The organism is Novosphingobium sp. (assembly GCF_025351285.1).
Taxonomy (GTDB): domain Bacteria; phylum Pseudomonadota; class Alphaproteobacteria; order Sphingomonadales; family Sphingomonadaceae; genus Novosphingobium.
Map to the genome: position 1 here is coordinate 1 of NZ_JANXWG010000099.1, position 54,484 is coordinate 54,484.

General features: G+C 63.1%; 64 protein-coding genes. 10 read left to right on the top strand and 54 right to left on the bottom strand.

All coding sequences use genetic code 11. The features are described 5' to 3' along the window. The coding region (locus Q0R16_RS12055; protein WP_295636185.1) for a hypothetical protein at positions 1-1,084 on the top strand (1,084 nt) is incomplete at its 5' end. A 174-nt stretch (positions 1,085-1,258) separates the two neighbouring features. Here the strand turns inward: Q0R16_RS12055 and Q0R16_RS12060 are convergent. The 43 genes from Q0R16_RS12060 to Q0R16_RS12270 form a co-directional block, all read right to left on the bottom strand. Beyond that, positions 1,259-2,044 carry an NUDIX domain-containing protein gene (locus Q0R16_RS12060; protein ID WP_295636187.1) on the bottom strand — a complete coding sequence of 262 codons (786 nt, stop codon included), beginning with the start codon at positions 2,042-2,044 and terminating at the stop codon, positions 1,259-1,261. Between the two features lie 339 nt (positions 2,045-2,383). Further along, a complete protein-coding gene (gene grxD, locus Q0R16_RS12065; protein WP_295636189.1) occupies positions 2,384-2,716 on the bottom strand; it encodes a Grx4 family monothiol glutaredoxin in 333 nt (110 codons plus the stop codon). A 50-nt stretch (positions 2,717-2,766) separates the two neighbouring features. Next, entirely contained in the window at positions 2,767-3,006 is a 240-nt protein-coding gene (locus Q0R16_RS12070; protein WP_295636191.1) for a BolA/IbaG family iron-sulfur metabolism protein, read from the bottom strand. A 2-nt stretch (positions 3,007-3,008) separates the two neighbouring features. Beyond that, positions 3,009-3,332, bottom strand: a complete 324-nt coding sequence (locus Q0R16_RS12075; RefSeq protein ID WP_295636193.1) for a DUF1476 domain-containing protein — start codon at positions 3,330-3,332, stop codon at positions 3,009-3,011. A gap of 16 nt (positions 3,333-3,348) precedes the next feature. Further along, on the bottom strand, positions 3,349-5,532 hold the full coding sequence (locus Q0R16_RS12080; protein ID WP_295636195.1) for a prolyl oligopeptidase family serine peptidase: 2,184 nt from the start codon (positions 5,530-5,532) through the stop codon (positions 3,349-3,351). Positions 5,533-5,799: 267 nt separating this feature from the next. Further along, positions 5,800-6,219 (bottom strand): 50S ribosomal protein L17, encoded by a 420-nt coding sequence (gene rplQ / locus Q0R16_RS12085; protein WP_295636197.1) that lies wholly within the window; start codon positions 6,217-6,219, stop codon positions 5,800-5,802. Between the two features lie 121 nt (positions 6,220-6,340). Continuing rightward, positions 6,341-7,405 carry a DNA-directed RNA polymerase subunit alpha gene (locus Q0R16_RS12090; protein WP_295636199.1) on the bottom strand — a complete coding sequence of 355 codons (1,065 nt, stop codon included), beginning with the start codon at positions 7,403-7,405 and terminating at the stop codon, positions 6,341-6,343. A gap of 113 nt (positions 7,406-7,518) precedes the next feature. Beyond that, positions 7,519-7,908: a 30S ribosomal protein S11 gene (rpsK, locus tag Q0R16_RS12095; RefSeq protein ID WP_295636201.1), complete on the bottom strand. Its 390-nt coding sequence runs from the start codon at positions 7,906-7,908 to the stop codon at positions 7,519-7,521. Positions 7,909-7,980: 72 nt separating this feature from the next. Further along, entirely contained in the window at positions 7,981-8,349 is a 369-nt protein-coding gene (gene rpsM / locus Q0R16_RS12100; protein ID WP_295636204.1) for a 30S ribosomal protein S13, read from the bottom strand. 455 nt (positions 8,350-8,804) lie between these two features. Continuing rightward, the gene (gene gdhA, locus Q0R16_RS12105; RefSeq protein WP_295636206.1) at positions 8,805-10,160 is read right to left on the bottom strand and encodes an NADP-specific glutamate dehydrogenase; all 1,356 of its coding nucleotides are present in this window, start codon (positions 10,158-10,160) and stop codon (positions 8,805-8,807) included. Between the two features lie 183 nt (positions 10,161-10,343). Continuing rightward, positions 10,344-10,991 carry an SRPBCC family protein gene (locus tag Q0R16_RS12110; RefSeq protein ID WP_295636208.1) on the bottom strand — a complete coding sequence of 216 codons (648 nt, stop codon included), beginning with the start codon at positions 10,989-10,991 and terminating at the stop codon, positions 10,344-10,346. A 138-nt stretch (positions 10,992-11,129) separates the two neighbouring features. Continuing rightward, positions 11,130-11,777 (bottom strand): adenylate kinase, encoded by a 648-nt coding sequence (locus Q0R16_RS12115; RefSeq protein WP_295636210.1) that lies wholly within the window; start codon positions 11,775-11,777, stop codon positions 11,130-11,132. 60 nt (positions 11,778-11,837) lie between these two features. After that, entirely contained in the window at positions 11,838-13,208 is a 1,371-nt protein-coding gene (secY, locus tag Q0R16_RS12120; protein WP_295636212.1) for a preprotein translocase subunit SecY, read from the bottom strand. Positions 13,209-13,362: 154 nt separating this feature from the next. Beyond that, complete coding sequence (gene rplO / locus Q0R16_RS12125) at positions 13,363-13,890, bottom strand: 50S ribosomal protein L15 (protein WP_295636214.1); 528 nt, start codon at positions 13,888-13,890, stop codon at positions 13,363-13,365. 120 nt (positions 13,891-14,010) lie between these two features. Next, complete coding sequence (locus tag Q0R16_RS12130; protein ID WP_295636216.1) at positions 14,011-15,108, bottom strand: acyltransferase; 1,098 nt, start codon at positions 15,106-15,108, stop codon at positions 14,011-14,013. Between the two features lie 53 nt (positions 15,109-15,161). Further along, the gene (rpmD, locus tag Q0R16_RS12135) at positions 15,162-15,338 is read right to left on the bottom strand and encodes a 50S ribosomal protein L30 (RefSeq protein WP_295636218.1); all 177 of its coding nucleotides are present in this window, start codon (positions 15,336-15,338) and stop codon (positions 15,162-15,164) included. Positions 15,339-15,343: 5 nt separating this feature from the next. After that, positions 15,344-16,102, bottom strand: a complete 759-nt coding sequence (gene rpsE / locus Q0R16_RS12140; protein ID WP_295636221.1) for a 30S ribosomal protein S5 — start codon at positions 16,100-16,102, stop codon at positions 15,344-15,346. A 3-nt stretch (positions 16,103-16,105) separates the two neighbouring features. Further along, a complete protein-coding gene (rplR, locus tag Q0R16_RS12145; protein ID WP_295636223.1) occupies positions 16,106-16,450 on the bottom strand; it encodes a 50S ribosomal protein L18 in 345 nt (114 codons plus the stop codon). A gap of 1 nt (position 16,451) precedes the next feature. Continuing rightward, a complete protein-coding gene (gene rplF / locus Q0R16_RS12150) occupies positions 16,452-16,985 on the bottom strand; it encodes a 50S ribosomal protein L6 (RefSeq protein WP_295636225.1) in 534 nt (177 codons plus the stop codon). Then, the gene (gene rpsH, locus Q0R16_RS12155; protein ID WP_295636227.1) at positions 16,985-17,380 is read right to left on the bottom strand and encodes a 30S ribosomal protein S8; all 396 of its coding nucleotides are present in this window, start codon (positions 17,378-17,380) and stop codon (positions 16,985-16,987) included. Before rpsH ends, rplF begins: the two co-directional genes overlap by 1 nt. Positions 17,381-17,390: 10 nt before the next feature. Next, the gene (gene rpsN, locus Q0R16_RS12160; RefSeq protein WP_295636229.1) at positions 17,391-17,696 is read right to left on the bottom strand and encodes a 30S ribosomal protein S14; all 306 of its coding nucleotides are present in this window, start codon (positions 17,694-17,696) and stop codon (positions 17,391-17,393) included. A 54-nt stretch (positions 17,697-17,750) separates the two neighbouring features. Next, a complete protein-coding gene (gene rplE / locus Q0R16_RS12165) occupies positions 17,751-18,332 on the bottom strand; it encodes a 50S ribosomal protein L5 (RefSeq protein ID WP_295636231.1) in 582 nt (193 codons plus the stop codon). Then, on the bottom strand, positions 18,325-18,645 hold the full coding sequence (rplX, locus tag Q0R16_RS12170) for a 50S ribosomal protein L24 (RefSeq protein ID WP_295636233.1): 321 nt from the start codon (positions 18,643-18,645) through the stop codon (positions 18,325-18,327). Before rplX ends, rplE begins: the two co-directional genes overlap by 8 nt. Continuing rightward, a complete protein-coding gene (gene rplN / locus Q0R16_RS12175) occupies positions 18,645-19,013 on the bottom strand; it encodes a 50S ribosomal protein L14 (protein WP_295636236.1) in 369 nt (122 codons plus the stop codon). Before rplN ends, rplX begins: the two co-directional genes overlap by 1 nt. A gap of 61 nt (positions 19,014-19,074) precedes the next feature. Further along, entirely contained in the window at positions 19,075-19,344 is a 270-nt protein-coding gene (gene rpsQ, locus Q0R16_RS12180; RefSeq protein WP_295636238.1) for a 30S ribosomal protein S17, read from the bottom strand. A gap of 10 nt (positions 19,345-19,354) precedes the next feature. Continuing rightward, the gene (gene rpmC / locus Q0R16_RS12185) at positions 19,355-19,573 is read right to left on the bottom strand and encodes a 50S ribosomal protein L29 (RefSeq protein ID WP_295636240.1); all 219 of its coding nucleotides are present in this window, start codon (positions 19,571-19,573) and stop codon (positions 19,355-19,357) included. After that, a complete protein-coding gene (gene rplP / locus Q0R16_RS12190) occupies positions 19,570-20,004 on the bottom strand; it encodes a 50S ribosomal protein L16 (protein WP_295636242.1) in 435 nt (144 codons plus the stop codon). Before rplP ends, rpmC begins: the two co-directional genes overlap by 4 nt. A 21-nt stretch (positions 20,005-20,025) precedes the next feature. Continuing rightward, entirely contained in the window at positions 20,026-20,721 is a 696-nt protein-coding gene (gene rpsC, locus Q0R16_RS12195; protein ID WP_295636244.1) for a 30S ribosomal protein S3, read from the bottom strand. A gap of 3 nt (positions 20,722-20,724) precedes the next feature. Then, a complete protein-coding gene (rplV, locus tag Q0R16_RS12200) occupies positions 20,725-21,114 on the bottom strand; it encodes a 50S ribosomal protein L22 (RefSeq protein ID WP_295636246.1) in 390 nt (129 codons plus the stop codon). After that, entirely contained in the window at positions 21,114-21,392 is a 279-nt protein-coding gene (gene rpsS, locus Q0R16_RS12205; protein ID WP_295636248.1) for a 30S ribosomal protein S19, read from the bottom strand. Before rpsS ends, rplV begins: the two co-directional genes overlap by 1 nt. Before the next feature lie 5 nt (positions 21,393-21,397). Next, complete coding sequence (gene rplB / locus Q0R16_RS12210) at positions 21,398-22,234, bottom strand: 50S ribosomal protein L2 (protein ID WP_295636250.1); 837 nt, start codon at positions 22,232-22,234, stop codon at positions 21,398-21,400. Positions 22,235-22,237: 3 nt separating this feature from the next. Beyond that, complete coding sequence (locus Q0R16_RS12215; protein WP_295636252.1) at positions 22,238-22,567, bottom strand: 50S ribosomal protein L23; 330 nt, start codon at positions 22,565-22,567, stop codon at positions 22,238-22,240. Beyond that, complete coding sequence (gene rplD / locus Q0R16_RS12220) at positions 22,560-23,186, bottom strand: 50S ribosomal protein L4 (RefSeq protein WP_295636254.1); 627 nt, start codon at positions 23,184-23,186, stop codon at positions 22,560-22,562. Before rplD ends, Q0R16_RS12215 begins: the two co-directional genes overlap by 8 nt. A gap of 3 nt (positions 23,187-23,189) precedes the next feature. Beyond that, positions 23,190-23,945, bottom strand: a complete 756-nt coding sequence (gene rplC, locus Q0R16_RS12225; RefSeq protein ID WP_295636323.1) for a 50S ribosomal protein L3 — start codon at positions 23,943-23,945, stop codon at positions 23,190-23,192. 347 nt (positions 23,946-24,292) lie between these two features. Further along, positions 24,293-24,604, bottom strand: coding sequence for a 30S ribosomal protein S10 (gene rpsJ, locus Q0R16_RS12230; protein WP_185663838.1), 312 nt, complete (start codon positions 24,602-24,604; stop codon positions 24,293-24,295). 142 nt (positions 24,605-24,746) lie between these two features. After that, positions 24,747-25,937 carry an elongation factor Tu gene (gene tuf / locus Q0R16_RS12235; RefSeq protein WP_295636258.1) on the bottom strand — a complete coding sequence of 397 codons (1,191 nt, stop codon included), beginning with the start codon at positions 25,935-25,937 and terminating at the stop codon, positions 24,747-24,749. Positions 25,938-26,056: 119 nt separating this feature from the next. Next, entirely contained in the window at positions 26,057-28,129 is a 2,073-nt protein-coding gene (fusA, locus tag Q0R16_RS12240; RefSeq protein ID WP_295636260.1) for an elongation factor G, read from the bottom strand. 138 nt (positions 28,130-28,267) lie between these two features. Then, positions 28,268-28,738: a 30S ribosomal protein S7 gene (rpsG, locus tag Q0R16_RS12245; protein WP_295636262.1), complete on the bottom strand. Its 471-nt coding sequence runs from the start codon at positions 28,736-28,738 to the stop codon at positions 28,268-28,270. 161 nt (positions 28,739-28,899) lie between these two features. Beyond that, complete coding sequence (gene rpsL, locus Q0R16_RS12250; RefSeq protein ID WP_295636264.1) at positions 28,900-29,271, bottom strand: 30S ribosomal protein S12; 372 nt, start codon at positions 29,269-29,271, stop codon at positions 28,900-28,902. A gap of 550 nt (positions 29,272-29,821) precedes the next feature. Continuing rightward, the gene (locus tag Q0R16_RS12255) at positions 29,822-30,136 is read right to left on the bottom strand and encodes a hypothetical protein (RefSeq protein ID WP_295636266.1); all 315 of its coding nucleotides are present in this window, start codon (positions 30,134-30,136) and stop codon (positions 29,822-29,824) included. Positions 30,137-30,249: 113 nt separating this feature from the next. Next, on the bottom strand, positions 30,250-31,653 hold the full coding sequence (locus Q0R16_RS12260) for an acyl-CoA reductase (RefSeq protein ID WP_295636268.1): 1,404 nt from the start codon (positions 31,651-31,653) through the stop codon (positions 30,250-30,252). Beyond that, positions 31,653-33,002, bottom strand: a complete 1,350-nt coding sequence (locus tag Q0R16_RS12265; RefSeq protein ID WP_295636270.1) for a hypothetical protein — start codon at positions 33,000-33,002, stop codon at positions 31,653-31,655. The genes Q0R16_RS12260 and Q0R16_RS12265 overlap by 1 nt, the downstream gene beginning before the upstream one ends. A gap of 78 nt (positions 33,003-33,080) precedes the next feature. After that, positions 33,081-35,186: a catalase gene (locus Q0R16_RS12270; protein ID WP_295636272.1), complete on the bottom strand. Its 2,106-nt coding sequence runs from the start codon at positions 35,184-35,186 to the stop codon at positions 33,081-33,083. Positions 35,187-35,351: 165 nt separating this feature from the next. Here Q0R16_RS12270 and Q0R16_RS12275 point away from each other — a divergent pair, with 165 nt between their 5' ends. Beyond that, on the top strand, positions 35,352-36,212 hold the full coding sequence (locus Q0R16_RS12275; RefSeq protein ID WP_295636274.1) for a transglutaminase family protein: 861 nt from the start codon (positions 35,352-35,354) through the stop codon (positions 36,210-36,212). A gap of 3 nt (positions 36,213-36,215) precedes the next feature. Here Q0R16_RS12275 and Q0R16_RS12280 read toward each other — a convergent pair whose 3' ends face one another. Next, complete coding sequence (locus Q0R16_RS12280; RefSeq protein WP_295636276.1) at positions 36,216-37,064, bottom strand: NYN domain-containing protein; 849 nt, start codon at positions 37,062-37,064, stop codon at positions 36,216-36,218. Between the two features lie 126 nt (positions 37,065-37,190). On the opposite strand from Q0R16_RS12280, the gene Q0R16_RS12285 reads away from it, so the two are divergent. The 3 genes from Q0R16_RS12285 to Q0R16_RS12295 are packed head-to-tail and all read left to right on the top strand — an operon-like array spanning position 37,191 to position 39,519. Beyond that, a complete protein-coding gene (locus tag Q0R16_RS12285) occupies positions 37,191-37,889 on the top strand; it encodes a ferritin-like domain-containing protein (RefSeq protein ID WP_295636278.1) in 699 nt (232 codons plus the stop codon). 2 nt (positions 37,890-37,891) lie between these two features. Next, complete coding sequence (locus Q0R16_RS12290; protein ID WP_295636326.1) at positions 37,892-38,344, top strand: GtrA family protein; 453 nt, start codon at positions 37,892-37,894, stop codon at positions 38,342-38,344. Positions 38,345-38,349: 5 nt separating this feature from the next. Beyond that, a complete protein-coding gene (locus Q0R16_RS12295; RefSeq protein WP_295636280.1) occupies positions 38,350-39,519 on the top strand; it encodes a glycosyltransferase family 1 protein in 1,170 nt (389 codons plus the stop codon). Here the strand turns inward: Q0R16_RS12295 and Q0R16_RS12300 are convergent. Continuing rightward, on the bottom strand, positions 39,450-40,064 hold the full coding sequence (locus Q0R16_RS12300; RefSeq protein ID WP_295636282.1) for a 2-hydroxychromene-2-carboxylate isomerase: 615 nt from the start codon (positions 40,062-40,064) through the stop codon (positions 39,450-39,452). The two genes, Q0R16_RS12295 and Q0R16_RS12300, sit on opposite strands and share 70 nt — an antisense overlap. Positions 40,065-40,142: 78 nt before the next feature. Here Q0R16_RS12300 and Q0R16_RS12305 point away from each other — a divergent pair, with 78 nt between their 5' ends. Beyond that, a complete protein-coding gene (locus Q0R16_RS12305; RefSeq protein ID WP_295636284.1) occupies positions 40,143-40,871 on the top strand; it encodes an SDR family NAD(P)-dependent oxidoreductase in 729 nt (242 codons plus the stop codon). A gap of 3 nt (positions 40,872-40,874) precedes the next feature. Here Q0R16_RS12305 and Q0R16_RS12310 read toward each other — a convergent pair whose 3' ends face one another. The 9 genes from Q0R16_RS12310 to Q0R16_RS12350 all read right to left on the bottom strand — a co-directional run bounded on the left by Q0R16_RS12310 (position 40,875) and on the right by Q0R16_RS12350 (position 50,528). Beyond that, positions 40,875-42,239, bottom strand: a complete 1,365-nt coding sequence (locus tag Q0R16_RS12310) for a glycoside hydrolase family 125 protein (RefSeq protein WP_295636328.1) — start codon at positions 42,237-42,239, stop codon at positions 40,875-40,877. Between the two features lie 207 nt (positions 42,240-42,446). Next, entirely contained in the window at positions 42,447-42,899 is a 453-nt protein-coding gene (locus Q0R16_RS12315) for a MarR family transcriptional regulator (RefSeq protein ID WP_295636286.1), read from the bottom strand. Positions 42,900-42,952: 53 nt separating this feature from the next. Continuing rightward, positions 42,953-43,402 (bottom strand): cytochrome c, encoded by a 450-nt coding sequence (locus tag Q0R16_RS12320; protein ID WP_295636288.1) that lies wholly within the window; start codon positions 43,400-43,402, stop codon positions 42,953-42,955. Positions 43,403-43,436: 34 nt separating this feature from the next. Further along, positions 43,437-43,907: a VOC family protein gene (locus tag Q0R16_RS12325; RefSeq protein WP_295636290.1), complete on the bottom strand. Its 471-nt coding sequence runs from the start codon at positions 43,905-43,907 to the stop codon at positions 43,437-43,439. Beyond that, positions 43,904-45,235 (bottom strand): DUF1552 domain-containing protein, encoded by a 1,332-nt coding sequence (locus Q0R16_RS12330; RefSeq protein WP_295636292.1) that lies wholly within the window; start codon positions 45,233-45,235, stop codon positions 43,904-43,906. The genes Q0R16_RS12325 and Q0R16_RS12330 overlap by 4 nt, the downstream gene beginning before the upstream one ends. A gap of 10 nt (positions 45,236-45,245) precedes the next feature. Then, on the bottom strand, positions 45,246-46,946 hold the full coding sequence (locus Q0R16_RS12335; RefSeq protein ID WP_295636294.1) for a DUF1588 domain-containing protein: 1,701 nt from the start codon (positions 46,944-46,946) through the stop codon (positions 45,246-45,248). After that, a complete protein-coding gene (locus tag Q0R16_RS12340) occupies positions 46,943-48,175 on the bottom strand; it encodes a hypothetical protein (RefSeq protein ID WP_295636296.1) in 1,233 nt (410 codons plus the stop codon). Before Q0R16_RS12340 ends, Q0R16_RS12335 begins: the two co-directional genes overlap by 4 nt. Then, complete coding sequence (locus Q0R16_RS12345; RefSeq protein ID WP_295636298.1) at positions 48,172-49,005, bottom strand: hypothetical protein; 834 nt, start codon at positions 49,003-49,005, stop codon at positions 48,172-48,174. Before Q0R16_RS12345 ends, Q0R16_RS12340 begins: the two co-directional genes overlap by 4 nt. Positions 49,006-49,397: 392 nt before the next feature. After that, on the bottom strand, positions 49,398-50,528 hold the full coding sequence (locus Q0R16_RS12350; protein WP_295636300.1) for an HlyD family secretion protein: 1,131 nt from the start codon (positions 50,526-50,528) through the stop codon (positions 49,398-49,400). An 84-nt stretch (positions 50,529-50,612) separates the two neighbouring features. Here Q0R16_RS12350 and Q0R16_RS12355 point away from each other — a divergent pair, with 84 nt between their 5' ends. The 4 genes from Q0R16_RS12355 to Q0R16_RS12370 all read left to right on the top strand — a co-directional run bounded on the left by Q0R16_RS12355 (position 50,613) and on the right by Q0R16_RS12370 (position 54,274). Continuing rightward, on the top strand, positions 50,613-51,386 hold the full coding sequence (locus Q0R16_RS12355; RefSeq protein WP_295636302.1) for an MFS transporter: 774 nt from the start codon (positions 50,613-50,615) through the stop codon (positions 51,384-51,386). A 114-nt stretch (positions 51,387-51,500) separates the two neighbouring features. After that, positions 51,501-52,232 carry an MFS transporter gene (locus Q0R16_RS12360; protein WP_366857629.1) on the top strand — a complete coding sequence of 244 codons (732 nt, stop codon included), beginning with the start codon at positions 51,501-51,503 and terminating at the stop codon, positions 52,230-52,232. Then, positions 52,233-53,684, top strand: coding sequence for an efflux transporter outer membrane subunit (locus Q0R16_RS12365; protein ID WP_295636304.1), 1,452 nt, complete (start codon positions 52,233-52,235; stop codon positions 53,682-53,684). Between the two features lie 5 nt (positions 53,685-53,689). Beyond that, on the top strand, positions 53,690-54,274 hold the full coding sequence (locus Q0R16_RS12370) for a TetR/AcrR family transcriptional regulator (protein ID WP_295636307.1): 585 nt from the start codon (positions 53,690-53,692) through the stop codon (positions 54,272-54,274). Positions 54,275-54,484: the final 210 nt, after the last annotated feature.

Below are 54,484 nucleotides of genomic sequence, written 5' to 3' on the forward strand. Positions count from 1 at the left end.
CCCGCCGCCGCGACAGCCCGCTGCTCAGCGCAATCCGCACCGCCTCACGCTTGAAATCTTCTGTATGCTTCTTCATCTCATCGGTCTCCTTGATCGAGTGTTAAACTCTCAAGTGACCGGCGCAAAACCGTTACAAGTCCACATTGGGGTCATCCATGTTGAGCGACACGCTTCAAAACCCGTGATTGCCAGCAAGAACCATGGCGAAGCCGTTGCTGAAGGAGCGATCTACTTTCGTTATGTCGCCGAGACAAAGGCGATCAGCTATGCGGACTTACGCGCCATTCTCGACGAACGAGATCTGCGGAGCCGGGAAGCCATTTTGCCGATGATCCAACGCTTGGTCGAATTGGGACCGAGCAACGCGTTGGTTGCGAACCTGGCGGACGGCCAATTGGAAGGTGGCAAACGCCCGATCCTGATCGACCCAGCTTCTCTGGAGCAGATCAAGTTCATCAAGGAAGGCGAGTTCGACGAGGTAATCGGGACACCGACATTGAAGGTCATTGGCGACGCACAAGTCGCCCCTGCAGGGAGCGTTCTTCCTATCCGAACGGTGCGTGAGGAAATCACCATCGAGGCGATCCTGCGGAACTTCATAGGCCGCAACTCGGTCGAGCAGCCCTTCGCGTACTTTCGGCAGGTGAGCCACGAGGCCGGTTGGGTTTCGCCGATCTTCTACTACCTGCACCTAGCCGGAAAGACCCGCAAGGAGGCGGCGAGTACGTTACGGGCGAACAAGAACGCGAAACCCAAATGCCGGGCCGAATTGATCAAGCTCCTGAACGGAAAGCGAAGCCTTTACGCAAAGCTCGGCGGTAACCGCTTGACCACATTCAACCGGATCGTGACGAAGGCCAACTTCGAAGTCAGCGACCTGAGGCAGGCGAAGGCCATCTGCTCAGCGCTTACAGGTATGACGACTGCTGATGCAGGTTGCTTCGATCAGTTCCACTTGCTTTTGAGCCATTGCCTGAAGCTCTGGGAGGCAAGCGAGGGCGACCGCGACCTTCTCTCATGTATCCGGCGGGCGGCATCGCGACTGGATGAGGTGGAGTACGGGCCCCAAGTTCCGAGCGGTTAACAACTGACAGGCTATCCAGCCTTATCGTCACACCGTGACAATTCACTGTGCAGCCCCGAAACTCTCGGCTATAAAACTCAATAGTTTCAGAGGGTTCAAAATTGTTGGCGTACTCTCCTGCCGGGCGCGCCAATTTTCGCCAGCCTTGTCCGTTCGCGCCTTATCTGCGCGCTCTTATCCCCGAGAAATCGAGTCCATCGGTTCGCAAGTTTTGGGGTAACCCAGGTCGTCGGGGATCGTCAGCCACTGCTGGCCGTCGCGCTCCTCGATCCACGGCGTTACGGTGCGCAAGGGCGTGGCCTCGGCGTGGGCACGGCAGCTTTCGAAATCGTCGAACTGCGCCAATCGCTCCAGGTTGCGCCGGGTCGGGAATATCACCTGGATATTGCCTTCGTCCGCAAGGTCTAGCGCGCCTTGGGCGCTGGCCCAGAACAGGTGATGGTTCTCGGTAGCGTCGACCTCCAGTTCGACCGCGCCGGTGCCGAGATCGGCCAGATAGAAGCGTGTGTCGAAAACCCGCGCCAGGTGATGCCGCGGCCACCACCGCGCAAACGGCACCAATTGGTCGAGCGCCAGTGTCCAGCCGAATTTTTCGAGCACGGGCGCCAGCGCAGCGTGGTCGGCCAGCATCACCCGTGCCTCTGCCGCTTCGATGGCGCTGATCGCGCCGATGATGCCGATCGCCAGCCCGGTTTCCTCAAGCGTTTCGCGAATCGCGGCCACGCGGCCGGCCGCGTCGTCGGGATCGAGGTCACCGCCGATCTTTGCGGCCAATTCGCGATCGGCCGGATCGATCCGTCCACCGGGAAACACCGCCGCGCCTCCGGCAAATCGCATCGTGTGGCTGCGTTCGACCATCAGGATTTCGGCCGGCCCACCCGATTGGCCGTGACGATAGATCACGACGGTGGCTGCCGGAATTGCTGGGGGTGGTGGGTCGTTCTTGTCGCTTGTGGTCATGTCCAAGTCGATGCGCCGTCGGTTCGGTGTTGCCAAGTCCAAGTGCTGAAAAAATACCGAGAGTCCTGTCGGGATTTTTGACAGGCCACCTGTCCGATGTGCGCGAGACAGCAGGACAACACACGCAAATCAGCCGGTTATGCGGTTTGGCACGGGCGATGCATAGTATAGTCCGACACTTGATGTCGTCCCTTAGAGGCGGAGCCGAACCATCCCCCCGGTCTCCACGGCTCCGCCTCACCCCGGACTTTCAGGTCAAATCCCAGCAATAAAAAACATGATGGGCCGGGCAGACGGCAAATAGTGGCTGTCTGATCCAAGGCGACCGGCGCGGCGTGCTCAGTTGGCGGCGCGCACTTCGGCCTGTTGCATGAGGTCGTGCAATTCGCCGGCCTCGTACATTTCCATCATGATGTCGGAACCACCGACGAATTCGCCCTTCACGTAAAGCTGCGGGATCGTCGGCCAATCGGAAAAGGCCTTGATGCCCTGGCGCACTTCCATGTCCTGCAGCACGTCGACGCTCGCGTAATCTACACCCAGGTGATCGAGGATCGCGATCGCCTTGCTCGAAAAGCCGCACTGCGGGAACAGCGGGGTGCCCTTCATGAACAGCACCACATCGTGGCCTTTGACGATTTCGGAAATGCGGCTGTGCGTGGCATCGGTCATGGTCGAATCCTTTGGTCGCCTGTTCGGTGACGGAATCTGAATGGACTGGGTCAGGAGGATTTGGGAACGGCAGTGGTCAGTTGCAAGGCATGGAGCACGCCGCCCATCCGCCCGCCGAGCGCGGCATAGACCGCCTTGTGCTGTGCGACGCGACTTTGCCCCTGGAATGACGCTGCTTCGACATGCGCGGCCCAGTGGTCGCCATCACCGGCAAGATCGGTCATCGTTACGGTCGCGTCGGGAATTGCTGTTCGGATCATTGCTGCGATGTCTTCGCCGGCCATGGGCATGATCAGGCCTCGCCCATCAACTGGCGCTTCGCCTCGATGGTCTTTGCGCCCATCGCGCTGCGGACCTCTGCCTCACTCGTGTCAACGCCCGCCGACACGAGATCACCCAGGATCTTGCGAACCATATCCTCGTCGCCGGCTTCTTCGAAATCGGCCTGCACGACTGACTTGGCATAGCCTTCGGTTTCGGCCGGATCGAGCTTCATCCGTTCGGCCGCCCAAACCCCTAGCAGGCGATTGCGACGGGCGTGAATGCGGAACAGCATCTCCTCGCCCTTCGCGAACCGCAACTCCTCGCCGCGTTCCCGGTCATCAAAAGTGGTCATCACAAAACGTCCCCGATCATCGCGTCTTCACGCCGATACGCGCGCGCTGCGGTGCGGGCAAGGGTTGCGCAACCAACTGCGAGGGAGTGGCGGCTTTGCTTTGCGCTCCATCGAGTCCGGTCCAGCACGACAGGAACGCCAGGACATCGGCGTTGCTGGCAATCGCGCGGTCGATCTGCCGCGCCCCGGCATGCCCGGCTCCCGCTTCGACCCGCAGCAAGTGCGGCCGATCGTCCGAAGCATTGGCTTGCAGCGCGGCGACATATTTGTAGCTGTGCGCGGGAACCACCCGGTCGTCACCGTCGCCGGTCGAAACCAGCATGGCCGGATAAGCCCCCGGCTTGAGCATGTGGTAAGGCGAATAGGCCAGCAAGACCCGCCAATCGGCCTCACGATCGGGATGGCCGTATTCGTCGGTCCAGAACCGGCCCGAGGTGAACCGGTCAAAACGCAGCATATCATAGACGCCGGCTTGCGGGTTCGCTGCAGCGAACAAGTCGGGCCGGCGGTTGATCGCCGCAGCCACCAGCAACCCGCCGTTGGACGCGCCTTGTGCAGCCAGTCCCCCCGAGGGCGCGATGCCTTGGCGCACCAGATATTCGCCAGCCGCGATGAAATCGTCGAAAGCGTTGGGCTTGTTGGCGAGCCGTCCGGCTTCATGCCACGCCGCGCCGAATTCGCCGCCGCCGCGCACTTCGGCCAAAGCGAACGCCCCACCAGCGAGCAACCAGGCCATGCGCGGCACCGAATAGCCGGGGGTTTGCGAGACATCGAACCCGCCATAGCCGTAAAGCAATGTCGGGACCGGCTGCTTCGACAGCGCGGTGTCGCGATTGCGCACGAGGAACATCGGCACGATAGTACCGTCCCGAGACGCAAACTTGCGCTCTTCGACAACGAAATTGTCCGGATCGAATGGCGGCTTGGGCAGCGCGAACGGGGTCGCGACCCCGCTGGCCAGATCGAGCCGGTAAATCGCCGGCGGGCGCGCGAAACTCGACACCTGGAAAAAGGTTTCAGGATCACCCGGCTGGCCCGCGAACCCGCTGGCGGCGCCGATGGCGTTCAGCGAAATGTTCCGCTTCGGGCGGCCCTGAAGATCGGTGACGACGGCAAACGACACGCCATCACCCTCGTAAGCCAGTACCAACCGATTCCCGATGAAGTGCCCGCGATCAAGCATAGCCTCGCGCTCGGGCACCACTTCACGCCACGCTGGCATTTGCCGGGACAAGTCCACGCCCATCACGCGATTGCGCGCGGCGCCCTGGCTCGTCACGAAATAGAGCATATCGGCAACGCCATCGATCAGGCGCCAGTCATCGCGAAAATCACCGATCAGTTCGCGGACGGGCCACGCATTGCCGCGGTGCCGCAAATCGATCAACCGGATCTGTTGGCGCGTATCGGTGCCCGAACGCGTGCCGATCACCGCCCAGCGGGAATCGGCCGTTACCACCGCACGATGCACCGATTCACGATGGTCGGGCGTGGCAAACACGCGAATATCGGCTGATTGCGGTGTTTGTACCTGGTGATACCACACCGCATTGTCGGCCAGCGGAGCATTGCGCGCGCGCTCGGTCACTGCCAGCGGATAGCGGGAGTACAGGAACCCTTCGTCACCGATCCAGGTGATCGTGGTGTCGTTGACGCCCTCGATCACCTCGGGAAGCTGCTGCCCCGTCGCGGCGTCGACAATACGGATCGCGCGCCAGTCGCTGCCGTTTTCGGCCTGGCCGAACGCGAGCAGGTGCCCGCGCCGCGATGGCGCCCAATCCTCGAGCGTTTGCGTGCGATCCCCGGTTTTGGCCCAGGCGTTGGGGTCAACCAGGGTACGGGGCTGGCCGCCGAACGTATCGCGCACCATCAGCGTCGCCAGTTGCTGCTTGCCCGAATTGTAAGTGTAGAAATATCTTGGGCCGGCCTTGCGAGGCAATCCGAAGCGTTCGGTCGCATAAAGCGCTGCCAGTGACCGCGCAAAGGCATCGCGCATCGGCAAGCGCTGGAGATAGCCATCGGTTGCCGCGGCCTGCTGGGCGATCCAGCTCCGGACCGGTCCCAGACTGCGCGGGTCGCCTTCGAGCCAGCGGTAGGGGTCGGCAACCTGGGTTCCGAATTGTGTATCGACTTGCGGATCGCGATGCGAGGGGGGCTGGGCTTGCGCAGCGATCGGACAGAGCGGTGCGCCGGGCGCCAATGGTTCAGCCCGGACCGGCAAACTGGCGCCGCCAATGCCCAAGCTTGTCGCCAGTGCGGCCGTCGCCCAAAACCAGCGCAAACGCTGCATCACACTTCCCGGTACCGATGGAGCGGCTCGTCCTCGATTGCGCCTTGCATAGACAGCGGCGTGCCCCCAGCCAAATACAAAGACGCCAAATACAAAGGCGCCAAATACAAAGGCGGCCGCAAGCTTTTCAGCCGCGACCGCCCATACGTTGTGGCATTGAAGGCCCCGAAGTGGCGCTTACGCGTCTTCGTAATCGTCCTCGGTCAGCACCGGACCCGAATCCAGGCCCTTGGCCGCTACATCGCGGTCGACCAGTTCGATCACGCCCATCGGCGCAGCGTCCGATCCGCGGAAACCGGCCTTGATCACGCGGGTATAACCGCCGCTGCGATCGGCATAACGCTTGGCCAGAATATCGAACAGCTTGGTGAGCTGGGTATCGTCGAGCAGGCGTGCGTGCGCCAGGCGGCGATTGGCCAAACCGCCGTGCTTGGCGAGCGTGATCAGCTTTTCGACGTAAGGACGCAGTTCGCGTGCCTTGGGCAACGTGGTCTGGATCTGTTCGTGCTTGATCAGCGACGACGCCATGTTGCGCAACAGCGCGCGGCGGTGAGACGAAGTGCGTTGCAGCTTCCGCTGGCCAACTTTATGACGCATGGTTCTGGTCTTTCTGTTCGTACGGGGCCCGTATCAGGTAGCCCGGTCCTGGCTGAATTGATGGGGCAGCCTGATCCCCAAACCGTTCCGGGCCGGCTTTCGCCGGCCCGGATGCAATCGCTTAACCCAACAGCTCTTGTTCGAGCTTCTTGGCCATTTCCTCGATGTTCTCGGGCGGCCAACCGGGAATATCCATTCCCAGCCGCAGCCCCATCGACGAAAGCACTTCCTTGATTTCGTTCAAGGACTTGCGGCCGAAGTTCGGGGTACGGAGCATTTCCGCTTCGGTCTTCTGCACCAGATCACCGATGTAGATGATGTTGTCGTTCTTGAGACAATTGGCCGAACGCACCGACAGTTCCAACTCGTCGACCTTCTTGAGCAGGTAGCGGTTGAGCTGGTTGGCGTCGCTTTCCTCGGGCGTGTGCACCGCAAGGCCAGCCATCGCCGGCACATGACCGCTCGTCGGCATCGCGTCATCGAAGTGGACGAACAGCGCGAGCTGGTCCTGCAGGATGCGTGCGGCGTAAGCCACTGCATCTTCGGGCGTAACCGTACCGTCGGTTTCGACCGTCAGGTTGAGCTTGTCGAAGTCCAGTTCCTGCCCGATGCGCGCATTGTCGACCTTGTAGCTGACCTGGCGCACCGGCGAATACAGCGAATCGATCGGGATCAGGCCGATCGGCGCGTCGGCCGGACGGTTGCCGACGGCGGGCACGTAGCCCTTACCGATGTCGGCGGTCAGCTCCATATTGAGCGTGGCGCCTTCATCGAGATGGCAGATCACGAGATCCTTGTTCATGATCTCGATGTCGCCGGTCACGGCGATATCACCGGCCTTGACTTCGGCCGGGCCGGTGACCGAAAGCTGGAGACGCTTGGGGCCTTCGCCCTGCATCTTGAGCGCGATCTGCTTGACGTTCAGCACGATGTCGGTGACATCCTCGCGCACGCCGGCAAGGCTCGAGAACTCATGCAGCACGTTCTCGATCTTGATCGAGGTTACGGCGGCGCCCTGCAGCGACGAAAGCAGCACGCGACGCAGCGCGTTGCCAAGCGTCAGGCCGAAGCCACGTTCAAGCGGCTCGGCAACGAATGTTACCTTGCGCTTTGCATCAACCCCGGGTTTGATTTCGAGGTTGTTGGGCTTCTTCAGTTCCTGCCAGTTCTTGATATTGACAGTCATGGAATTCCCCTGGGTTTGACGGGAGCCGGCCGCCGGCCTCGCAAGCGAGGCCGGTCGTGGCGGAGGCGGGGCAGGACTTGCGCGCTGGCAAATCCCGGCACCCGCCGAGAGGGTCAGACGCGGCGGCGCTTCGAAGGACGAACACCGTTGTGCGGGATCGAGGTCACGTCGCGGATCGCGGTAATCGTGAAGCCAACCGCCTGGAGCGCACGCAGCGCCGATTCACGGCCCGAACCCGGGCCCTTCACTTCGACTTCGAGCGTCCGGACGCCGTGTTCGGCGGCCTTCTTGCCCGCGTCATCGGCAGCAACCTGCGCTGCATATGGCGTCGACTTGCGGCTTCCCTTGAAGCCCATCATGCCGGCCGAGGACCAGCTTATCGCATTGCCCTGCGCATCGGTGATGGTGATCATGGTATTGTTGAAGCTGGCGTTAACGTGCGCAACACCACTGGTGATGTTCTTGCGCTCCCGTTTTTTGATACGCTGGGGTTCGCGTGCCATTGTCTTAATCCTGTCGAGAAATGGGAAGGAAAGGCCGGTCGTCTAGCCCGGGAAAACCGGGCCGGGACAGCCTTACTTCTTCTTGCCGGCGATCGGCTTGGACTTGCCTTTGCGTGTGCGCGCATTGGTATGGGTGCGCTGCCCGCGAACAGGCAGGCCCTTGCGATGACGCAAGCCACGGTAGCAGGCGAGATCCATCAGGCGCTTGATGTTCATCGCGGTTGTGCGGCGAAGATCGCCTTCCACGGTGAAATCGGCGTCGATGGTTTCGCGGATCTGGAGGACCTCCTGATCCGACAGGTCCTGCACGCGACGGCTGTGGTCGATCCCCAGCTTGTCGGCAATCTCGAGAGCGGACTTTGGTCCGATCCCATGGATGTAAGTCAACGCGATAATCACGCGCTTGTTAGTGGGGATATTCACCCCGGCAATACGAGCCACTTGCTTCTCCTGCTCCACGGGGACGCGACCATGGCTTTCGCCTTGGGCATGGCCCCCATCTCATAGCGCTGTCACGATCAAACCGGCAAAATGCTCGTCTGGCGAAAGCCTCACAAGTCGTGAAGGCGCGCCTTGGAGACAATCTCGCTGTGTCGAGTGAAAGGAGCGCTTATGAGGATTCGCGCAATGCGTCAACCGCAAAGCGCCACCATCACACATCAAAGCAAATTCGGCGCAAACCAATAGGTTCACGCTGAGCTGGTTTTGCTTTCGATGTGGAAAGCTACGCCAAAATGCGATGCAGGTCAAAGGCCGCTGCGCGTTTGCCTGGATGATCGGCAACACTTCGCCTGCTTCGCAGTCCCGGAATGCCCAACAGCGAACCTCGCGCCGACACAAAGCCGACGCGGGACCCAACGCACGATTAGCCTGCGTGGCTTCGCGCTATTGCGTGGTCAGACGACGCCGAACGCCAGCATCGCATCGGCCACCTTCTTGAAGCCGGCGATATTCGCGCCCTTGACGTAATCGATATAGTCACCGCCCTGTGCGCCATATTCGAGACAACTGTTGTGGATCCCATCCATGATGTCCTTGAGCATCTGCTGAAGTTCATCTTCCTTCCACGCGCGACGCCCGGAGTTCTGGCTCATTTCAAGGCCCGAAACCGCGACGCCACCGGCATTCGAAGCCTTGCCCGGCGCGTAGAGGATCTTGGCCGCCTTGAAGATGTGCACGCCTTCGAGGTCTGTCGGCATGTTGGCGCCTTCCGAAACAGCCATGCAGCCGTTGGCAACCAGCGTGCGCGCGTCTTCACCGAGCAGTTCGTTCTGCGTGGCGCAGGGCAGCGCGACGTCGCACTTGACGCCCCATGGGGTCTTGCCGGCGGTGAAGCTGGCACCCGGGTACTGGGTAACGTATTCGTCGATCCGGCCGCGGCGGACATTTTTGAGATCCTTCACCCAGTTGATCTTTTCCTGGGTGATGCCGTCGGGATCGTGGATGAAGCCGCTCGAATCCGAAAGCGTCAGCACCTTGCCACCAAGCTGGACGATCTTTTCCGCGGCATGCGTGGCAACGTTGCCCGATCCCGAGATCACTGCGGTCTTGCCGACGAGATCCTGGCCCTTGTGCGCCAGCATGTTGGCGAGGAAATAGACCGCACCGTAACCCGTCGCCTCGGTACGGATCAGCGAACCGCCCCATTCGAGGCCCTTGCCCGTCAGCACGCCGGTGAACTCGTTGGTGATGCGCTTGTACTGGCCGAACATGAAGCCGATTTCGCGGCCGCCCACGCCGATGTCACCCGCCGGAACGTCGATGTCCGCGCCGATGTGGCGATAAAGCTCGGTCATGAATGACTGGCAGAAGCGCATGATCTCGCGCACACTCTTGCCCTTGGGGTTGAAATTCGAACCGCCCTTGCCGCCGCCCATGGGCAGCCCGGTCAGCGCGTTCTTGAAGGTCTGTTCGAAGGCCAGGAACTTCAGCACCGATTCGGTCACGCTCGGGTGGAAGCGGATGCCGCCCTTGTAAGGCCCGATCGAGTTGTTGTTCTGAACCCGCCAGCCGCGTTGAACGCGGATGTTGCCCTTATCGTCTTCCCAGCACACCCGGAACGACACGATACGATCAGGCTCGGCGATCCGGCGCAGGATCTGCTGCGAGTGGTACTGTTCCTTGTCCTCCATGAAGTCGAAAATGTCTTCCGACACTTCCTGGACGGCCTGGACGAATTCGGGCTGGTTTGGATTGCGCTTTTTCACGCCCTCCATGAAGGTATTGAAGTCAACGTGATCGGAAACGGCCACAGCGGTTTCTCCCCCGGTTTGGCAGGGCGCGTACGGCCCCATGGAAAGTGCGATGCGCCCGATATTCCTGCACGTATCACCGCAGCCGTCCAGCCGCCGAGTCGCGCTATTGTTGCAGCACTCTAACGTGTTGTGCGCCCAGCGGAAGAGCGCAGTTTGGCGAAAGAGGAACGCAGGTTACGGTCAAGGCCTCGGTTTGACAGGCGTCTTGGCCGCTGGTTTGGCGCGGGCCTTGTCGGCCATCGCCGCGTCGAACGCCGCATTGGGGGCCTTGTGGTCCGCCGGCGACTTGGCAGCGGGCACGGCGGAAACTGCGGGCTTGCCGACCACGCCCAGCTTTTCGCCAAGCCGCGCGATCTGCGCCGCCATCACGGCATCGACCATCTTCGCGATTTCGGCCGGCTTGTAGCGCGTGTAGCCGCCGACAACGTAGACCCAGGTGATCCTGGTCCCGCCGGCGATCGGCTTGAGCGTCATCGTCAACGCCGCTGAAACAGCCTCGGATTGCAGCGGACCCAGTCCGCCGACCAAGCGCAAGGCCTCGCCCGGCTGGGCGTAGACCACGCGCATATGCTCGACGCTGCCCGGTCGCAGCAGTTTGGCCTGCCCGCTCTTGTCATCGGCAGCAGGCAGCTTCTCGCAGAAGCAGCCACCTGCGCTGGGCATCAACGTGAGGTTGGCAGCGGTGCCCGAGAACGTGTGCCGATCCATCCACCAGCCCGACGGCGTGGTCATCACCGGCCACGCGTCAGATGGGCTGGCCCGGACATCGACCGTCACCCGGCTGACAAAGCCGGCGTCGCTTTCGGACACCAGTTCTGCGTGTGCCATACCGGGCGCCAGCGCCAGACACAGGCAAGCCAGCAACCCGTGTAGATATCGTCTTGTCATTGTTTGTCCCCCGACCCTCTGGCGTTCAGTCGCCCGCGGGACACCGGACTGTCAAGTCAGGCCGTTCACTGCTTGGCCTCAGTTGAACAGCACCGTTTCGATCGCACCGGTCACTGCGTCGATATCGGCCATGCCGTCGACCTGAGCCACAATGCCGCGTGCGCCGTAGATCGGCAGTATCGGAGCCGTCTTGGCGCGATATTCGGCCATGCGGGTACGGACCGTCTGTTCGTTATCGTCAGGCCGGCGCTTGAATTCATGCCCGCCGCACTTGTCGCACGTGCCGGCAACCAGCGGTTGTTCGAACGTGTCGTGATAGCCCTTGCCGCAAGCCGCGCAGGTATATCGGCCGACGATCCGTTCGACCAGCGCATCTTCGTTGACGTCGAGTTCGATCACATGCGCCAGCGTGCGGTTGCGCCCGGCGAGGATCGTGTCGAGCGAATGGGCTTGCGCTGCCGTGCGGGGATAGCCGTCAAAGATCACGCCCGTTCCGACAGGCAGCGTCTCAAGCTTGGCATCGATCATGGCCGAGACGATTTCGTCCGAGACGAGAGCACCCGAATCCATCACGGCAGCAACCTGCCGGCCAAGTTCGCTATCGGCCTTACGGGTTTCGCGCAGCATATCGCCGGTCGAAAGCTGCACCATGCCCCGGCGATCGACCAGGCGTTGCGCTTGCGTGCCCTTGCCCGCTCCAGGCGGTCCAAGCAGGATGATATCCATGAAAATCCCCTCTCGTCTGCCGGTCTGACCGCCAGCTCTCCGTTTTGCAAGCCGCGAGGGCTACCGCAGGCGCCCCTTGAGCTTGGCCTTCTTGATCAGATCGCCGTACTGGTGTGCCAGCAAATGTGACTGGATCTGGGTGATCGTATCGACGGTGACGTTCACCACGATCAACAGGCTGGTGCCGCCCGCGAAGAACAGCCGCATGCCGGTTTGTGCAATCACGTATTCCGGGATGACACAGACGACCGTGATATAGGCCGCGCCGATCACGGTGATTCGGGTCAACACATAATCGAGATAGGTCGCGGTGTTCTTTCCAGGGCGAATGCCGGGGATGAAGCCCCCGTTCTTCTTCAGGTTCTCGGCCGTTTCCTCGGGATTGAACACAACCGCGGTGTAGAAAAAGCAGAAGAACACGATGCCCAGCGCATAAAGCGTCATGTACAACGGCTTGCCGTGCGCCAGGTACTGGTTGAGCGTGACGATGACCTGACCCATCGTTGTGTCCTGCTTCACTGAATTGCCCGCAAACTGGGTGATGGTCAGCGGCAGCAGCAACAGCGAGCTTGCGAAGATCGGCGGGATAACGCCGGCGGTGTTGATCTTGAGCGGCAAGTGGCTGCGATCGGCGGCCATCATGCCCTTTTGCGTCGCACGCTTCGGATACTGGATCAAAAGCCGCCGCGTCGCGCGCTCCATGAAGCAGATAAACAGCACGAGGAACACCACCATCAGGACCATGAAGATGATCGTGAACGACGATGTCGAGCCGCTGCGCGCGCCTTCGAACAAGTTGACGATGAACGTCGGCATCTGCGCGACGATGCCGGCCATGATGATCAGCGAAACACCGTTGCCGATACCCCGGCTGGTGATCTGCTCACCCAGCCACAGCAAGAACATGGTTCCGCCGATCAGGCTGACGACCACACCGACACGAAACAGCATGCCCGGATAGACCACGGCTTGCATGCCGGCCGATGCACCCAGCGCCTCAAGCCCGGTGGCAAGGAACCAACCTTGCACAGCAGTGAGCCCAACGGCGCCATAGCGCGTGTACTGATTGAGCTTCTTGCGCCCGCTTTCACCTTCCTTCTTCAACGCCGCCAGCGCGGGATGAAGCGACGCGGCAAGTTGCACCACGATCGAAGCAGTGATGTAAGGCATGACGCCGAGCGCAATGAGGCTCATGCGCGAAAGCGAACCACCCGAAAAGGCGTTGAAAATATCGAGAATGCCGCCCTGCGCGCTCTTGGCGTAAAGCGTTTCGAGGATTAGCGGGTTCACCCCGGGCAAAGGCACGAAGCTTAGAAACCGGAACACGATCAACGCGCCCACAGTGAACCAGATACGGTTCTTGAGCTCGGTCGCCTTGGAGAAATTTGCGAGACTTAGAGTGCTCGCGATATTGTCGGCGCGTGATGCCATGAGTCGTGTAGGCCTCGATTAAGGGGCGGAACGATACCGTTCGCGGCCCATATAGGCACCGTTCGGCAAAGTCGAACCCCCCAGGAACGCAGAATCCACCACGAAATGTGGAGCGGACCGCTCCCAGCTTTAGCGCCGGGGGCGATCCAGCACCTTACTTCGCTGCCTTGGCGGCCTTGTTGGTTTCGCGACGCGCGGTCTTCTTTTCGTGCTCGGAAGGCTTCGCTTCGGGCAACTCTACCGATCCGCCGGCGTTTTCAACGGCTTCGCGTGCGCCCTTGCTCACGCCATCGACCTTGAATGTGGCCTTGGTGGAGAATTCGCCCTTGCCGAGCAGACGGACACCGTCCTTGCCCCCACGCGCAAGGCCAGCGGCCTGCAACGCTGCGTGATCGATCGGCTGGCCTGCATCGAGCTTGCCGTTTTCAATCGCCTTCTGGATCAGGCCAAGGTTCGCTTCGGCGAAGTCCTTGCCGAAGGGGTTGTTGAACCCACGCTTCGGCAACCGCATGTGGATCGGCATCTGGCCGCCTTCAAAGCCGTTGATCGCGACGCCCGAGCGCGCCTTGGCACCCTTCTGACCACGACCGGCGGTCTTGCCCTTGCCCGAACCGATGCCGCGTCCAACGCGCATCCGGCCCTTGCGAGCGCCATCGTTATCGCGGATTTCATTGAGTTTCATGTGTCGCACTCGCTTTCGCTTTTGTCGCGCTGATAGACGGCCAAGCGGAATCGCGGCCGGGTGAAGTGTGGGCGCATAGGCGAATGCGCATCACTTGTCATCCCTTGATGCGCAGGAGGCTCAAGATCTCGCCGAATCGAGCCCAAGCAACCGCATTGCACGCTTGCGGACAGTGGCGGTATGCGCTTCGAACAACCGGCCGAACAACCACCCGGTGGCAACGATGACCGAAAGCCCGACAGCGTAGCGTGCGTAGCTACTCAACCGATCACTCGGCAGCGCCTGGTAACCCCAGAACCTCCCGAAGACTTGCGCTATCGGCATCTGCACGAGGTATAACGAGTACGAGAATGACGCCAACCCGACTGCCAACCTCCCAGCGGGTGCGCGTACCTTCCCAAGGTCCGATGCAAGCAGCAAAACAAAGGCAACCGCGATGACTGCCTCTTCAAACATGGCGCCTGGGAACAAATGCAACCGACTTGCCAACAGCACACCCATCAGCGGCAGCGCGGCAATCCAGGCTTGCAACCGAACCCGGACGAACCAGGGTACAAGGCCGCATAGCCATAAGCCCAGACCGAACAAAGGCGTGATTCGGCTCAAACTCAGGACAAACATGGCTGGTGCGAGTGCAGCCAGAGCAAGCACAATCGCCACCGGTTTGCGGGTGGCGGCTGCCAGGATCAGCAATGGACCGACGAGGTAAAAGTAGCCTTCGCTCGAAAGGCTCCACAACGAGGCATTGTTGCATGGTGGCGTGCCGCCGAAGTTCTGGACGAACAGCAGATTTCCCGCGACCCTGAATGCGGTGTCCGGTTCGGAGCACGAAACGGCCCCGAAAGTCCATTGCAACGCCACTGAAAGCACCAAAGCCGGGATCAGCGCAACATAAAGCCGGCTCGCGCGGTCGACCGCGTATTTGCCCGGCCCAAAGCTGCCCTCTCGAGCCCCGCGCACGATCACGCCGCCGACCAGCAGCCCGCTGAGCACGAAGAACACCACCACCGCTTGTTCGGCAAACAGCGTGACAAAATAGAAGACAGCCGCAAGCGGGCCGAGTTGTCCCGCATCGGGCATCACCATGTTGCGCAGATGCGATGCGGCAACCATCAGCGCGGACAACCACCGGAAGTGATCCAGCCAACGCGACATATTGGCATTGAGCAGATCGGGCCGATAACCGAGTCCGATAACCGGGTCCGATGTGGATGACATGATCCCGCCCACCATAGCAAAAAACCCCGGCACTGCCGGGGCTTTTCACCGTTTCAGTCGATCACCGCTACCATATGTGGCAGCTTGGCGATCGCGCCCCGGGTTTCCGGGGTATCCTGGATCTCGACAATGCGGTTCATCTTGCCGAGCCCCAAGCTGATCAGAATCTTCTTCTGAGAGGCAGGGCGGCGGATCGGCGAACCAATCTGCTTGATCTTGATGGTAGCCATTCTGCTTACTCCGTAATCGCCGCAGCGGCGACTTCGGCCTCAGCCGTGCTGGCACCACCGCGACCGAGCAGATCTGCAACCTTCTTGCCACGACGCTGTGCGACTGACTTCGGCGAAGTCTGTTCGGTCAGCGCGTCGAAAGTGGCGCGGATCATGTTGTAGGGATTCGACGAGCCGACCGACTTGGTCACCACGTCGGCCACGCCCAGACTTTCGAACACGGCGCGCATCGGGCCACCGGCGATGATGCCGGTACCGGCAGGCGCGGTGCGAAGGTTGACCTTGCCGGCGCCAAAACGGCCCTTACCGTCATGGTGCAGCGTACGACCGTCCTTGAGCGGGATGCGGACCATTTTCTTCTTGGCTGATGCGGTCGCCTTGGTGATCGCTTCGGGCACTTCGCGAGCCTTGCCGTGGCCGAAGCCAACGCGACCCTTGCCATCACCCACTACGACCAAAGCAGCGAAACCGAAGCGCTTGCCGCCCTTCACCGTCTTGGACACGCGGTTTATGTGGACGAGCTTTTCGATCAGCTCCTCGCCGCCATCGTCGTCGCCACCACGGCCGCCACGACGATCGTCCCGACGGTTGCCGCCACGATTGCGATCATTGCCGCCGCCGGGGCCGCCACGACCCCCGCCGCCGCCGCCGCCGCCACGGCCGCCACGCGGACCACGATTGTCGCGGGGCTGCTGCTCAGGCGCAGCAGCAGGAGCCGCTTCGACCGGAGCAGTACCGGCTTCGCTGTTGATTTCGTCAGCCATTCGTTAAAACTCCAAACCGCCTTCGCGGGCGGCTTCGGCCAGCGCCTTGACGCGACCATGGAAGATGAAGCCGCCGCGATCGAACACGACGGTGGTGATGCCGGCAGCCTTGGCTTTTTCGGCAATGTCCTTGCCCACCTTGGCGGCGGCATCGACATTGGCACCGATCTCGCCTTTGAGCAGCGACGACGAGGCAGCGATCGTACGCCCCCCAGCATCGTCGATGATCTGGGCATAGATGTGCCGGCCCGAGCGATGGATCGACAGCCGGGGGCGGCCACCCGAACGCGCTTTGAGCGCAGTCCGCACGCGCTGACGGCGGCGATCGAAGAGAGAGAGCTTGGCCATCTTACTTCTTCTTCCCTTCCTTGCGGAAGATGTATTCGCCGCGGTACTTGATGCCCTTGCCCTTGTAAGGCTCGGGCTTGCGCCAGCGACGGATCTCTGCGGCCACCTGGCCGACCTTCTGCTTGTCGATACCCGAAATTTCGATCGTGGTGTTGTCCGGGGTCTTGATCTCGATACCTTCAGGGACCGGGAAATCGACGTCGTGGCTGAAACCGAGCTGAAGCTTCAGGTTTTTGCCCTGAGCGTTCGCGCGATAGCCGACGCCGGTGATTTCCAGCACCTTGGTGTAACCCTGGGTCACACCGGTCACGAGGTTTTCGACCAGCGTGCGCTGCATGCCCCAGAAAGCACGAGCCTGCTTTGTAGCATTGGCGGGCTTGACCAGAATGGTCTCGCCTTCCAGCGTATAGCTGATCTCGTCGCGCATGGACAACGTCAGCGTACCCTTGGGGCCCTTAACCGACAGCACGCGATCTGCGATCGATGCTGTCACGCCACTGGGAACGGCGACCGGCCTTTTACCGATGCGGCTCATCAGAACACCTCCGCGAGCACTTCGCCGCCGACGTTCTGGGCGCGCGCTTCGGCATCCGAAAGCACACCACGTGGCGTCGAGACGATGGAAATACCCAGGCCATTGCGCACCACGGGAAGCTCCTTGCTTCCCGAGTAGACGCGGCGGCCGGGCTTCGAGACGCGTGCAACATGCTTGATCGCAGGCTGGCCCTCGAAATACTTGAGTTCGATACGCAGTTGCGGGTGGGCACCGGTTGCGTCCTCGGAAAATCCGCGGATGTAACCTTCACGCTGGAGCACTTCCAGCACGTGCGCGCGCAGCTTGGATGCCGGCGAGAGGACAGTGTCCTTCTTTGCCTGCTGTCCGTTGCGGATGCGGGTGAGCATATCACCCAGGGGATCGGTCAAAGCCATGTCGTGATCCTTACCAGCTCGACTTGGTCACGCCGGGGATGAGCCCCTTATTGGCGAGATTGCGCAGCTCGATCCGGTTGATGCCGAATTTGCGGTAGAAGCCGCGGGGGCGGCCGGTGGTGGCGCAACGGTTGCGCACACGGGTGGGGTTTGCGTTACGCGGCAGCTCGGCCATCTTGAGCCGTGCCATCAAACGGTCGCCGTCATCGAGCGACGTGTCGTCGGCCGTTGCCTTGAGCGCCACATACTTCGCTGCGTACTTTACAACGAGCTTCTTGCGCCGCTCGTTCTTGTTGATCGAACTCAGTTTCGCCATGGACTTAAGCTCTTCCTTGGAAAATTGTGAACCGGAGGGGACACCCGCGGCAGCTTACGCCGCCTGCTGGGCCTCTGCCTCGATCGGGAACGGGAAACCGAACAGGCGGAGCAGCTCACGCGCTTCGTCGTCGGTCTTGGCGGAAGTGGTCACGATGATGTCCATACCGCGGACCTTCTCGATCGAGTCGTAGCTGATCTCCGGAAAGATGATTTGCTCCTTGAGACCCATCGCGTAATTCCCGCGTCCGTCGAAGCTCTTCGGGTTCAGCCCGCGAAAGTCTCGGATGCGTGGCATGGCGATCGTGACCAGGCGGTCGAGGAATTCGTACATGCGTTCACGGCGCAAGGTCACCTTGCAGCCGATGGCCATGCCTTCGCGCAGCTTGAACTGCGCGACCGACTTCTTCGCCTTGGTGATCACCGGCTTCTGCCCGGCAATCTTCTCCATCTCGGTCGCCGCGATGGTGACCTTCTTCTTGTCCTGGGTGCCTTCGCCAACGCCCATGTTGAGCGTGACTTTTTCGATCTTGGGTACTTCCATCACGTTCTTGTAGCCGAACTTCTCAGTCATCGCCTTGGCAATTTCTGCATCGTACTTGGCACGAAGACGCGGCGTATATTTCGCATCAGCCATCAATCGTCTCCCCGGACTTCACGGCCACACGGACCTTCTTGCCGTCCTTGGTTTCAAAACGCACGCGGGTTGCCTTGCCCGACTTCGGATCGGCCAAGCCGATCTTGCAGATCGCCAGTGGCGCTTCGCGACGATCGATTCCACCCTGCGGGTTCGCCTGGTCGGGCTTACGGTGACGGGCAGCGATATTCACGCCCTGCACCAACACCTTGCCATCCTTTGGCATGACCTGGAGCACCGTACCGGTACGCCCCTTGTCCTTGCCCGAACGGACGACGACAGCGTCACCCTTCTTGATTTTTGCCGCAGCCATTAGAGCACCTCCGGCGCAAGGCTGATGATCTTCATGAACCCGCGAGCGCGCAATTCACGAACCACCGGGCCAAAGATGCGCGTGCCGATCGGCTCTTCGTTCTTGCCGACGAGCACCGCGGCATTGCTGTCGAAGCGGATCACCGAACCATCGGCGCGGCGCACTTCCTTGCGGGTGCGCACGATTACCGCGCGGTGAACATCGCCCTTTTTCACGCGGGCGCGGGGCTGGGCTTCCTTGATCGATACCACGATCACGTCGCCCACACCGGCCACCCGGCGCTTCGATCCGCCCAGCACCTTGATGCACTGGACGCGCTTGGCGCCGCTGTTGTCAGCGACTTCAAGCTGGGATTGCATCTGGATCATCGATCCGGTTCCTTTTCAGTGGCTTTCCGAGACCAGCCCGGAAGTTCCAAATGAGTAATTCTTAAACGTCTGCCTCGACGGCGGCGGTCTTTCCAGCGGTTACCCGCTCGATCACCTTCCAGGTCTTCAGCTTCGACATCGGGCGGGTCTCTTCGATCCGCACGGTCTCACCGGCCTTGAAGCTGTTGTCCTCGTCGTGCGCGTGATACTTCTTCGAACGACGGATGATCTTCCCGTACATCGGGTGCTTCACCTTGCGTTCGACCTGCACGATCACGGTCTTGTCGGCCTTGTCGGAAACCACGGTCCCGATGAGAATTCGCTTGGGCATCGTGTTCTCCTTACGCCGTCTTGGACTGCGAACGCTGCGTCTGCAGCGTCTTGATCCGGGCGATATCGCGACGCACTTCCTTGATGCGCGCAGGACGTTCGAGCTGGTTGGTCGCAGCCTGGAAGCGGAGATTGAATGCCTCGCGCTTCAGTTCGCCCAAGTCACCCGACAGTTGGTCGTCGCTCTTAACGCGCAGACCATCGATCTTGTCAGTCGTCTTGGCCATCATACGGCTCCCAGGTGCGAGGTGTCGCCCAAGCGGGCCACGACCTTGGTCTTGATCGGCAGCTTCATCGCAGCGCGCTGGAACGCGATTGCGGCGAGCGGACCCGGAACACCATCGAGTTCAAACAGGATGCGGCCCGGTTTGACGCGTGCTGCCCAGTATTCGATCGCACCCTTGCCCTTGCCCTGGCGGACTTCGGCGGGCTTCTTGGTGACCGGCACGTCGGGGAACACGCGGATCCACAAGCGCCCCTGGCGCTTGATGTGGCGCGTGATCGCACGGCGAGCGGCTTCGATCTGGCGCGCAGTAATGCGTTCCGGTTCGAGCGCCTTGAGGCCGTAAGACCCGAAGTTCAGATCGGAGCCGCCCTTGGCGTCACCCTTGATCCGGCCCTTGAAGGTCTTGCGGAACTTGGTTTTCTTTGGCTGCAGCATGGTTCTTGCTCTATCCTATGCTCAACGAGCAGGCCGGACGCCGGAAGTCTGGGCTTCCATCATCAAGCGGTCCTGCGCCATCGGGTCATGGCCGAGAATCTCGCCCTTGAAGATCCAGCACTTGATGCCGATGATCCCATAGGCGGTTAGCGCTTCGGCTTCGGCGTAATCGATGTGCGCGCGCAACGTGTGAGCCGGCACGCGACCTTCACGATACGATTCGACGCGCGCGATTTCCGCACCGCCCAAACGACCGCCGCAAGTGATCTTGATGCCTTCGGCACCCAGACGCATCGCCGACTGCATCGCGCGCTTCATCGCCCGACGAAACGCCACGCGGCGGATCAACTGGTCTGCAATGCCCTGCGCGACGAGCTTGGCGTCGATTTCGGGCTTGCGGATTTCGACGATGTTGAGTTTGACGTCGCTGCTGGTCATCGCGGCCAGCTTCGAACGCAGCTTTTCGATATCGGCGCCCTTCTTGCCGATGATCACGCCAGGGCGTGCGGCATAGATGGATACACGGCACAGTTTGGCCGGACGCTCGATCACCACCTTGGACACGGCAGCCTGCGGCAGCGTGTCCATGATGAACTTGCGCATCGCAAGGTCTTCCTTGAGCATCCGCTGATAGTTGCGCCCTTCGGCGTACCAGCGGCTGTCCCAAGTGCGGTTGATCTGCAGGCGCAGGCCGATCGGATTGCTTTTATGACCCATGGCTCAGGCCTCCCCTGCTTCTTCTTCGACTTCACGCACAACGATGCGCAGCCGGCTGAATGGCTTCAGGATGCGCGTCGACTTGCCGCGACCACGCGTGTGGAAGCGCTTCATCGTGATCGACTTGCCCACGCTCGCTTCGGCGACGACCAATGCGTCGACGTCGAGGTTGTGGTTGTTTTCGGCGTTGGCGATCGCCGAAGCGAGTACCTTGCGCGCGTCAACCGCCATGCCCTTCTTCGAGAACGACAAAATGTTCATCGCGTCCTCGACGCGGCGACCACGGATCAGGCCGGCAACCAGGTTGAGCTTCTGCGCCGAGCCACGGATCTGCGTGCCCACCGAGAGTGCTTCCTTGTCGCCCACGCGGCGCGGAGATTTTTCCTTGCCCATCAGCGCTTGCCCTTCTTGTCCGCGGCGTGACCGGGGAACGTACGCGTCGGCGAGAATTCACCGAGCTTGTGCCCGACCATGTCTTCGTTGACCGAGACGGGAATGAACTTCTTCCCGTTGTAGACGTTGAACGTAAGCCCGACGAACTGCGGCAGGATCGTCGAACGACGCGACCAGGTCTTGATCGGGGCGACGCGGCTGCCGCTATCCTGTGCACCCTCTGCCTTCTTGAGCAGGTGCAGGTCGACGAAGGGGCCTTTCCAGACGGAACGTGCCATGGCGGTTACCTCTTCTTCTTAGCGTGACGCGACCGGATGATCATCTTGTCGGTCTGCTTGTTGTTGCGGGTGCGCGCACCCTTGGTCGGCTTGCCCCATGGCGTGACCGGATGACGGCCGCCCGAGGTCCGGCCTTCACCACCGCCGTGCGGGTGATCGACCGGGTTCTTGGCAACACCGCGAGTCAACGGACGAATGCCCATCCAGCGGCTGCGACCAGCCTTGCCGAGGTTCTGGTTCTGGTTATCGGGGTTCGAGACCGCTCCAACCGTACCCATGCAATCGCCACGCAGGTACCGTTGCTCGCCCGAGTTCAGGCGCACGATGACCATGCCGCGATCGCGACCGACCAACTGCACGTAAGTGCCTGCCGAACGAGCGATCTGACCGCCCTTGCCTGGCTTCATCTCGACGTTATGGATGATCGTGCCAACCGGCATCTGGCCCAGCGGCATCGCGTTGCCCGGCTTCACATCGACCTTTTCACCGGCGACCACAGTATCGCCAACGGCGAGACGCTGGGGTGCCAGGATATAAGTCTGCGTGCCGTCGGTGTACTTCACCAGCGCAATGAACGCAGTACGGTTAGGGTCATATTCCAGGCGCTCTACCGTTGCGGGCATGTCCCACTTGCGGCGCTTGAAATCGATCGTCCGGTAAGACTGCTTGTGGCCGCCGGCGATGCCGCGCGACGTCACGTGGCCCTTGTTGTTGCGGCCGCCGGTCTTGCTCTTGCCTTCTGTCAGCGCCTTGACGGGCTTGCCCTTCCACAGCGACGACTTGTCGACGAGAATGAGGCCACGCCGCGCCGGGCTGGTCGGGTTATAATTCTTGAGTGCCATGGCTTAACCCCTGACCCCTTCGGTGATGTCGATCGACTGGCCGGCGGCCAACGTGACAATCGCCTTCTTGATGTCCGTGCGCTTGTAGGGCTTGCCCTTCCAACGCTTGGTCTTGCCCTTCTGGACGATCGTGTTGACTGCGGTGACGCTGACATTGAACAGCGCTTCGACAGCCGCCTTGATCTCGGCCTTGGTGGCCTTGTTGGCCACCTTGAAGACAACCGCGTTGTGCTCGGAGAGCAGCGTTGCCTTCTCGGTGATGTGCGGAGCCACGATCACGTCATAATGACGCGTATCGATGCCATCCGTCTTCTTGGCGGGGGCCTTAGCCATTGAAACGCGCCTCCAGCTTTTCGACCGCAGCGCGCGTCAGCACCAACGTGTCGTGCTTCAGGATGTCATAAACGTTGGCGCCCATCGCCGGCATCACGTTGACACCGACCAAGTTGCGCGCAGCGCGGGCAAAGCCCTCGTTGACGGCATCGCCATCGACGACCAGCACCTTGCGGCCCCAGTTCGCCTGGGCGAGCTGCGCACCAAGTGCCTTGGTCTTGGCATCGGTCAGATCGAGCGTGTCGACGATCACCAGTCCGCCCTGGACCTTGGATGACAGCGCCATTCGCAAGCCAAGCGCACGGATCTTCTTGTTGAGCGAGACGTCGAAATCGCGCTTGCGCGGACCGTGAGCCTTGCCACCACCGATGAAGATTGGTGCAGCACGATCGCCGTGGCGAGCGGTACCGCCACCCTTCTGGTTGCCCAACTTCTTGCCGGTACGGGCCACGTCAGACCGCTCGCGCGCCGCACGGGCGGTGCCGCGACGGTTCTCGAGCTGCCAGGTGACAACACGGTGAAGGATGTCGGCACGGGGTTCGATCCCGAAGACGGCATCCGAAAGCTCGATATCGCTCGAACCTTCCGAACCGTCGAGGTTATGAAGCTTGATCTTCATGGATCAGCCCTCCTGACTGTCGGTCGCTTCGACCGCAGCGGACGTTTCCACCGGCGTATCGGCAGCAGCCGCATTGTTGTTGTCAGCCTGCTTGACGGCACCCGGATAAGGCGCGTCAGCGTGGCGCGAAACCTTGACCGAGTCACGGACGAGCAACCAGGCATTCTTGGCGCCGGGGACCGAGCCCTTGACGAAGATCAGCCCACGCTCGTCATCCGTGCGGACAACTTCGAGGTTCTGCTGGGTGCGTTGCTTGTCACCCATGTGGCCGGCCATCTTCTTGTTCTTGAAGACGCGACCCGGATCCTGCCGCTGACCGGTCGAACCGAGTGCACGGTGCGAGATCGACACACCGTGGGTAGCGCGCATGCCGCCGAAGCCCCAACGCTTCATGCCGCCCTGGAAACCCTTGCCCTGCGTGTTGCCCGAAACATCGATCAACTGGCCGGTGACAAAGTGCGAGGCGGCAATCGTGGCCCCAACATCGAGTGTGGCATCGTCAGCCACACGAAATTCGGCGACGCAAGCCTTGAGTGGCACTTCGGCCTTGGCAAAATGCTCACGCTGCGGCTTGGCAACGTTCTTCTGCTTGGCGGTGCCTGCACCGAGCTGCAACGCGACGTAACCGTCACGTTCCGCAGTCCGGACCGAAACCACCTGACAATCTTCAAGCGACAGGACGGTAACCGGCACGTGCCGTCCGTCGTCTTGGAACAGGCGGGTCATCCCCACCTTCTTCGCGATCACGCCAGTGCGCATGATCATGCTCCTCAATACCGGGGCAGCGCAGCGGTTACCGCGCGAACCCCACAGAGGCCTTACGGAGACCATCTCCGAAAGGCATGTCCAGCCCTGAAAATTGGAAACGAGCCCCGTCCGGGCTGGTTGCCGAAACGAACCCTCACGGGATCGTCTCGACGAGACGGGGGACGCTTGCCCGGCTATGCCCATTCGAATTTCGAACAGACGGCGCCGGAGGTATCCCTGTGTCCGGCGGGTTGCCCCGCTTTGTCCGACCCGGGCCGAAGCCAGGGTGGGAAGGAATGTGGCCCGAAGGCCGGTATGCTTTTGGTCCGAAGACCGAAACCTTGTCGACTCGCGTCGGCTTACGCCAGCTTGATCTCGACATTGACGCCGGCGGCGAGGTCGAGCTTCATCAGCGCGTCCACGGTGGCGGCGTTGGGTTGCACGATATCGAGCAACCGCTTGTAGGTGCGGACTTCGAACTGCTCACGCGACTTCTTGTCGATGTGCGGCCCGCGGTTGACGCAGAACTTTTCGATGCGCGTCGGAAGCGGAATAGGGCCCCGGATCAGCGCGCCGGTGCGGCGAGCGGTATCCGCGATTTCTCCAGTGGCCTGGTCGAGCACACGATGATCGAAGGCCTTGAGGCGAATGCGGATATTCTGGGCGTCCATGTCCGTTTACCGATGCGAAAGAGCAAAACCAAGATCGGCCGTCCCGCCTTCTCACCCCTAAGGGAGCAAGCGGGGCAGCCGCTAAATGACCGCCGCCAGAGACCCGAATCAGATCCGGGTCTCTGGCGGAGCGGCGCCTATATTACTTCGAGATCGTGCTGACAACCCCAGAACCGACGGTCCGACCACCTTCGCGGATTGCAAAGCGCAAGCCCGGGTCCATCGCGATCGGCGCGATCAGCTTGACGCCGATCGAGACGTTGTCGCCCGGCATGACCATTTCGGTGCCCTCGGGGAGGATCACTTCGCCGGTCACGTCAGTGGTGCGGAAGTAGAACTGCGGGCGGTAGTTGGCGAAGAACGGCGTATGACGGCCACCTTCATCCTTCGACAGCACGTACACTTCGGCGGCAAACTCGGTGTGCGGCGTAACCGAACCGGGCTTGCAGAGAACCTGGCCGCGCTCGACGTCTTCACGCTTCACGCCGCGAACCAGCGCGCCGATGTTGTCGCCGGCCTCACCCTGGTCGAGCAGCTTGCGGAACATTTCAACGCCGGTAACGACGGTCTTCTGTGTGTCCTTGAGGCCGACGATCTCGACTTCCTCGCCAACCTTGACGATGCCGGCTTCGACGCGGCCGGTGACGACCGTACCACGACCCGAGATCGAGAACACGTCTTCCACTGGCATCAGGAACGGCTTGTCAGTCGGGCGCGGGGGCTGCGGGATGAACTCGTCGACTGCCTTCATCAGCGCGTAGATCGATTCCTTGCCGATCGCGTCGTCGCGGCCTTCGAGCGCGGCCAGGGCCGAACCCTTGACGAACGGAATAGCGTCGCCATCGAAGCCATAATACGTCAGCAGTTCGCGCATTTCGAGTTCGACGAGTTCGAGGATCTCGTCGTCGTCGACCTGATCAACCTTGTTCATGTAAACGACCAGTGCCGGAACGCCGACCTGACGTGCAAGCAGGATGTGCTCGCGAGTCTGCGGCATCGGGCCATCGGCCGAGTTAACGACCAGGATCGCGCCGTCCATCTGCGCAGCGCCGGTGATCATGTTCTTCACATAATCGGCGTGGCCCGGGCAATCGACGTGAGCGTAGTGACGCGCTTCGGTTTCGTATTCGACGTGCGCAGTCGAGATCGTGATGCCGCGCTCACGCTCTTCGGGCGCCTTGTCGATGTTGGCATAATCGGTGAAGGTGGCACCGCCGGTTTCGGCCAGCACCTTGGTGATTGCGGCCGTCAGCGTGGTCTTGCCATGGTCGACGTGACCGATGGTGCCGATGTTGCAGTGCGGCTTCGTCCGCTGGAATTTTGCCTTTGCCATTGTCCAAACCTTCTGTTCGCTTGAATTTGATTGCTGCGGAGACCGCGCCCGCTGAATCGAGCGCCGCCCCTAGTATGAACTTGCCGATCAGGCAAGCTTCTCCGTGATCCTCACTCGCCTCAGGCGAGCTTTTCCTTGACTTCGGCTGCGACGTTGGCCGGGACCTCGTCGTAGTGTGAGAAGAACATCGAGTAGTTGGCACGCCCTTGCGTGAACGAGCGGAGCTGGTTCACGTAGCCGAACATGTTCGCCAGCGGCACCATCGCCTCGACGACCTGGGCGTTGCCCCGGCTGTCGGTGCCCTGGATTTGCCCGCGACGGCTGTTCATGTCGCCGATGACGTCGCCCAGATATTCCTCGGGGCTGACGACCTCGACCTTCATGATCGGTTCGAGCAGCTTGATGCCGGCCTTCTGCGCCACTTCACGCATGCAGGCGCGGCCTGCGATTTCAAACGCCAGCGCCGACGAGTCGACGTCGTGGTAGGCGCCGTCGTAAAGCAGGATCTCGAAATCGATGATCGGGAACCCGACCAGCGAACCCGAAGCGGCGGTTTCCCGCATGCCCTTTTCGATCGCGGGGATAAATTCCTTGGGAATGTTACCGCCCTTGATCTCGTCCTTGAAGATGATGCCCGAACCGCGCTCGCCCGGATTGACCTTGACCTTCACGCGACCGAACTGGCCCGTACCGCCCGACTGCTTCTTGTGCGTGTAATCGACGTCGACCGGCTTGCCGAGGTATTCGCGGTAAGCCACCTGCGGCGCACCGACGTTGGCTTCGACCTTGAACTCGCGGCGCATGCGATCGACAATGATGTCGAGGTGCAATTCGCCCATGCCCTTGATGATCGTCTGGCCCGATTCGTGATCGGTCGAAACGCGGAACGAGGGGTCCTCGGCCGAGAGACGGTTGAGCGCGATGCCCATCTTCTCCTGGTCGGCCTTGGTCTTGGGTTCGACCGACAGTTCAATCACCGGCTCGGGGAATTCCATCCGTTCGAGCACGATCGGCTGCCGTTCGGCGCAGAGCGTGTCGCCCGTCGTGGTTTCCTTCATGCCGGCGAGTGCAACGATGTCGCCCGCGAAGGCTTCGTCGATGTCCTTGCGGTCGTTCGCGTGCATTTCGAGGATGCGGCCGACCTTCTCCTTCTTGTCCTTCACCGAGTTCAGGTAGGTGCCCTTGGTGAGCGAACCCGAATAGATGCGGATAAAGGTCAGGCTGCCGACGAACGGATCGTTCATCACCTTGAACGCCAGCGCGCTGAACGGTGCGTCGTCCTTGGGCGGCCGGCTGTCCTTCTCGTCGCTGTCCATCTTGACGCCCTGCACGTCTTCGATGTCCAGCGGCGAAGGCAGATAGTCGACCACGGCATCGAGCAGTGGCTGGACGCCCTTGTTCTTGAATGCCGAGCCGCACACCACCGGCACGAACGAATGGTTGAGCGTACCCTTGCGGATGCACGCTTTCAGCGTGGCGACATCGGGTTCCTTGCCGTCGAGATAGGCTTCCATCGCGTCGTCGTCCTGGTCGATGACCAGTTCGATCAATTCGCTGCGATAGAGCGCTGCTTCGTCGGCGAGATCCGCCGGGATTTCCTCGTAGAAGAACTCGGCGCCGAGCGATTCGTCCTTCCAGATGATCGCCCGGTTCTCGACCAGGTCGACCAACCCGCGCAGATCGGCTTCGAGGCCGATCGGGATGTACAGCACCGCCGGCTTGGCGCCCAAGCGGTCGATGATCGACTGGACACAATACTTGAAGTTGGCACCGGTGCGGTCGAGCTTGTTGATAAAGCACATACGTGGAACGCCGTACTTATCAGCCTGGCGCCACACGGTTTCGGACTGGGGTTCGACTCCGGCCACGCCGTCGAAGCAGGCTACCGCGCCGTCCAGCACCCGCAGCGAGCGTTCGACTTCGATGGTGAAGTCCACGTGCCCGGGGGTGTCGATGATGTTGATGCGGTAATCGCCCCAGAAGCACGTCGTGGCTGCCGAAGTGATTGTAATACCACGTTCTTGCTCTTGCTCCATCCAGTCCATGGTGGCGGCGCCGTCGTGGACCTCGCCGATCTTGTAGGACTTGCCGGTGTAGAACAGGATGCGCTCGGTCGTCGTCGTCTTGCCGGCGTCGATGTGCGCCATGATGCCGATGTTGCGATACATCGAGAGCGGATGGCTGCGGGCCATGTCTGCTATTCCTTTGCCGAGAGGCGTTTTAGCTGGAAAGTTGCGCCGGTCGACCGGAGCACACCGCCCATATGGTTACGAATGTGACGATTTGAAGACGCCCGCCACCCAAAAGCAGCCCGGCGCCCTCGAATCGCTTTACCAACGGTAGTGTGAGAACGCCCGGTTCGCGTCCGCCATGCGGTGCGTATCTTCGCGCTTCTTCACCGCGTTGCCGCGGTTGTTCGCCGCGTCGAGCAGTTCCGCCGACAGCCGCGCCACCATCGTCGTTTCCGACCGGTTGCGCGCCGCGGTGATCAGCCAGCGCATGGCCAGCGCCTGCGCACGTTCGGGCCGCACTTCGACCGGCACCTGGTACGTAGCACCACCCACACGGCGCGACCGGACTTCGATCTGCGGCTTCACGTTGTTGAGCGCATCGTGGAACAGCTGGATCGGATCGGCCTTGGCGCGGGTCTGCATCGTATCCATCGCGCCATAGACGATCGATTCGGCGACCGACTTCTTCCCGTCGAGCATGAGGTTGTTCATGAACTTCGACAGGGTCTGATCCTTGAACATCGGATCAGGCAGGATTTCCCGCTTCTCGGGACGACGACGACGTGACATTTGATCTTACTCCTTCGGAGTGCGGCAGACCCATCCGGGTCTGCCTTGCGGTGCCGGCCCGCTCCCCCTGCCCAGCCACCCAGAGTTTACCCCTTAGGGGCGTCTGGGCAGGGGGAGCGGGCCGGCACCGCGAGAATGGGTCTCGCGAGCGTTAGCCCGGCTTACTTCGGACGCTTGGCGCCGTACTTCGAGCGGCTCTGCTTGCGGTTCTTGACGCCCTGCGTATCGAGCACGCCGCGCAGCACGTGATAGCGCACGCCGGGAAGATCGCGAACACGACCGCCGCGGATCAGCACCACCGAGTGCTCCTGCAGGTTGTGGCCTTCACCCGGGATGTACGAGATGACTTCGCGCTGATTGGTCAGGCGGATCTTGGCCACCTTGCGCAGCGCCGAGTTCGGCTTCTTCGGGGTGGTGGTGTAAACGCGAGTGCAAACGCCGCGCTTCTGCGGGTTCTGCTCCATCGCCGGAACCTTGGACTTGGCCTTCTGCGGCACACGACCCTTGCGGATCAACTGGTTGATAGTTGGCATGTAATCGCTTCACCTTTTTGTCTCTACGGGCGAAAGTGGCCCGTAGAGAGCGCCCTTTCCGGGCGGAAAACCGGTTCCTACTTTTCCTGAACGGAGCGCGGGGGTCCCACGCACGATCAGGTTAGGATCGAACTGGTCTGGTTCCGTTGGTGTCTGGTGGACGGCTTGGGCCTCACGATGTGCGAAATAGGGTGGCAATTCGACTTTGGCCGAATCAGGCGCCCTTGCGCATCATGAGCCGAAAACACTCCACCCGAACCCCTTGGGAACCGGGTTACTTTGACGGAATTCTGCGAGGTTGCCCCCACCACACCGCCAATGTTCAGCTCAACGCCGGACAGGCTTCCCCGTCCGAACGAGTGCGGCCCCTAGGCGTGTTGTTGGTTTTGGTCAAGGACGCGCTGCCCCACCCCATTCGTCAGACGGAACGCGGTTCAGCATCCGTCGTGCGGCATCGACGGACGGTGAATGACGAGCGTTGTGTGCGCGCAAACTTCTGGTTTCAAATCGAAGCCGCTTCGCGCAAACGGCGCGCCTCCAACTCCGCAGATCAGGCTGGCTTCATGGCGTCGATGAAATAGTTACCCGTCACATCGACGTTGTCGAACGGCTCCACCTCCACTTCGACATTGGTTTTGCTTTCGTAGGAGTGCATCGCCACAGCGGCCCAGGCAAAAACATCAGCCGGGCCGGCTCCTTCGCGCGAAAACAGATTGTAAAGCTTCCCGTCCGAATCGTTGTTCAGATAAATCTGAATCCGATTGTCTTTCAGCGGGTGAAGCCCATCCTCGTCTGTGAAATAGTTCAGGAGGATTCCTTTGACTCGTCCCGAGACGAGCTGCGCCGGCGTTTTCAACTGATCCACCCTGCCAACTCCATGTTTCAAGCCAAGCGCTGCATGGCAAAGGTCGCTGTTTCTTTACCGCAGCAGTTCGCCAACCGGCGAGGGGCGGCTCCTCATCGCAATCCGGCGCGCGTTCATGCGGACGCGATGCCGTCCTCATGCGCCATCCAGTGGACGAAGCGGTGGAGCGGGTACATCGCGTCGTGCGGATTGCCGATCGTGCTTGGGCCGGCCTCGCCCAGATGGACGATCCGCTGCGCTCCGCCACTGGCCAGGCGGTCGCGATATACGGCCATACGGTCGAACGGATAAAAGCCCACGGTCTGGGTTGCCACGTTGATATACTTCACCGCATCGTCGAGCGAGTCGACGCGCACCACATTGGCAGTTTTGTTGATGGGGTGGAAATCGACCGGCTCGTCCGATCGGATCACCAGCCCCTTGCCGTCGGTGCGCCCCCACACGCCGTATTCGTCGTCCATCATGATCATCGTCTCGACCGCCTCGCGCATGTCCATGTCGAGAGCGCGCACGTCGCCCGATGCTGCCGCGCGGGTGGCTATGCGGGCGTGCAGCGCGGCGCAGAAGCGATCGACCTGCTCAGCCGTTCCCTCGACGAACTGGAAGCGGCTGGCGACACAGGCCTCCTGGTTGAGCGTCATCACATCCGCCGAGGCGAGATCGGCGGTGAGCGCAAGCGTTTCGTCCGAGGCGAAGGCTTCGCGGCCGACGAACGAGATCGAGGTCTTGGGGTCGAACGAGACGAGTTGGAACCCCGGCCCGATGTATTTGGCGACATTGCCGATCGCCTCGCCCCCGCCCCATGCGACGATCTTATCGAAGTACTGCGGGCGGTAGAGCACGCGCTCGACGGGTTCGTCGCCGCCGCGCCAATAGACCGCCGACATCGACTTCACGATCGGATGCGCGGGATCGATATCGGCCATGATCCGCAGGATCGCGACCATCGTGAACGGGTCGCTCGACGACATCTTGAACAAGTTGATGGCCTTGACCATCGCCCCTTGCGCCACCGACTTGACCGCCACCCCCGGTGAATTGCCGGGCAGAACGTGGATCAGCCGCGGCGCGAAGGCGCGCACGAAGCTGCGGCGGCCGGTGAAGTCGTGCTTGGGCACCCATTGATCGAGCGCGCGCGGATCGGGGAAGTTCTGCTCGACTTCGGCCATGAGCTTGCGCTTGTCGAGATAGGTTGCCGCATACAGCGCCTGGTTTGCGACCACCTCGCGCGGCAGCACGTGGGTGGCGCACATCCGCTCGATACATTCCTGCATGAACACATTCTTCGGATCGCGGATGCGTTCGCCGGTCTCGACGAGGAAGTCGATGATCTCGGCCAGTGGCACGTTGAGCAGCGGCGGCACTTCGGTACGGGGGTGGACGACGCGGTCGAGGTCCAGCTTCGGCGTGGCGAAGCGTACGCCCAGGTCGCGCGAACGGTGCACAATGTCCTGCCCTTCAACCAATTCACCGCGCAGGAAGAAGGGAGCGGAGACAACCGCTTCGGTCTGTTCCATCACGCCACCCCCCGCACGTAAGCATCGATCGTGCCCGCGCAGCCGATCTTGTCGTCACCCTCCAGATCGGCATAGCGCGCGATGTCGTCGCGGATCGACGGGCCGGCATTGCCGCACTTGCAGGGTGCAAAGTCCAGCGCGATCCTGTCGCCGGTGATCACCCCGCCCCAGCGCCCGTCGAGCGAGAGATCGAAGAACGCCGCGCGGCCCTCGATCTCGCCGTGCTCGTGTGGCAGCCGGGTGCTGCCGTCCTTGTCGAGCACGAACGGCACGATCCACGGCGGCACGTGATAGCGCCCGCCCTCGCGGCACTTGGGCATCCCCGAGTTCAGTTCCTGCATCGAATAGTTCTGGAAGTTGCGGTTGCCGGGAATGTTGAAGGTTTCGTGGACAAACTGTTGATAATCGGTGGGCAATTGCGCGCGCTTGAGCCCGCCGCCGACGTAGATGCAGTTGTCGGGGTTGAAGTCTTTGGCGCTGAAGCCCTGATCGCGAACCGCCTTGGCCACCGCATAGAGCCCACTCCACAAGCCCGAAACCATCAGCTTGCGATGACGGTTGGCGATAATCTCCGCCGCCGCAATGCCGATCGCGCGGTCGAGCGTGGTCTGCCGTTCACGCGAGGTGGCCTCGAACGCCGCCACTTCCTCGGGCCGCGCCACGCCATCGGCCATCTTCTTGCGCATCACGACCATGTTGGTGAGCGTGCCGACGGTGATCGGCGGCACCGGATAGGTAAAGCGCGGCAACGCGGGATCGGCAAAGGCGGTGTATTGCGCTTCGCCGATCACCTGGTTCTTGGGCACGGTCGCCACCGGCACGCAGCCGATCAGCTTGCGATCCTGCGCCGGCGCAACCCCTGAACCCCACGCAAACACCTGCACCGTATCGATCCGCGACCAGTCCATATCCTTCTGTGAGGCGATCAGCATCGCCGACTTGCCGGTGGTCCCGCTCGAACACGAAATGAAGTGCCCGACTGCCTGCAACCGATCGATCCAGTCATCGACGTCTCGGATCGTGTCCGTCTCGATGGGCTGGATCGGGTACGCCGAGACCGTGCCGAGCCACTTGTTCATCCGCGCCCATTGCTGATCCATCAGCCACTTTTCGGGATAGCTCTTGTAGGCGGTGTGCGGGAACAGCAGCGGTACCATGTCGTCGAGCGAGTGGGCCGCGTCGATTCCGGTTTCGGTGGCGCGGTGGCCGAGCAGCTTGATGCGATCCTTCTGCTGCTGGAAGCGTTCATCGAGCGCCGCGATCTGCGTCGTGCGCAATTCATCGTGCGAATGCGCGAAGCGATCGCGGGCCTGGACCTGGCCGGTCAGCTTGTCGGTTGCAGCACCCATCCCGAATCCCTTTAATAACACCTTTTACGTTTCATTAAAGGGATTCGGGGAAAGAATGCAAGCGGATTTTCTGTGCGGTCAGGCCAGGTCGCGCACACCCGGCTCGCGATCGTAGAACCGCAGCGCCGCCGCCTTGACGAACTTCGGACCAAGATCGGTCACGCCCGCGTCGACCACCACGCCCGCCTTTTCGAGCAGCGGCCCGGCGGCCTTGCTCGCGCCGATCGCCTTGAGGTGGCCGAACGCGTCCATCGCCCACTGCACCGCCGCGCCCTGCTTGATCAGCGCCGCGCAGCCCGCCTCTGACAGCACGATCGCCACCGCATCGAACAATTGCGAGGGCGTGCCCGCGAGCTGCCCGTAGGCCTGCTGCAAGCTGCCGTCGGACAGTTTTGCGCCGCCCACCTTGGGCGCGACCAGCATCGGCTTGCCCTTGGCCTTCTTCACCGCCGCGACCACGCCGGCCAGTTCGGCCGCATCGGTGCCATCGGCAATCAGCACACCGACGCTACGGCCTTCGAGGGTCGGCTTCATGTTTTTGTGGATCGACAGCGTGTCCGACGGTGCCATGTCGACAGGCGCACGAGCCGGCTTGGCGGCCTTGGGCAGATCGATTCCCAGCCCCGCCGCGACCCGCTTGGCCAAGCCTTCATCGACATTGCGCAAATTCGCCAGCATGCGCGGCGGAACCTGTTCGAGCACACCCACTTTCGACAATTCGAACACGAACGACGAGGCGATATGTGCCTGCTCGCTCGGCGTCTGCGAGCGCCAGAACAGCCGCGCCTGGCTGTAGTGATCGGCGAAGGTGTCCGAGCGGATGCGGAGCTTGTCGCCGGTTTCGTCGGCGCCGATCACGGCATTGTCGGTGACGAAGCCAGTGGCCACACTTTCACGCGGGCCGCCGTCCTCGCCATGCGCCGCCAGGCTGTTGGGTTCGTAGTTGGCACGGCCCTTGGGCACCATCGTCTGCATCTGCCCATCGCGCTGGAAATTGCCGAACGGGCAGCGCGGCGCGTTGACCGGGATCCGATGAAAATTGGTCGTGCCCAGCCGCGATTTCTGCGTGTCGAGATAGCTGAACAGCCGCCCCTGCAGCAGCGGATCGTTCGAGAAATCGATCCCCGGCGGCACGTTGCTCGGCAGGAACGCAACCTGCTCGGTCTCGGCGAAGAAGTTGTCGACGTTGCGGTTGAGCGTCATCGTCCCGATGATCCGCACGGGCACGTCGTCCTCAGGGATCAGCTTGGTCGCGTCGAGCACGTCGTAAGGCTGCGCATCGGCAAAGGCCTGGTCGAACACCTGGATACCCAGGTCCCATTGCGGGAAATCACCGCCGTCGATCGCCTCGAACAAGTCGCGGCGGTGGTAGTCGTTGTCCGCTGCCTGCAACTTGAGCGCCTCGTCCCAGATCGTCGATTGCACGCCTGCCCGCGGCTTCCAGTGGAACTTGACGAAGCTGGCCTTGCCCGCAGCGTTGACCAGCTTGAAGGTGTGGATGCCGAAGCCCTCCATCATCCTGAGCGAACGCGGCAGCGTGCGGTCGGACATCGCCCACATCAGCATGTGCGTGGTTTCGGGGGTCAGCGAGGCGAAGTCCCAGAACGTGTCGTGCGCGCTGCCGGCTTGCGGATAACCGCGATCGGCCTCCATCTTCACCGCGTGGATCAGGTCGGGAAACTTGATCGCATCCTGGATGAAGAACACCGGGATGTTGTTGCCGACAAGGTCCCAGTTCCCCTCGCGGGTGTAGAACTTGACTGCGAAGCCGCGCACGTCGCGCGGGGTGTCGACCGACCCGGCGCCGCCCGCCACCGTGGAAAAGCGCACGAACAGTTCGGTTTTCTCGCCCTTGGTGAACACCGCCGCCTTCGACAGGTCGGAGATGTCGGCGGTCGCCTCGAACACACCGTGCGCGCCCGATCCGCGCGCGTGAACGATGCGTTCGGGGATGCGTTCGTGGTCGAAGTGGAAGATTTTTTCGCGCAGCACGAAGTCTTCGAGCAGCGTCGGCCCGCGCACACCGCTGCGCAGGCTGTTCTGGTTGTCCGAAACGGGGACGCCGTGGTTGGTGGTGAGCACTGCTCCGCCACCCCCGGTTTCCTGGCCAGCGTCCTGATGGGTTTCGCCGCCGTTGCCCGGGCGGGTCGCGACTGGGGTCGTGCTGGGTTTCTTGCTCGCCATGATAATCTCCGGTGGCCTGTCGAGAATGGGGATGTGCCCCTTCAACCCGCGAACCGCGATCAGGGTCCGAGCAAATCGACGGCCGGCGCGCCCGATAATTTTGGGGATCGAATGGTGCCTTGCGCCGTTATGCGCCAACCCCGACCATTCCGCAGAGCCCCTATCATGTTGATCAAAGCCGGTTTCGACATTGTCATGTCATCGTTTGCGCCCACGCCACTGATTGCGCTGTTGAGCGTCCACCCTTCGCGCAACCGCGATCTGCGCACCCCACACCACATCACGATCGAGGCCGAGGGCGCCAGCCCGCGCACACTGCCGGCGTACAATTATATCGACAGCTTCGGCAACGTCGCCACGCGCGTGACGATGCCCGCGGGCCGCACCCGGTTGCGCAACAGTTTCGTGATCTCAGACAGCGGCTTGCCCGATCGCCGCGCGCCCGACATGCCGGTCATGCCCGTCAATGCACTGCCCGAAGCGGTGCTGCCCTTCCTGCTGGCCAGCCGCTATTGCGAGACCGAAAGGTTGATGCAGTTCGCGTGGGCGCAATTCGGCTCGATCCTGTCGGCGCGCGGACGGGTCGAGGCGATCGTCGACTGGGTGCATCATCACATCCAGTTCGGTTACCAGTTCGCGCGCAAGGACCGCACCGCCTGGGAAGGCTATCAGGAGCGCGTCGGCGTGTGCCGCGATTTCGCGCACCTGGCGGTCACGCTGTGCCGCTGCGTCAACATTCCCGCGCGCTACTGCACCGGCTATCTGGGCGATATCGGCGTGCCGCTGGTCGACGCGCCGATGGATTTCAGCGCCTGGTTCGAAGCGTTCGTCGACGGTGAGTGGTACACATACGATGCGCGCCACAACACTCCGCGGATTGGCCGGATCGTCATGGCGCGCGGCCGCGACGCGACCGATGTTGCGATCACCACCGCATTCGGCGGCACCAACCTCGAACGGTTCGATATCGTGACAGACGAGATCAGCCAGTCGCAGGCACAGCCGGGTCTGCTGCGCGCCGCCTAGTCCTTACCGGTCCGGGCGCGGCGAGCGATCGGTGTTGCGCTTGTCGGCAACATAGCTCTGGCCGCTTTCGGCCTTGAAGATCTCGAACAGCCCGGTCGCTTCGAACAAGCCGGGGAAGTTCTTCACGCCATAATTGCGCGGATCGATTGGTGCCTGGCGCTTGGCCGCGCTGCCGGCCGCCGACATCGCCGCCCAGCCGTCCTCGCGCGCGGAGGCTTCGACCGCACCACGCAGGATCGTGACCAGCGTGGCATCCTGCGCCAGCGGCCGTGGTGCGGTGGCGATCGGAGTGGAATCGGCAACGGGTGCCTCGACTTTGGCGGAAGGCTTCACACGGTCCTTGCGCTTGGCTTTGGGGGCAGGCTCGCTGACCACGGGATCGACCGTGACCGCGCCATCGAGGCTGTCGAGATACAGGAACGTCGTGCAGGCATTCACGAACGGCGCCGGCGTCTTGCGCTCGCCGAAGCCATAGACTTCGTGGCCGTTGGCCTTGAGCTGCATGATCAGCGGGGTGAAATCGGCGTCGCTCGAGGCGATGCAGAACGCGTCGAGCTTTTGCGTGTAAAGCAGCTCCATCGCGTCGATCACCAGCGCAATGTCTGTGGCGTTCTTGCCGGTCGAATAGCTGAACTGCTGGATCGGGCGGATCGCAAATTCGTGCAGCCGCGCCTTCCAGCCCTTGAGGCCAGAACTGCCCCAATCGCCATATGCGCGGCGGATATTGGCAGTGCCGTACTTCGACAGCTCGGCCAGCATCGCCGCGATTTTGGTGTGCGAGACGTTGTCGGCATCGATCAGCAGCGCAATGCGCCGGGCGGGCGGATTGCCTGAAGGTGAATCGGATTCCATTGTATTTCCTTGATAAACCTTAGTTGGATTGGTCGATTGTCAGTCTGCGGCGTTTGAATTTGAACCAACAGGCATCGAATGCGTTGTATGCCCGGGGCGCGTTGCGCGCACCGTTCGGAGACTTGAATGTTCGCCTGGTTCAAAGACCGCTATCTCGACGTTGTCGGCAGCATATACATCTATAACGAACACCGCGGCTATACCGCCATCGACCAGGTGCTCGATGCGATCCGCCAACGCTCGCCCGACGACACCGCGATGATCGCGCGGGTCGAAAAGCACCGCGCCGACGAACGCAAGCATTACGTGATGTTCCGCCGCTGGTTCGAACTGCGCGGCGTGATGCCGCTGTCGGTCAACCGCAGCTTCGGCCACATCGACCGCTTCGTCGAGATCATGTTCGGCCGGCACATCGCCAATCTCGACACGCGCTCGATCGTCGAGCGCGACGCGCTGTTCGAACGGCTGTGCCGGGTGATCTCGTTGACCGAACAACGTGGGGCTCGCCAGCTCGAAACCTTGCTGTCGAACCGCATGATCCTGTCCGATCCGGTGCTGACGAAAATCTTCCGTATCATCAAGATCGACGAACCGAGCCACTGGGCGCCGTACGACGATTGGCTGTGCGTCAACGCCAAGCGCGAGCCGCGCTGGTGGGAACGCGCAGTCGACAGCTTCATCCACGCAGAACTGCTGTTCGTGAAGCTGCCGTTCCTGTTCTTCAACCCGTTCATCAAGCGCCGGACCGACTGGATCGACGCGGCCGAGCCCGTCAGGATCCAGCCGATGCCGGCCCCGTCGCTGGCGACGGTTTCGCGCGCGTGACGATGCAGTCGACGTTCGACATGGATCGCGCCGATCACACGAGCGCCAGCAAGATGCGCCGGCTGCTCTCGCCGCGCGTCGGGGCGATGCTGGTGCGCAACACCGTGGTCAGTTGCTTCGTGTTCGGCATCGGGCTGGTGGTGCTGTGGGCGCTGGTTCAGTTTCTCGGCGTATCGAAAGTGGTCGCCGCGGGGATCGGATTCGTCATCGCCAACACGCTGCATTACATGCTCGGCCGGGCGTGGATCTTTCGCGGCAGCGATCGCGGCGTGGGCAGCGGTTATGCGCTGTTCCTGGTCAATTCGGGCGTGGGCCTGCTCGTCACCACCGCACTTTATGCCGCCCTGCTCGCAGTAACGCACATGAATTACCTTGTCGCCCGCGCGCTGGTGTCGCTGGTGGCGGGCCTCGTCGTGTTCGTGCTCAACGCGGCGCTCAACTTCCGGCAGGTTTGAGGCGCGTGCGGATCGCGTTGTTTTCAGGCAACTACAATTACTTGCGCGAAGGGGCCAACCAGGCGCTGAACATCCTGGTGCGGCATCTGGAGGACAAGTCCGGCTGCACGGTGCGAGTCTATTCGCCCGTCACCGACACGCCCGCGTTCGAGCCGGCGGGCACGCTGGTGCCGGTGCCCTCGGTCACGCTGCCCAAGCGCACCGAGTTCCGTCTGGCGCTGGGCCTGCCGCGCGAAATCCGCGAGGACGTGCGGCGGTTCCAGCCCGACCTCATCCACGTCTCCACCCCCGACATCCTCGGCACCCGCGCGCAGACCTTCGCCAAGCAGCTCGGCGTGCCGATCGTGGCGAGCATGCACACGCGGTTCGAAACATACCTTGCCTATTACGGCATCGAATGGGCAGTACCGGTGCTCAATGCACACTTGCGCCGGTTCTACCGCCGCAGCGACCATGTGCTCGCGCCCACCACTGCGCTCGTCGCCGAGATGAAGATGATGCGCGGCGACGATCACGCCAGCGTGTGGAGTCGTGGCATCGATGCCGATCTGTTCAATCCGGCTCGCCGCGACGTGGCTTGGCGCCATGCGCAGGGCATCGCCGATAACGAAGTCGTGGTGCTGTTCTTCGGGCGGCTGGTGCTCGAAAAGGGCATCGATGTGTTCGTGTCGGTGATCAGGCGGCTCGAACAGCAGGGCGTGCGGGTGCGGCCGCTGGTCGTGGGCGCCGGCCCCGCCGCTGCACTGTTCGAAGGCCTTCCCGCCACGATCCTGACCGGCCATGTTGCCGGCAAGGACCTCGCGCGCGCTGTCGCAAGCGCCGACGTGCTGCTATGCCCGAGCACGACCGAAACCTTCGGCAACGTGCTGGTCGAGGCCATGGCCAGCGGATTGCCCGTGGTCAGCGCCGATGCGCAGAATGCCCGCAGCATCCTGACGGCGGGGCTGGACGGGTTCATCTGCCAGCCGCTCGATGTCGAGGCCTATGTCACGGTGCTGGCGCGGCTTATCGCCGATCGAGGCTTGCGCGAAACGATCGGCGCGGCGGCGCGGCGCACCAGCCTGACCTATTCATGGGACGCGGCGTCGCGCAGCGTCGAGGCAGCCTATCGCGAAGTGCTGGCGCGGGCGAGCAGCGCCTCTTCCACGTCGCGCAAGCGATCCTTGCCGAAGTAGAGATCGTCGCCGACCAGGAACGACGGGCTGCCGAATGCACCGTGATCGAACGCGGCTTGCGTGTTGTCGAGCAATCTCTGCTTGACCGGCAGGGCCTGCGTCGCTTCTAGCAGAGCGTCGGCCGGCAACCCTGCTTCGGCCAGAACTTGCGCGATGATCACAGGCTGGCCCATGTCGAGCCCGCGCGTCCACATCGCATCGTACACGCAATCGACGTAAGCCTCGAACACGCCCAGATCCTGCGCCGCCACCGCGCCGCGCATCAGGTGCAGCGTGTTGACCGGAAAGTGCGGGTTGAACGCGAAATCGGCGATGCCATGCCGCGCGATGAAGCGCTGCGTTTCCAGCGCCTCGTACGCCAGCTTGTGCTTGATCCCCGCAAACGCCGCCATCGGCGACTGGTTACCGGTCAGCTTGAACAGCCCACCCAGCAGGATCGGCACATAGTCGAATATAGCAGCCGTTCGCGCTGCGATGCCCGGGATCACGCGATGGCTGAGGAAGGCGTTGGGGCTGCCGAAGTCGAAATAGAATGTGACGTCCATGGCCGCTCTCCCGTCGTGGTTGACCCCGGCGGTAACCCCGGTTCAATAGCCGGGCAAGAACTTCGCGGGAGAGAGATGATGGCAAGCAACCAACGCCACGCCACGGCAGCCATTATCGGCGCGGGCGACTACATCGGCGCCGCCATCGCGCGGCGCTTTGCGGCGGGGGGCTTCATCGTCGTGATGGGGCGGCGCAATGGCGACAAGCTTGCGCCGCTGGTCGAGGAGATCGCGGCATCGGGCGGGCGTGCGATCGCCCGGTCGCTCGACGCGCGCGACGAGGAGCAAGTCGCCGCCTTCCTGGCCGAAGCCGAAGCGCTCGCCCCGCTTGAACTTTGCATCTTCAACGTGGGCGCCAATGTCCAATTTCCGCTGATCGACACCACCGCACGCGTGTTCCGCAAGGTGTGGGAGATGGCGTGCTTTGCGGGCTTTCTGGCGGGGCGCGAGGCGGCCCGGCTGATGCTTCCGCGGGGACGGGGCGCGATCTTCTTCACCGGAGCGACCGCGGGCCTGCGCGGCGGGACCGGCTATGCGGCATTCGCCAGCGCCAAGTTCGGCCTGCGCGCGGTAGCGCAAGCGGCCGCGCGCGAGCTTGGCCCGCAAGGCATCCACGTAGCACACCTGGTCATCGACTCAGGCGTCGACACTGCGTGGGTGCGCGAGCGGGTGGCGCAGGGCGGTCGTAAACCCACCGGGCTGATGCGCCCCGAAGCGGTAGCCGATGCCTATTGGGCGCTTTACCAGCAGCCCAGCGACGCATGGACCTTCGAGCTGGATATCCGCCCCTTCGCCGAACCCTGGTAAAATTCACCCAACGTCGTGCGCCATCAGCGCCGGCTTGCGCTGCACCAGATCGAGCATCAGTTCACCGAACAGGCTGTTCGCCCAGCCGAACCACGGCCGGGTGTAACGGTTGTAATCATCCGCCGCGAAGCTTTCGTGCATGAATCCGGTGCCCGCGTGCGTGACCTTGAGGATCTTGAGGCAGGTGCGGATCACCGCGTCGTCGTCGCTGGTCATCGCGCGCAGGATGATCGACATCGGCCAGATCATGCCAAGGCCGGCGTGCGGCCCGCCGATGCCCTCACCGCCCTTGCCACGGAAGAAGTAGGGGTTGCGCCCGCTCCAGCACGCGGCCTCGGTGCGGCGGAACAGCGGGTCCTGCCGGTCGACGGCGCCGAGATAGGCCAGCGACGACAGCCCGGGCACATTGGCATCGTCCATCAGCAAGGTGTTGCCGAAGCCGTCGACTTCGTAGGCCCACACCACTTGCCCGTCGGGGCCCTGCATCGTGCCGTGGCGGCTCAACGCAAAGTCGATCTCGGTGGCAAGGTCATTGGCGAGCGTGGCAAGATCAGCATCGCCGCGCGCTTCACTGGCCACTTTGGCCAGACCCCGCAGCGCCGCCACCGCGAACAGGTTGGCGGGCACCAGGAACGGATACGTGCACGCATCGTCGGAGGGGCGGAACATCGAATGGATCAGGCCCACCTTCTTGGTCGGTGCGCCCAAGCCATCGAGCATCAGCGTGTCGATCGCGTTGGTGTCCGATCGCTGGAACCGGTAGGGCCCGGGTCCGTCGATGCGCTGCTGTTCGCGCATCGTGCGGATTGAAGCGCGCGCGCCCTCGGCCCACAGCGCGTCGAACGGCACGGCATCGCCCGTCGCCTGCCAGTAGCGCAGCGCCAGGTGCATCGGCCAGCACAGCGAATCGAGCTCCCACTTGCGCTCGGCCACGCCGGCTTTCATCTCGGTCTTGTCCTGCAGCGCCCACGGCAGGTCGGTTTTCATCGCCGGATTGCGCATGAACGCGTTGGCGTAGGGATCGATCAGGATCGAGCGTGCCTGCCTCGAAATCAACCCGCGCAGCATGGTGCGCAGCGCCGGATCGTTGCGCGCGAGCGGAAGATAAGGCTGCACTTGTGCCGAACTGTCGCGCAGCCACAGGCACGGAATATCTCCGGTGATCACGAATGTATCGGGCTTGCCGTCGATCACCCCCACTTCGGCAGTGGTGTCGAGCGTGTTGGGATAGCAGTTGCCGAACAGCCAGGCCAGCATGGGATCGCCGATCAGCCCGCTCACCCGGCTGATCTCGGCTTCGATAGCGGGGCTGGTAAAGCGCCGATCGGCGGCCAGCGGCCGGCGCAACGGATATTCGAGCGCGGCCATCGCCGGACGCCCGCCCGCCGGCACCAGCGCTGCGGCCAGACTTCCCGCCAACAATGATCGCCTGTTCAACCTCACGTCGCCACATACTCCAGGCCCGACATCATGCAGTACAGTCCATTAACGGTCGATGTCTTTTGCCATCGCCATAGTCCCATACCGCGTGCCGGAAACCTGTGACCCAGGCCATCCTTTTCATTATCGCCAGAGTTAACGTACTCCAGCCAGTTCGTTGAGCAGTTCGGTGCAAAGCCTGAGGTCCGCGGCGGTAAAGCGTCCGAGGAGCTGGTCGAACTTCTGCTCGAATGCCGCGCCCAGTCGCGCGTTCAGGGCCCGGCCGCGGTCGGATAACGCCAGGTTTTTCTGGCGCCGATCCTCGGGTGCTGGTGTCGTGACCACAAGGTCCTGGCTCACCAGCAGCGCGATCTGTTCGGTGACCACGCTTTTGGGAATGCCGAAATGGCGCGCGATGTCGGCGTGTGTGCGGATGCGACCGCTCGCGATCATGCCGATCACCCAGATCCCGCGTTGACCGAGCGCGTATTCGGCGTTGATCGCCTCGACCGGCGTGAACAGCGCACGGCGGGCAAACGTCATAGCTTCGGCGAACTGGCCGATTTCGGTCCAGGCGAGGCCGGGCGTGGCACCGCTGTTGCTGCGCAACTGTGGCTTGGGAGCGTCTTCCGAGGCGCCCGCAACAGGTCGATCCGGCCGCATCAGCTCGCTTTTTCGCGGAAGGTGTCGTGGCAGCCCCCGCACGTTGCGCCAAGTTTTGGAACTTCGGCGCGAATTGCGGCCGCGTCGCCGGTTTTCGCGATCATCTGGAATTTGGCGGCCTCGGCTACGAAGGTATCACGTGCTGCGGCAAACTTCTCGGGTTGCGCCCATATTTCGGCCTTGGCGGCGGTTTTGAGGCCGGGTGCAGGACCGCTACCAGCCGGGAACCAACCGGGCATCTGGCCAGCCGCGTTGACGATCTGGCGCGCCGCCTGCTGGACCAGGATCGTCTGCACTTCGGGTGGAGCAATGCCGTCCCTGACCGCTTTCATCGCCGCGCCCAGTTCGCGCAAACCGGCGACGCGGGTGGTGATCTGGTCGGCGGGATTGGCCGGCGGGGCGGCTGCAATCGTGGCGAGCGCGATCAGCGCAGCGCCAGCACGGTTCATCAATTTCACGGGCAAACCCTTTGTTTTGTTGTGGTTACTTCGGACGCGCCTTGCGCTCGACCAGTTCCAGCTTGTAGCCATCGGCGTCGGTTGCCAGCATCATGCGATAGCCCATCGCCACGTCGCGGATCGGGCTCGGCGCGAAGCCGGCGGCCTTGAGCCGCGCGGCGGTGGCGTCGAGATCGGTGATCCGCAGCACCAGCCGGTCATAGCCGAACGCGTGCCCGATCGCCTGCGGCGTCGCACGTGTCGTATCGGCAAGCAGGATGATCCCCGGCTGCGACGGATCACGGCCGAAGCCCAGGATCGTCTCGCGCCGATCGGCCGGACCCATCGTCATGTTGACCGTCATGCCGAGCCCATCGACGTAAAAATGCAGCGCCGGCACCAGCGCCGAAACGTGCAGCGCGGGGCCGATGATGCTGCCGGTCGGCGCGATTGCTGGCGTGTCCGCAAGCGCCGGACCGGCAAACATCAGCGAGAGCGCCAGCCAACCGGCCCTCACGCCACGATCTCCGAAACCGTCTTGCTCGTGCCCATGCTGCCGGTGCCCCATTTGTCGACCGAAACGCCCATCACCTGCTGCAACGTCAGCCCGACACGGCTGATCGGACTGCCGCCGCCGTCGACATAGACGCCGGTCTTCACCTTCCCGCCCGCGCCGCCCGCGGTCATCATCGGCAAGTTGTCGATCGTGTGGAACTTGGCGAATTCGGTCTCCGAATGCGCGAACACCAGCGTGTTGTCGAGCAAGGTGCGATCGCCCTCCTTCACGCCATTGAGCGCGGTGACGAAATAGGTCCAGGCCTCCATGATGCGGGTGAGGAAATAGGTCGCCTCGGGCTGGTAACCCAGCCGGTTGTCGAGCACTTCCTCGTGGGTCAACTGATGGTGCGTGATGGTGCTGCCGATCCGCGTCAGGTTGGATGCGCCGTTGTTGAACATCATGTTGAACACGCGCGTCTGGTCGCAGGCCAGCGCCATCACCATCAGGTCGGTCATCAATTGATGGTTGAGCATGACCGTTTCGATTTCGGATGTGATCGGCAATTCGCCCGGCTTGCGCGGAACCACGCAGGCCTTCAGCGGATCGGGCTTGCGCAGTTCGACCTCCAACTGGTTCTCCAACTGGCGCAGCGAGGTGTAGTACTGGTCGAGCTTCTGCTTGTCCGCCGCGCCGACCGCCGCCTGCAACGCCGCGCGCTGTTCGCCCACGTCGGACAGCACGCTGCGCCGCGCTACGGTCAGCGGATCGGGGGTAAAAGTGCCGCTGTTGGGGTCCTTGAAGCCCAGCCCGAACAGCCGCGCATAAAGCCCCGAGGCGCTGGTTTCGGATGGGTTGAGATTGCCGCCGCCCCGCCCGCTCAGCGAATTGCGCGCGTCGCCGATGGCCGAGGCCTCGAGGCTGCGGAAGCGGCTGCGCGCGCCGATCTGGTCGCCGATCGTCACGTCGAAGCTTTCGCCCGGCAGCCCGCGATCGGCGGTCAGCGCGCGGCCTGTCCGCACCGCCGCGCCGCCGCTGATGTGCGGCAGGTTGGGCGCGCCATCGAGCGGGACGTTGAAATTACCGAGAATATTGATCTTGCCCTGCAACGCCTTGATCGGAGCTAACTCTGGCTTGAGTTCGTAATTCGCGCCGGCCTTGTCCGGAAACCAGCGGCTGGGATTGACGCCCAGTCCCCAGAACCACGTCCCGAACCGCACCGGCACGGTGGTGCCCGTCGCGGCGAATGCGGTGCCGTTCACGTCGAGCATGGCGTCGAGCAGCGGCAGGCCGACGGTCAACCCCATCGCGCCCTTGAGCGCCCGGCGGCGCGAGATGTCGAATGCCATCGGTATTCTCCTAGCGAACGGGTCGGCGCGGATTGGCGGCCATCGTGACGTGAGTGTTGCCCACTTCGATGCCGCCTTTTGGCTGATACGCCTCGGGCAGGCTGGCGACGGCCTGGAACAGTGCGCGGATCGAATAGCCAGATGCGCTGAATTTCTTGTCGAGCGCGGTCACCAGCGCGCCGTCATCGCCAGCGGGCCATCCGCGTGCATATTCGAGCGCGCGGCCGGCCACGCATTGCGTCGCCTCGGGCATCGTGGCGATCGCCTTGCCGAGCCCGGGTGCGCCCGCGAACTTGAGGTTGTCGATCTGCCCCGAAGCGTCGATCGTCGCAGCGTTCTCGGTCGAACGCCAGCGACCGATGCCGTCGAAGCGTTCGAGGCCAAGCCCCACCTGGTCGATCACCGTGTGGCACCCGGCGCAGACCGGGTCGCTGATGTGCGTTTCCAATCGGATGCGCGCGGTCGGCTTGGCCCTGTTGTTGACGTCCTGCACCGCGGTGAAGTTGACGTTGCCCGGCGGGTCGGGGACCGGCTGGCACAACAGCAATTCGCGGATCGCGCGCCCGCGCAAGGTCGGCGAACTGCGCCCAGGATGCGCATAGAGCGCGAGGAACCCGGCTTGGCCGAGCAGCCCTGCGCGATCGTCGCCCGCCGGAAACTGGAACGGTTCCCAGCCCTTGGGCTTGGCTACTGGCACACCGTAAAGCCCGCCGAGCGAGCGCGTCATGAAGGTGCGCGGCGTGGTGAACAGAGCACGGTAATCGCCATTACGCGTCAGCAGGTGGTCGGTGACGGTACGCAGCATCTGCTCGGGCAGCGCAGCGGCGACTTCGGTGTTGAAGTAGGGGTAGATGATCGGGTCTTTGGACAAGTCGTCGAAGCGTTCGAACAGCAGCATATCGGCGAAAAACGCGCGCAAGCCCTGCTCGAAGCGCGGCGAGCCGACCATGTGCGACGCCACGTCCGAAAGCTGCGCCTGATCGGTCAGCCGGCCATCGGCGGCGGCCTTTAGCAGCGGCTCGTTGGGCGTCGAATTCCACAGCATGAACGACAGCCGCGCCGCGCGTGACCAGTTGTCGAGCCGCAAGTGCCCGGGCCGCGTAGGATCGGGTTCGGCGATTTCGGTCACGTAGAGGAAGCGCGGCGAATCGAGCATGGCCGCCAGCGCTAGTTCGAGGCTCTTGTGGAACGATCCGGTCGGCGCGGCCGCGCTGTCGGCCAGCCGGACGTAGAAGCCGAGTTCCGCGTCGGTCAGCGGGCGGCGGAACAAGTAGCGTCCGATCGGGGCGAGCGTGGCTTTGGCGCAAGCCTCGTCGGCGGCACTGCCGCTGGCCGGGGTGCATGGCACGAACCGCGCCCGATTGGCCTCGCCGAACACTTGCCCGGCGATGTTGCGCGCCATCGCGTCGAACTGCTCAAGCCCGGCGGGCGACAAGCTGGCATCGCGCGCGCCGCTGGCGATCATTTCGTGCGCGGGGCGGACCACCGGCTCGAACCGGCCCGCCACGCGGATATCGGGGCCGAAGATATCCGCGATGGTGTTGCGGTATTGCGATTCGCTAAGCCTGCGCATGGCCACGATTTGCGGTGCGACGCTGGGCGCAGTGACTTGCGCACGGACACCGCCCGCGCCGGTAAACCAGCCCGCCGCCAGCAACGCACCGGCACTCACCGCCAGCGACCAACGGCCCATGCGTTGCAGCCTGTTCATCGCGCCGTCTCCCGCTTTGCGCCCGCCTTGGGCACGTCGTTGACGAACGCCGGCACCGCCGACAGCCGCATCGCGCTGGAAATGCCGTGGCACTGTCCGCTTTGCGGATCGCGCATTCCGTCCGCATATTTCTTGAGCGTGGCGAGTTCGGCCGCGCAGTCGATCCCTGCCGCCAGCGCCGATCCGGCCCCGCCCAACGCCGGACTGATGATCACATCGATCAGCGGGCGATACCCACCGACCAGCCCCTTGAGGCTGCCATCGGGCTGGAATTCCAGCCGCAGCCTGCCCTTGAGATAGTGGTAGCTCGACCGGTTGCCGCGAATGTCGCGAGCGCCGCCCTGGCCCCAGGTCTGGGTCAATTCGATCTCGGCCGGATCGGTGGTGAGCACGCCGTTGCGGATGCGGCCGTGGAGCACATTGCGGTGGCGCGGCGGCTTGTCGCTGACCGAAAAGCTCATGCCCGGCAGGAAATGCCCCTTGCTGTCGAGGGTCGGTCGATCGGGGGTGTTGGCGTAGATCACCTCGACATTGTCGGCCTTGACGAAGCTGGTGACGCCACGCAGCAGCAGCAATTGCGTCCATTCGCCCGAGGCATGGAACTGGCGCATCCCGGTCTGGTTATCGCCGCCGATGCCATCAACCCCGCGCCATTCGAGCGTACAGCCCATCGCGCGGTATTCCTGGTTGTCGATGCCCTGTTCGCCCGTTGGCGTCTGGAATTCATCGTGCGCGCAGCCGTCCGGGTCTGCGCCGGAAGCCTTGCCATTCAGGTCGAGACCCCAGCCCGTGCGGCTTTCCACGCCGGGAAACGGTGGACGGCTGAACATTTCGGGCTGCGAGCAGATGTTGGTCTCGTTGCCCGGTCCGAACGCCATTGCGTGCCAGCGCTCGGCGAATTCCTTTTCGTTGGCCTTGAGCCGCAGCCGCGCGGCTTCCTCGGCGGGCAAGGTGGCGAGGAATTCGTCCTTGAGCCGGGGCGCCAGGCCGTGCGGGCAGGCATCCTTGCCCTGCACCACCGGCGGCACGAAATTTTCGATGACGAAGCCCATGACCCCGTCCTTCGGCGGGGGTGGCAAAGTGTGGTTGACCGGCTCGCCGACGGCCCGCGCCGGGCTTGGGACGATACTGACGATCGACCATCCGGCCAGCATTGCAGCAGTCAACGCGCCGGCCGCGAATGGCCAGATGCGCCGCAGGTTTGCGCGATGTGTGGTCCAATCGTTCATGGTCGGAGCGCCTTGCCGCCAGTGGGAATGTGCGTTGGATCGTCGGCCGGTGCGACGAACACCGACGCTCCGCGCAGCGTCCACTGCGGCACGTCGCCGGCAGTGCTCACCGTCCAGCCGCCAACCTCAGCAGAGGCCATGCCCGCCGCCAGCGGCTGCCAGCCGGGGCAGCCCTTTGCGCAAGCCCCGGTAAACAGCGCGCGTCCGTCCTTATCGGCCAGCATATATTCGGCCCCGGACAGGACCGCCTGCACTCCGCCGGGCGCCATTACCCTGGGGGCCGGCGCGATGTATTTGAGCGTGTTCCAGGTTCGGCCTTCGGCGCCTTCGTGAAGGATCACGCCGGGCTTGTCGCCGCGATGCGCGAAAACCAGGTGCCAGCCCTTATAGACCCACTGCGGACCTTGCGGCCCTGCAATCACCGTCCAGTCGGGCGCGGATTGGGGATTGACGAAGCCCGCCGGCGTGGCCGGTTCACCGCCGCCCCGCGTCCGGCGTTCGCCGCGATAGCCTGGGGGATAGGCGATGTTGGGCGCGGTTCCGGTAGGGGCAAGCAGCGGCTCCCACACTTGCGCACAAGCCTTGCCGCAATAGAGCGCGGGATCGGGGCTGAAGCGCTGGAGCACGCGCATGTCCATGCCGTAAAGCACGCGGCCCGAGCCATCGACATAGACCTGCCCCACGCCAGTTCCGGCGCCGGCCCGGGCCCCGGCCCCGGCCCCGGCCCCGGCAATGCCCGCGGGAAAGGTTTGGGTGGTGGCGGCCGGTATCGGCAAGTCCGCCGGCTGCGCGGCCAGCGGCACCGTTCCAATCCATCCAAGCGTAAACACGAGAGCCGATCCCGCCGTGCGACGCCTTGGCATTGGAGCTTCTCCCGAACGCTGCTCACAGCCCGTGTTGACGCTGCAATTGCCCTCAAACTAGTTCGGTTTCCGAACGAGTCAAGGGCCGAGCCCAGGTCTCGGTCCGAACCGCGTCAGGCATGCCCCCCTGATCACAAACGCCCTTGTCCTTGAACGCAGCAACGAGCGGCATGCCGGCGTTATTGACGAGCAGATCGCTAACATCGTCCGACGCAATCCTGCCAGGAACCGCCGCGAGGTCCGCGGCATCGGCCAAGCCAGCGCGGAGAATCTCGATCGAACGCGCGGTCTCAGTTGCCAGCCGATCCGGGCCTCCTTCGAACACGGCACGGCCACGCTCTACTCGACGAGCTAGAACTTCACGGGTGATCCCTCTTCACATCGCCGAACCGCACATTGGCCGTAACCGAAAGCCCGGGGCGCAGTTGGTCGACACCCGCTTGCCCCGGATCGAAGCGGATGCGAACACCGACGCGCTGGACGATCTTGGTGAAGTTGCCAGTCCCCGGCTCGAACGGCAGCAGCGCAAAACTTGAGCCCGATCCCGGCGCAAAACTCTCGACGACGCCGCGCAGACGGATGCCGGGCAGCGCATCGGCTTCGATTGTCGCCGGTTGGCCGGGATACATCCGCGCGGTCTGCGTCTCCTTGTAGTTCGCGGTGACATACAGCGCGTGGAGCGGGACAATGGTCATCAGCCGGGTGCCTAGCTGGACGTAGTCGCCGGTGTGGACCTGGCGATTGCCGACGACACCGTCGATCGGTGCCAGGACCATCGCGTGGCGGCGTTCCTGCTGGGCGAGATCGAGCGTGGCCTGTGCCTGCCCCATCCTCGCCAGCGCCTTTGCCAATGCCGCCTGCAAGCCAGGTCCAAGGGCAGATGTAACACCCGAAGATTCCTGCGATACGACCAACTGGGCCTTGGCATGCGCGGCGTCCTGCTCGGACGTGACCGCTGCAACCGCAAATCGATCCGCCTCACGCCGGGCGACTGCGCCACTGGCAACCAGCGCGGCATAGCGTTCCCGATCGGCACCGGCGAGACGGAACTGGGCCGCGGCCGCACGGATGGCCGTGCGCGCGGCGGACACTTGCGCGCCCGACAGGCGTTGCTCGGCAGCATGCCGCCCCAGCGCGGCGCGGGCGGCCTGAACATCGGCACGCGCATCCGCAAGCCCGGCTTGCGCGGCCGCCACCTTGGCGTCGAATTCCTCGGGATCGATCCGCACGAGTGGTTGCCCCGCGCGAACGGCCTGGTTGTCGTTCACCGTCACTTCGGCGACGAGCCCGCGAACCTTGGGAGCAACCGATGTGGCATCGGCGCCGACATAAGCGTCATCGGTGGTTTCAGAACCCGGCGGCGCGCTGATCCAGACCACGCCCGCAACGGCAACTGCGATCGCCACGCCAGACGCAGCCAGCGTCCGCCGCGAAGGCAGCGCAAAGCGCGGCCTGGCCGACACCGCCGGCAACGTCATATCGCTGGTCATCGCGTCCATCATCAAACCCCACTTGCGATCATTGCATGTTGGGTATAATATTATGAACATCATTCAACAAGGGGTAATGTGCCGGTGGTCAGCACAGCGATCGAAGGCGCAATCCAGCCGAACCGCGCAGATGCGACCGCGCCTTCGCCGGCGACGCTGCCGCTCGCCCGCAAATATCTGATCTTCGGGATTCTCGCCTTCGGGCAATTCATGGCGCTGCTCGACATCCAGATCGTTGCGGCCTCGCTCAACGACGTCCAGGCTGGCTTGTCCGCCGGGCCCGACGAGACCAGTTGGGTGCAGACCGCATACCTGATGGCGGAACTCGTCATGATCCCGTTTTCCGCCTTTCTGGGACAGGCGATGTCGACCCGCTGGCTGTTTGCGCTGTCGGCAGGGCTTTTCACTCTGTCGAGCATCGCGTGCGGTCTGGCGTGGAACATCGAGTCGATGATCGCCTTCCGCGCGATCCAGGGATTCGTGGGTGGCGCGATGGTGCCGACGGTGTTCGCGGTTGGCTTCACCATCTTCGAAGGCAAGCAGCGCGCACTGATCCCGGCGATCCTGGGGATGGTCTCGGTCCTCGCGCCGACGATCGGGCCTACTGTCGGCGGTGTGATCACCGATACGCTAGGCTGGCGCTGGATCTTCTTCATCAACATTGCGCCGGGTGCGCTCGTCACGTTGCTGACAATCGCGCTGATCGACGTAGATCGCGCCGACAATTCCATGTTCGCGCGCATCGACTGGTCGCATCTCGTTGCGATGGCGATAGCGCTCGGCGGCCTCGAATATGTTCTCGAGGAAGGACCGCGCAAGGGCTGGTTCGGCGATCCCGGGATCGTGGTGGCCACCTAGCTCGCCACGGTCGCGTTCGGGCTGTTCATCGAGCGATCGATCTATTCGAAGAACCCGATCGTACGCCTGTCGCCGTTTCGCGATCGCACATTTGCCTTTGCCTGCCTGTTCAATCTGGTGATCGGGTTTGGTATCTATGCGTCGACCTATCTCCTGCCGGTGTTCCTGGGGCGCGTGCGGGGCTTCAACAGCCTGGAAATCGGCACGACGGTGTTCGTCGTCGGGATCAGCCAGTTGCTCAGCACGATCATCGCCGCGTGGTCGTCGAACCATGTCGACCGGCGGATCGTGATCGGCATCGGGCTGACCGGGTTCGCTTTCAGCTTGTGGCTGACGTCGCATGTCGCCTCGAACTGGGGGTTCCACGAATTGCTGGTGCCGCAACTGGCGCGTGGCCTGTTCGTCATGCTGTGTATCGTGCCGAGCGTCGGTATGGCGCTCTCGGCATTCCAGGGTTCCGAATTGCGCTCGGCTTCGGGCCTGTTCAACCTGATGCGCAACCTTGGCGGTGCGATCGGAATCGCGACCGTCAACACCTGGCTCAATGATGCAGCGCGCGCGCAAGTTGCGCGGTTCGGCGAGGCCTTGGGCACATCGGGGCGCGGTGCCCAGGAATTTATCGCACTGAGCGCAGAGCGAATGTCCTTGTCCACTACCGACCCCGATCGAGCCAGGCTGATGGCGCAGGCAGCGATCGGCCGAGTCGTTGGACGCGAAGCGCTGACCATCGCGTTCGACGAAGTCTTCCAGATCATGGCCTGGATGTTCGTCGTCGCGCTGGTAATGGTGCCTTTCTGCCGCGTGCCGAAGGAGATCGCCCCCACTTCCCCGCTGGAGTCGCACTAAATGGCCAAAGCACCCACCATCCTGCTCGTAACCTGCTTTGCGATGGCAGGCTGCACCGTCGGGCCCGACTACGTCCGCCCCGCCGCCCCGCTTGCGCCCTCCTTCATCCATGCCGCAGCCATCGACACCCGTCACGCCGATGCGAACTGGTGGCGCAGCTTTGACGATCCGCTGGTGGTGGCGCTGGTTGACCGGGCGATCGCCAACAACACCGATCTGGCTCAGGCGCGCGCCCGGATCGAGCAGTCGCGTGACGCCGCCCGTTCAGCGGGCGCGGCGTTGCTGCCGGCGCTCGGCGCGACCGGCGCGGCCACCACGCTGAGCCAATCGCGCGACACCGCGATCGGTCGCATTACCCAGGCGATCGGCGCCCCGCGCGGGTCGACCGAATATGCGATCGGCACCCAGGCCTCGTGGGAAGTGGACCTGTTCGGCGGCGTTCGCCGGGGGCGCGAGGCGGCGCGCGACGATCTCGCCGCCACCGAAGTCGATGCGGGTGCGCTGGCGGTTTCGGTCGCGGCCGAGACCGCTGATGCCTATCTGACATTGCGCGCATTCCAGGCACGGCTTGCGGTTGCCAGCGATCAGGCGCGCAACGAGGCGCTGCTCGCCAGTCTCGTCCGACAGCGCTTCGACCACGGCGTCGCCGCCGAACGCGAAGTCAACCGGACGGTTGCGCAACTCGAGGGGGTAAGGGCCGCCATGGCGCCACTCCGTGCAGGCATCGAGGCGCAGCTCAACCGTCTCGACGTGCTCGTCGGCGATCCACCCGGCAGCAATCGCGCGCAGCTTATCGAGGCACGTCCTGTGCCTGTCGCGCCGCTTCCAGAGGGCAGCGCTGATCCCGTCGAGCTGCTGCGTCGGCGACCCGACGTTGTCGCTGCCGAACGCCGGCTCGCCGCCAGCAACGCCCGCGTCGGCGTGGCGATCGCCGATTATTACCCGCATCTGTCGCTGTCCGGCCTGCTGGGCGTCGCAAGCCTCGGCACCGGAAATCTATTCAGTGGCGGCGCGGTCGAGGCATCGGGTGGCGCCGGCTTGCGCTGGCGATTGTTCGACTTCGGGCGCATCGACGCCGAAGTTGCCGGTGCGCGCGGTCGCGAGGCCGAGGCGCTGGCCGCGTGGCGCGGATCGGTCCTGGCTGCAGCCGAAGACGTGGAAACTGCTCTGGCGCGGTTAAAGGAAGCGCATGTCGAGCGCGCCGGTCTCGAGCGCGAAGTTGCCGCGCTTGACCGTGCGCGGGGGCAGGCGCGCGAAGCCTATACAGGGGGCGTGGTCGGACTGATCGAGGTGATCGACGCCGAGCGGGAAACGCTCTCCGTGTCTGATCGATTGGCGTTCGTGCGTGCCGCCGAAGCACGTGCCGCGATTTCCGCCTACCGTGCGCTCGGCGGCGGATGGCAGGCGCCTGGCGCACCGGCGCTTGCATCTACTGCGGGAAAGCTCAGGTAAGATCCATGCGATACGATAGCGAACACAAGGCGCGCACCCGAAATCGGGTTCTCAAGGAAGCGGCTGCCGCGCTGCGCGCAGTCGGCCCGGATCGACTGGCCGTCGCGGATGTCATGAACCGCGCGGGCCTGACACATGGCGGTTTCTACGGGCATTTCAAATCCAGGGACGAACTGCTGACCGAGGCTGTCGGGGCCATGTTCCAGGACCGTTACGAGCTCTACTTTTCCCACATTGAAACCGTGGAGCCACGCGCCGGGTTGCAGCGGTTTGTCGATAACTACCTCTCGATCCGCCACCGCGACGCGCGTGACACCGGCTGCCCCATCCCGATTCTGGCGGGCGAACTGCATCGCTTGCCCGAAGCTGCGCGCAGCCGGTTCGATGTGGCGGTCCATCGGCTGACCGATGGCCTTGTCACGTTATTGGGGCGTGCCGCCATCGATGCTCCGCGAACACGCGCGGTGTCGGCGATCGCCGAGATGGTCGGCGCCATCGCCGTTGCTCGCACCCTGCCGGACATCACAGAAGCGACGGAACTTCTTGAGACCGCGAAGGTCAGCGTCGAGGCCAAGCTCGGCCTGCGGTGATTTCAGTTTTCGGCAGCGTCGAACAAGGCGACGATCCGGGGGGAAATAAATCGCAGCCAATGCGATCGCATACGCGCAACCGGGCGTGGCCTATCAATCGAACTCTCATTGTGAGAGACGGAGCACGGAGTGGATGTGGCCGCAGCCCGTTCCTGTCCCGGCGTTCAGCGGGCGCGGGCGCGGGCAACGCGTCGAGAGGAGACAATCGTT

What these genes read in the sequence shown, in the direction of transcription:
- rpsJ (WP_185663838.1), bottom strand. Translation starts at nt 24,604, where the DNA reads ATGGACGCCCAGAATATCCGCATTCGCCTCAAGGCCTTCGATCATCGT.
- Q0R16_RS12265 (WP_295636270.1), bottom strand. Translation starts at nt 33,002, where the DNA reads ATGGGTGCTGCAACCGACAAGCTGACCGGCCAGGTCCAGGCCCGCGAT.
- grxD (WP_295636189.1), bottom strand. Translation starts at nt 2,716, where the DNA reads ATGACCGATGCCACGCACAGCCGCATTTCCGAAATCGTCAAAGGCCAC.
- rplB (WP_295636250.1), bottom strand. Translation starts at nt 22,234, where the DNA reads ATGGCACTCAAGAATTATAACCCGACCAGCCCGGCGCGGCGTGGCCTC.
- secY (WP_295636212.1), bottom strand. Translation starts at nt 13,208, where the DNA reads ATGGCATCACGCGCCGACAATATCGCGAGCACTCTAAGTCTCGCAAAT.
- Q0R16_RS12215 (WP_295636252.1), bottom strand. Translation starts at nt 22,567, where the DNA reads ATGGCTAAGGCCCCCGCCAAGAAGACGGATGGCATCGATACGCGTCAT.
- rplQ (WP_295636197.1), bottom strand. Translation starts at nt 6,219, where the DNA reads ATGCGTCATAAAGTTGGCCAGCGGAAGCTGCAACGCACTTCGTCTCAC.
- rplV (WP_295636246.1), bottom strand. Translation starts at nt 21,114, where the DNA reads ATGGGCAAGGAAAAATCTCCGCGCCGCGTGGGCGACAAGGAAGCACTC.
- Q0R16_RS12060 (WP_295636187.1), bottom strand. Translation starts at nt 2,044, where the DNA reads ATGACCACAAGCGACAAGAACGACCCACCACCCCCAGCAATTCCGGCA.
- rpsQ (WP_295636238.1), bottom strand. Translation starts at nt 19,344, where the DNA reads ATGCCCAAGCGAATTCTCATCGGGACCGTGGTTTCCGACAAGGCCGAC.
- Q0R16_RS12290 (WP_295636326.1), top strand. Translation starts at nt 37,892, where the DNA reads ATGCAGTCGACGTTCGACATGGATCGCGCCGATCACACGAGCGCCAGC.
- rpsS (WP_295636248.1), bottom strand. Translation starts at nt 21,392, where the DNA reads ATGGCACGTTCCGTCTGGAAAGGCCCCTTCGTCGACCTGCACCTGCTC.
- rpsC (WP_295636244.1), bottom strand. Translation starts at nt 20,721, where the DNA reads ATGGGTCATAAAAGCAATCCGATCGGCCTGCGCCTGCAGATCAACCGC.
- rplN (WP_295636236.1), bottom strand. Translation starts at nt 19,013, where the DNA reads ATGATCCAGATGCAATCCCAGCTTGAAGTCGCTGACAACAGCGGCGCC.
- rpsK (WP_295636201.1), bottom strand. Translation starts at nt 7,908, where the DNA reads ATGGCACGCGAACCCCAGCGTATCAAAAAACGGGAGCGCAAGAACATC.
- rplC (WP_295636323.1), bottom strand. Translation starts at nt 23,945, where the DNA reads ATGCGCACTGGCGTGATCGCGAAGAAGGTGGGGATGACCCGCCTGTTC.
- rpsL (WP_295636264.1), bottom strand. Translation starts at nt 29,271, where the DNA reads ATGCCAACTATCAACCAGTTGATCCGCAAGGGTCGTGTGCCGCAGAAG.
- Q0R16_RS12130 (WP_295636216.1), bottom strand. Translation starts at nt 15,108, where the DNA reads ATGTCATCCACATCGGACCCGGTTATCGGACTCGGTTATCGGCCCGAT.
- Q0R16_RS12310 (WP_295636328.1), bottom strand. Translation starts at nt 42,239, where the DNA reads ATGGCCGCGCTCGAATATCCGTTGCGCCGGCCGCTGGCCGCCGATCGG.
- rplD (WP_295636254.1), bottom strand. Translation starts at nt 23,186, where the DNA reads ATGAAGATCAAGCTTCATAACCTCGACGGTTCGGAAGGTTCGAGCGAT.
- rpsN (WP_295636229.1), bottom strand. Translation starts at nt 17,696, where the DNA reads ATGGCGAAACTGAGTTCGATCAACAAGAACGAGCGGCGCAAGAAGCTC.
- Q0R16_RS12330 (WP_295636292.1), bottom strand. Translation starts at nt 45,235, where the DNA reads ATGGCATTCGACATCTCGCGCCGCCGGGCGCTCAAGGGCGCGATGGGG.
- Q0R16_RS12280 (WP_295636276.1), bottom strand. Translation starts at nt 37,064, where the DNA reads ATGGAATCCGATTCACCTTCAGGCAATCCGCCCGCCCGGCGCATTGCG.
- Q0R16_RS12075 (WP_295636193.1), bottom strand. Translation starts at nt 3,332, where the DNA reads ATGACCACTTTTGATGACCGGGAACGCGGCGAGGAGTTGCGGTTCGCG.
- rplX (WP_295636233.1), bottom strand. Translation starts at nt 18,645, where the DNA reads ATGGCTGCGGCAAAAATCAAGAAGGGTGACGCTGTCGTCGTCCGTTCG.
- rpsE (WP_295636221.1), bottom strand. Translation starts at nt 16,102, where the DNA reads ATGGCTGACGAAATCAACAGCGAAGCCGGTACTGCTCCGGTCGAAGCG.
- rplP (WP_295636242.1), bottom strand. Translation starts at nt 20,004, where the DNA reads ATGCTGCAGCCAAAGAAAACCAAGTTCCGCAAGACCTTCAAGGGCCGG.
- Q0R16_RS12270 (WP_295636272.1), bottom strand. Translation starts at nt 35,186, where the DNA reads ATGGCGAGCAAGAAACCCAGCACGACCCCAGTCGCGACCCGCCCGGGC.
- rpmD (WP_295636218.1), bottom strand. Translation starts at nt 15,338, where the DNA reads ATGGCTACCATCAAGATCAAGCAGATTGGTTCGCCGATCCGCCGCCCT.
- Q0R16_RS12365 (WP_295636304.1), top strand. Translation starts at nt 52,233, where the DNA reads ATGGCCAAAGCACCCACCATCCTGCTCGTAACCTGCTTTGCGATGGCA.
- Q0R16_RS12285 (WP_295636278.1), top strand. Translation starts at nt 37,191, where the DNA reads ATGTTCGCCTGGTTCAAAGACCGCTATCTCGACGTTGTCGGCAGCATA.
- rplR (WP_295636223.1), bottom strand. Translation starts at nt 16,450, where the DNA reads ATGGCCAAGCTCTCTCTCTTCGATCGCCGCCGTCAGCGCGTGCGGACT.
- Q0R16_RS12350 (WP_295636300.1), bottom strand. Translation starts at nt 50,528, where the DNA reads ATGACCAGCGATATGACGTTGCCGGCGGTGTCGGCCAGGCCGCGCTTT.
- Q0R16_RS12340 (WP_295636296.1), bottom strand. Translation starts at nt 48,175, where the DNA reads ATGAACGATTGGACCACACATCGCGCAAACCTGCGGCGCATCTGGCCA.
- rpsH (WP_295636227.1), bottom strand. Translation starts at nt 17,380, where the DNA reads ATGGCTTTGACCGATCCCCTGGGTGATATGCTCACCCGCATCCGCAAC.
- rplE (WP_295636231.1), bottom strand. Translation starts at nt 18,332, where the DNA reads ATGGCTGATGCGAAATATACGCCGCGTCTTCGTGCCAAGTACGATGCA.
- Q0R16_RS12335 (WP_295636294.1), bottom strand. Translation starts at nt 46,946, where the DNA reads ATGAACAGGCTGCAACGCATGGGCCGTTGGTCGCTGGCGGTGAGTGCC.
- Q0R16_RS12115 (WP_295636210.1), bottom strand. Translation starts at nt 11,777, where the DNA reads ATGGATATCATCCTGCTTGGACCGCCTGGAGCGGGCAAGGGCACGCAA.
- Q0R16_RS12070 (WP_295636191.1), bottom strand. Translation starts at nt 3,006, where the DNA reads ATGCCCATGGCCGGCGAAGACATCGCAGCAATGATCCGAACAGCAATT.
- Q0R16_RS12275 (WP_295636274.1), top strand. Translation starts at nt 35,352, where the DNA reads ATGTTGATCAAAGCCGGTTTCGACATTGTCATGTCATCGTTTGCGCCC.
- rplF (WP_295636225.1), bottom strand. Translation starts at nt 16,985, where the DNA reads ATGAGCCGCATCGGTAAAAGGCCGGTCGCCGTTCCCAGTGGCGTGACA.
- tuf (WP_295636258.1), bottom strand. Translation starts at nt 25,937, where the DNA reads ATGGCAAAGGCAAAATTCCAGCGGACGAAGCCGCACTGCAACATCGGC.
- Q0R16_RS12370 (WP_295636307.1), top strand. Translation starts at nt 53,690, where the DNA reads ATGCGATACGATAGCGAACACAAGGCGCGCACCCGAAATCGGGTTCTC.
- Q0R16_RS12300 (WP_295636282.1), bottom strand. Translation starts at nt 40,064, where the DNA reads ATGGACGTCACATTCTATTTCGACTTCGGCAGCCCCAACGCCTTCCTC.
- rpmC (WP_295636240.1), bottom strand. Translation starts at nt 19,573, where the DNA reads ATGATGGCCAAGACGACTGACAAGATCGATGGTCTGCGCGTTAAGAGC.
- fusA (WP_295636260.1), bottom strand. Translation starts at nt 28,129, where the DNA reads ATGGCCCGCAGCCATCCGCTCTCGATGTATCGCAACATCGGCATCATG.
- Q0R16_RS12110 (WP_295636208.1), bottom strand. Translation starts at nt 10,991, where the DNA reads ATGGCACACGCAGAACTGGTGTCCGAAAGCGACGCCGGCTTTGTCAGC.
- rpsG (WP_295636262.1), bottom strand. Translation starts at nt 28,738, where the DNA reads ATGTCACGTCGTCGTCGTCCCGAGAAGCGGGAAATCCTGCCTGATCCG.
- Q0R16_RS12305 (WP_295636284.1), top strand. Translation starts at nt 40,143, where the DNA reads ATGGCAAGCAACCAACGCCACGCCACGGCAGCCATTATCGGCGCGGGC.
- Q0R16_RS12260 (WP_295636268.1), bottom strand. Translation starts at nt 31,653, where the DNA reads ATGGAACAGACCGAAGCGGTTGTCTCCGCTCCCTTCTTCCTGCGCGGT.
- Q0R16_RS12090 (WP_295636199.1), bottom strand. Translation starts at nt 7,405, where the DNA reads ATGACTGTCAATATCAAGAACTGGCAGGAACTGAAGAAGCCCAACAAC.
- Q0R16_RS12320 (WP_295636288.1), bottom strand. Translation starts at nt 43,402, where the DNA reads ATGAACCGTGCTGGCGCTGCGCTGATCGCGCTCGCCACGATTGCAGCC.
- rplO (WP_295636214.1), bottom strand. Translation starts at nt 13,890, where the DNA reads ATGAAACTCAATGAAATCCGCGATAACGATGGCGCTCGCAAGGGCCGG.